Origin of the sequence: Inquilinus ginsengisoli (assembly GCF_050434925.1) — a bacterium.
GTDB lineage: Bacteria > Pseudomonadota > Alphaproteobacteria > DSM-16000 > Inquilinaceae > Inquilinus > Inquilinus ginsengisoli_B.
The window spans coordinates 5,259,848-5,314,620 of sequence record NZ_JBNDJK010000001.1 but is presented as its reverse complement, the minus strand read 5'-3'; the positions used below and the strand labels follow the sequence as shown (position 1 = coordinate 5,314,620).

Genomic DNA, 54,773 nt, shown 5'->3' with positions numbered 1-54,773 from the left:
CACGCCCGAGGACCTGCAGGCCTGGAGCCGGGATCTCGGCGTACCGACCTTCATCGGCTCCAGTGGCCGGGTGTTCCCGGAGAGCCTGAAGGCCTCGCCTCTGCTCCGTGCTTGGCTCGGCCGGCTGGCGCAGCTCGGCGTCGAGGTTCGGACCCGGCATGACTGGATCGGCCTCACCGACGGCAACCGGCCGCTGCTGCGCGGGCCGGACGGGGAGTTCGAGGCCGGGGCCGACGCCACCATCCTGGCGCTGGGCGGCGCCAGCTGGCCGCGGCTGGGCGGCGACGGCGGCTGGGCGCCGATCCTGGCGGCGCGCGGCGTCGACATCGCGCCGCTGCTTCCGGCCAATTCCGGCGTCGAGATCGCCTGGTCGCCCCATCTGCGCGACCGCTTCGCCGGCACGCCGGTGAAGCGCATCGCCCTGACCTTCGCCGGCCGCATTGTGCGCGGCGAGGCGGTGATCGCCGCCACCGGCCTGGAAGGCGGCGCCGTCTACGCGCTCGGGCCCGGGCTGCGCCAGGCGATCGCGCGGGATGGCGGCGCGGTGCTGACGCTGGACCTGCGGCCGGACATGACAACGGTCGAGATCGCCGACCGGCTGTCGCACACCGGCAGCAGCGACAGCGTCCCGAACCGGCTGCGCCGAGCCCTGTCGCTGACCGGCCCGGCCTATTCCCTGCTGCGAGAGGGCTTCGCCGCCGACGCGCTGGCGACCCCGGAGGCCATGGCCGCCGCGATCAAGGCGATCCCGCTCCGCATCACCGGCCTCCGGCCGCTCGCCCGCGCCATTTCCACGGCCGGCGGCATCCGCCTCGACGCCCTGACCCCTGAGCTGGAACTGAAGGCCCTGCCCGGCATCTTCGCCTGCGGCGAGATGCTGGACTGGGAGGCGCCGACCGGCGGCTTCCTGCTGCAGGGCTGCTTCGCCACCGGCGTCGCCGCCGCCCGCGGGCTGGTCGGGTCATCCCGCCTCGACACACCCAGTCACAACTGACTAGCCTGCGCCTCTCTCACATCGTGGAAGGATAACGCCATGGCCGACCCGGTTCTGACCGGCAACACGGGCTCGGTCGTGACGATCCGGCTCAACCGGCCGGAGAAGAAGAACGCGATCAACCGCGCCATGTACGAGGCGCTGACGGCCGCGCTGCGTGCTGCGGCCACGGCCCGGTCGGTCCGCGTCGTCATTCTCCGGGGTGGCGACGACTTCTCCGCCGGCAACGACATCGCGGATTTCCTCGCCAGCGGCAAACCGGCCGGGATGCAGCCGGTGCTGGACTTTCTCGATGTCCTGGCCGGCTTTCCCAAGCCGCTGATCGCCGGGGTGCGTGGCGCCGCGATCGGCATCGGCACCACCATGCTGCTGCATTGCGACGTGGTGCTGGCCACGCCCTCGGCCCGGTTCCAGCTACCCTTCGTCCAGCTCGGCCTGGTGCCGGAGGCCGCCTCCACCCTGCTCCTGCCTGCAGCCGTCGGCCGGCTGAAGGCCGCCTGGTGGCTGCTGACCGGCGAGGGCTTCGACGCCGAGGCCGCATTGGCGGCGGGGCTGATCACCAAGACCGTCGCCGAGACCGCGCTCGACGCCGAGCTCAACGCCCTGGCCGCGCGCCTTGCCGCCATGCCACCCGCCGCTGTCCGCCAGACCAAGGCGCTGCTGCAGGCGCCGCACCGCAACGCCGTGCGCGAGGCCATGACCCTGGAGGTCGAGGCCTTCGGCGCCCAGCTCAAATCCGCCGAGGCCAAGGAGGCCTTCACCGCCTTCATGGAGAAGCGGAAGCCGGATTTCAGCCGATTCGAGTGATACCTACCGACTCCCCATCCCCTTCCTCGTCATGGCGAGCGAAGCGTGCCATCCAGACTTGCCGCCGGAATGACAGCGGCACCGGCATCGGGTAGGAGGGGGTCTCGCGGCACCCCTCCTCCCACACCACCGTGCGTACGGTTCCGTACACGGCGGTTCATGGAGCGTGGAGTAGGCGCTGATGCTCTTTGAGGAGCGAGATCAGCCCGAGGTTGTCGAAGAAGGATTTCCGGAAGGCGTCGTTCATGTGGGAAGCCCCGGCGTTCCACCAGGGTTCCCGCCGCCGGGCTTGGGGATCTCCACCCCGCGCACCGGCGCCGGCCGGTATCGGCCCGTCAACAGGTCCTCCCTGATGCGCGACCAATGCTCCTCCAGGTGGGACCACGGCTGGCCGACGGTCATCCTGTCGATGCCCGGCGCCCCTCTGTTGGCCTTCACCCTGCAGTAGGCCGTCATCAGGTTCTCGCGGCTGAGAATTCGCTCCATCAGTCGCTCATCCGCCTCCGGTCGCGAGGGCTCCGGCTCTGCCGTGACGTTTGCCGCACCCATGGCGTACTCTCGCGGCTTCCGGCCGCTACCCTCCGCCCGGGCACCGGGCATCCCAGCCCGGTCTTCTGCGTCTGCTCTCGTCATCGAAGGGCCCACCTCCGTCCGGCACTCCATGTTCGGCCCTTCGCCGCCTGGTCGCGGCTCCTATGGCCTCTGCTGACTTCTGCCGCCCCATCCCGGCGCCTCTCGACGCCGGTAGCTCACCTGTCGCCAGGGGCAGCGCGGCAGACCTCCCAGGGTAAGACGCGTGACCTTCGAGCCATCCACCTGCCGCATATACTCCCGCACCCTCCGGGTGATATCGGGCTTCGGGTCCAGCGGCCCCCTCGCCCGGATGCGGTTGCCTCAGATGCGGTTCCTGTTCGTCAGGCCGGCACTTTGCCTACAGCTTCCTTCACACCCCGCCTCGCAACGACGCCCTTGCTGTTCAGCTATCGGTTCCCATCACCAGGGCCCGAGGCAGGACTCTCACCTCCAAGTCATCGGCCGGATACCACCCCGGCCGAACAGAGCCTCTCGGCTCATACGCGCCATGCCTGGCGCACCACTGGATGGCCTCGCCCCTGCGGGGCTCGCCATGACGGCTCTATATTTCGGCCGGTGGTATGAGATGCAAAAAGCTGACCCGTATCGGGAGGACCGACAACGGAGACCATGGTGGACCGACTCTATGACGACCCGGATCTGGCCGGCTTCTACGACATCGAGAACGTCTGGTCGTCGGACCAGGATTATTGCCGGTCGCTGGCGGCGGGCTGCGCCTTCGTGCTCGACCTCGGCTGCGGCACCGGCTGGCTGGCGGCGGAACTGGCGGGCGAGCGCACCGTGTTCGGCGTCGACCCGGCGGAGGCCATGCTGGACGTCGCCCGCGCCCGCCCCGGCGGCGACCGGGTGAGCTGGGTCCGGGGCGACGGCCGCAGCGTCCGGCTGGGCCGGCGCTTCGACCTGATCGTGCTGACCGGCCACGCCTTCCAGGTGTTCCTGACACCGGACGACCAGCTGGCGGCGCTGCGGACCATCGCGGCGCATCTGGCGCCGGGCGGCCGGTTCATCTTCGACAGTCGAAATCCGGCGATCGAGGAATGGCGGGAGTGGACGCCGGCGGAGTCGGCCCGGCAGATCGAGCATCCCCGCTTCGGCCCGGTCGATGCCTGGAACGATGTCGAGCACGACCCGGCCACCGGCATCGTCACCTATGGCACCTTCTACCGGATCGTCGCCGACGGCCGGGTACTGTCCTCACGCTCGCGCATCGCCTTCCCGCCGCGCGACCAGCTCGAGCGGTTGATCGGCGAGGCCGGGCTGGCGGTCGACACCTGGCTGGGCGACTGGACCGGCGCCCCCTGGACGTCGTTGTCGCGCGACGTCATCCCGCTGGGCCGGCTGGCCTGAAAGCGCGCATGCGAAAAGCCGGCCTCCTCGCGGGGGCCAGCTCGCACACCAGCATCGGCAGGCGCCCCGCAGGGCGCCGCGCGATCAGGACTTCTTCAGGCCGAACGCCTCGAAGCGCCGGTTGAACTTGGCGACCTGGCCGCCACGATCCACCAGCTTCTGCACGCCGGTCCAGGCCGGGTGCGACTTCGGGTCGATGTCGAGACGGAGGGTGTCGCCCTCCTTGCCGTAGGTGCTGCGAGTCTTGAACTCGGTCCCGTCGGTCATCACGACGTTGATTTCATGGTACTGGGGATGGATATCGGTCTTCATGGCCGGCGGCTCCGCACAAACGAGGGGGCCGTATACGCGACCCTGCCGCGGATTGCAAGAACGCGCAGGACTCAGGTCGACTCCTCGAGCACCGTCCCCAGCCTGGCCAGCAACGCCTCGGCCTCGCCGGGGCCGTAGGGCTCAGCGGTGCCGGCGCCCCAGACCGGTCCCGGCCAGGCGGCATCGCCCGGCTGCCGCGCCAGGACATGGACATGCAACTGCGGCACGACGTTGCCGAGCGCGCCGATGTTGATCTTCATCGCCGGGAACACCGCGGCCAGGGCGCAGGCCGCCAGCATGGTCTCCTGGTGCAGCGCCGCCTGGTCCTCCGGCGCCAAAGCGTGCCACTCCACCGCCTTGGCCCGGCGCGGCACCAGCAGCAGCCAGGGGAAGCGGCGGTCGTTCATCAACCGCACCTGCGACAGCGACCAGTCGCGCCACGGCAGGGTCGAGGCCGCGATCCGCGAGTCGAGGGCGAAGCCGGAATCCTTCGCGGCGCTCATGACGGCAGCCCGGTTCGGCGCCGCAGCTCCGGGTCGCGGATGCTGAGCTCCTGCCCGACCAGGTCCTGCGCCTCGGGGCTGCACAGCCAGGCGATGACCCGGGCCGGATGCTCCGGCGGCGCATGCGCCTCGCGCGGCATCTTGCTGACCGGGTTGATGCCGGAGGCGCGGATCTCGCCCTGCATGCCGGTGTCGACCGTGCCGGGGCGGAAGCCGAAGGCGCGGATGCCCTGGTCGCCATACTCCAGGTGCAGCGACCGGGTCAGCATCGCCAGCCCGGCCTTGCCGGCGCAATACGCGCTCCAGCCCTCATAGGCGTTCTCGGCGGCGCCGGAGCTGACATTGATCATCGTGCCGCCGCCGGACGCGATCATGCCCGGTAGCACCGCCCGCAGCACGGCGTAGGCGCCGAGCAGGTTGACCGTGACATTGCGGGCCCAGTCGGCGGGGTCGCAGTCAAGGATCCGGCCGATCGGCCCGACCATGCCGGCATTGTTGACCAGGATGGTCGGCGCGCCCAGCGCCTCGGTGGCCTGGCGCAGCAGCGTGCCCGTCCAGGCAACGTCGCCGATGTCGCCGGCGATGGCGACGGCCCGGCCGCCGGAGTCGCGCAGCTCGCGGGCGATGCCGTCGATCTCCCCGGCCGAGCGGGCGGTCAGCGCCACCGCCGCGCCTCGCGCCGCCAGCGCCCGTGCCGCCGCGGCGCCGATGCCGCGGCTGGCCCCGGTGACCAGGGCCACCTCTCCGTCCAGGCGGGGCCCATCGAGGCGGGCGTCAGCTTCGGTCATAGATCCTCCCTTCAAGTCATGCATCTGCCCCACACCGGTCAGAGCACGGCGTCGACGGCCTTCCGGACCCAGGCCAGGTCCTCAGCCAGCGTCCGCCCGCAGTGCCGCACATCGGAGGCTACGCCCCGGCGAAAGGTCAGATAACAGATCGCGCTGGCGGCGTTGTACAGCCGGACGCGCCGGCGGTCGATGCTGCGGCCTATCGCCGGCTCATAGGCTGCGATCGCCGCCTCCAGCAGGTCCTCGCGATCATGGTCGAAGACGAAGTACCGGAAATCATGATGGCGGTCGTCCCAGGCGGCGCCGTCATAGTCGAAGACGCCCAGCAGATCGGCCGTGACTGGGTCCACCGCGATGTTGTGCACGCCGAGGTCGCCATGCACCAGGACACGGTCGCCATCGGGAACATCGAGCGCTTCCCGGATGTCCAGCACCCGGTCGATCCGAGTCAGAAGCAAGGAATCGTCGGCGACCTCGGGGAGGCGCTCGCGGATCCAGTCGACCGGCTCCGGCCAGGGAACGCGATCCGGCAGCCAGCCCGCGACATCGGACCGCGCAATTTGGCTGTGCTGCTCCGCCAGGATCAAACCAAGGGCGTGTCCCAGTCGTCTGGCGACGGCAGGATCATTGGCAATGCGCCCATACAGGGCGAAGGGATCGCAGAGACCGGGCACCGCCGCGCGCAGATCGAAGCCGTTCTCGGCTTCGTAAAGAATTCGCGGCACCCGGAAGCGGCAGCGCTCGGCCAGGAGCCGGAGCAGCCGGCGGTCCGCGGCCAACCGGACCCGGCCCCGCGCGTTCGCCGGAAACCACGCCATGCGGTCGCCGGGCAGCCGGACCAGCCAGCGATCCTCGCGCGCATCGAGCGTGATCTCCTCCGGCCGAAGACTCAGACCGGCCTCACGCAGCGCCGCACAAACCTCCGCTGGGTTCAGCCGCGCCACGCCTGGCCCTCGCGCACCCGGACGGCCAGCACTCGGCGCACCCGGTCTTCCACGGTGGTGTCGCCCTCGATCCGCAGCACCGGGCAGGGCAGCCGCGACAGCCAGGCCTCGTGTGCCTGGAGGTTGCGGCTGACCCGCGCGCCGGTGTCGTAGGCCTCGGCCCAGTCGAGGAAGGCCTGGTAGGTGACGTGCATCGCCCCGCCGGGCGCCAAGGCCTCGGCACCGTAGCGCTCGACCTCGCGGGCCCGCAGCCGCTGCATCCGCAGCACGGGCGGGATGAGGAGGAAGACGACCAGGTCGAATTGCGGGATCAGCGGGTCGCCCCAGCCGAGCAGCGATCCGCTCAACACCCAGTGATCCGTCCGGCCGAACCCCTCCTCCAGCAGCGCCAGCCGGTCGGGGATCGGCCGCTTCTCCCGGAACGGCGGATCGGTCGGCAGCCAGTAGACGTCGTCGGTGTCCAGGTGCAGCGCGCCGGTCTCGGCCGTCAACGCCCGGCCCAGCGTCGTGGTGCCGGAGCCGGCCGCGCCGGTGATGTGGATGCGCCTGGGCCTCATGGTCATCCTGTAGCCGCGTCTGCGACTTGCACATAGCGCAGCGGCATGATGTTGTCGCCCCGCCATTCCCTGCGCCTTCCTGCGACGAGTCTGCGATGCTGGTGATCTTCGACTGCGACGGCGTTCTGATCGATTCGGAAGTGATCTTCTGCGCCATCGATTCCGAGGCGCTGGCCCGGCTGGGCCACACCGTGGCGCCCGCCGAGATCGCCCGGCGCTTCTGCGGCACGCCGCACCACGTGGCCTGGAGCACGCTGGCGGCGGAGTTCGGCTTCACCGTCGAGGACAGCATCATCGAGGAGATCAAGGCCGAGAGCGCCCGGCGCTTCGTCACCGAGCTGCGCGCCATCCCCGGCGCCGCCGAGGCGATCGCGGCCGCTTTCGACCTGGGCCATCCGCCCTGCGTCGCCTCCTCCACCGGCCTGCCCAATCTGCGCCGCAACCTGGAGACGGCCGGGCTGCTGCCGCTGGTCGACCCGCATGTGTTCTCGGCCAGCCAGGTGAAGCGCGGCAAGCCGGCGCCGGACGTGTTCCTCTACGCCGCCTCGCAGATGGGCGCTGACCCGGCCGACTGCCTGGTGATCGAGGATTCGATCCACGGCGTCACCGCCGCCCGCCGGGCCGGGATGAAGGTGGTCGGCTTCACCGGCGGCGGCCATGCCGACCCCGAGCTGGCGCAGCGACTCAGGGCCGCCGGCGCCGGCCGCAGCTTCGCGACCATGACGGAGATCGCGGCCTGGCTGGCGGCGGGGACGCCGCCGCCGCGCTACAGCCTGGGCGACGCGCTCAGGCCAGCGCCCGGAGCTGGCGCGCCAGGTCCGCGACGCCCGGCGCCGCGGCGGTGACCGGGCCGCTCTGCGCCCCGCTCTCGATGAAGTCGTCGGTGACGCCGCCTGCCTCCTGCACCAGCACCAGCCCGGCCATCACGTCCCAGGCATTGGTGTGGGCGGCGGCGTAGCCGTCGAAGCGGCCATCGGCGACATAGGCCAGCGACATCGCCGATGAGCCGAGCCGCCGGTATTCCGCGCCATGGGTCAGGATGTGGCCGACCTGCCGGACATGCTCTTCGATTTTGCGGCCCGGCGAATAGCCGACGCCGATCACGGCCGTCTCCGGCCGCGCCGTGGCGTTGACCGCGATCGGCGCGCCGTTGCGGGTGGCGCCCTGCCCCGCCACGGCGCTGTACAGCTCGTCCCGCACCGGCTCGTAGATCACGCCGAGCGCAGGCTTGCCGTCGATGGTGGCGCCGATCGAGACGCACCAGACCGGCCGGTCGCGCAGGAAGTTCGCCGTGCCGTCGATCGGGTCCAGTCCCCAGACGATGCGGGCGCCCTCGCGGTCCAGCCCGAACTCCTCGCCCAACACGGCGTGGTCGGGGAAGATCTCCTTGAGCCGGCCGCGGATCAGGGTCTCGACCGCCTTGTCGACCGCGGTGACGAAGTCCTGCGGGCCCTTGGCCTCGATCGCGAGGTCCCGGTGCTCGGCCAGATGGGCCCGGGCCAGCCGGCCGCCGGCCCGGGCCAGCGCCTCGGCCACGATCCGCATCAGGGCGAGGGTCTGTCGATCGCTCACCGGATACTCCTGTTTCCTCGGAAGGCCGCGATCATCCGGGACCCGGCCCCTCCTCGACAACAGTGTAGTGGTTGACCCTGCCATCGAACCGGATCAGCGCCGCGACGGCGGCCGGCTCTACCACCGCCTGCTCCGGATCGTCGCCGGCGAAGGCACGGATCGCGTCCATCGATTCCCAGCGGGTCTGCACCATGAACTCGATCTCGCCGGGTGGGTCATGGCGCAGCAGCGACGCGCCGTGGAAGCCGGCGATGCCGCGCAGCGCCGGCAATACCGCGCCGCGGAAATGTTCGGGATAGGCCGACGGGTTGGACGGCGCGGCCCAGCCGCGCCAGACTCGGACGATCATTTTCAGCCTCCTTCAGGCATCGAGCTCGAACAGCTCCGGCCGCCGCTCGGCGATCGGGCCCAGCGACGACAGGATCTCGCGCAGGTGCCGGCGCATCGCCGCCTCGGCGGCGTCAGGGTCATGCGCCCGCAGTCCGGCCACGATCTCCTCATGCTGCGCGATCAGCATCTCCAGCGGCGAGACGTCGGGCAGGCTGAGATAGCGCACCCGGTCCATCTGCGCCTTCATGTTCTCGATCGTGCTCCAGGCCGGCAGGCAGTCGATCGCCTCGATGATCAGGCGGTGGAAGCCTTCGTCCAGCGCCAGGAAGCCGGCATGGTCGTGGCGGCGGGCCGCGTCGTGCTGTGCCTCCAGGCTGCGGTCCAGCCGCTGCAGCGCCCGGTCGTCGATGCTCTCGGCCGCGAGGCGCACCACCGCCGCCTCCACCGCCTCGCGTATGAAGCGCCCCTGCTCGACCTGGCGGCGCGAGATCTTGCGCACCCGGGTGCCGCGCTGCGGCAGCACCTGCAGCAGCCCGGCCTCGACCAGCTTGATGAAGGCCTCGCGCACCGGCTGGCGCGACACGCCGAACATCTCCGACCCGTCCTTCTCGGACAGCGCGGTGCCGGGCGGCAGCAGGCCGGTGATGATCGCCTGGCGCAGCCCCTCATAGACCTGCCGGCCGATCGGCCCCTCGCCCCCCAGGGAGATGTGCCCTGGCAATGTCCTGGGCTCGTCCGCCCTCCGTCGTCCGGCCATGCGCCCTCCCGTTTCGGCTCGTTGGCTCCCAGCATACAGGGGATCGCCCGGCGGGGTAGCGCACGACGAACGATCATCGCCATACTTGTATGGTGATTAAAGTTGCGCTATGGGTCGTGTCGCTTCCCGCCGCGCAAAAGCGGCGATGGACAAGCCAGCCGGGAGAAAACGCGCCATGAAGATCGTCCGCGCCGATGTCATCGTCACCTGCCCCGGGCGCAACTTCGTCACGCTGAAGCTGGTGACCGACGAGGGCGTCTACGGCATCGGCGACGCCACGCTGAACGGGCGCGAGCTGGCGGTGACCAGCTATCTCCGCGACCATGTCTGCCCCCTCCTCGTCGGGCGCGACCCGCACCGCATCGAGGACATCTGGCAGTACCTGTACAAGGGCGCCTATTGGCGCCGCGGCCCGGTGACGATGAGCGCGATCGCCGCCGTCGACATGGCACTGTGGGACATCAAGGCCAAGGTCGCCGGGCTGCCGCTGTACCAGCTGCTGGGCGGCGCGTCCCGCGACGGCGTGATGGTCTACAGCCACGCCACCGGCCGCGACATTCCGGAGACGCTGGACCGCTACGCCGCCTATCAGGAGAAGGGCTACAAGGCGATCCGCGTGCAGTGCGGCGTGCCCGGCATGGCCTCGGTCTACGGCGTTGCCAAGGGCGGTGACTCCTATGAGCCAGCGACCAAGGGCTGGCCCGAGGAGCAGGGCTGGTCGACCGAGAAGTACCTGAACTACGTGCCGAAGCTGTTCGAGGCGGTGCGCGACAAATTCGGCTTCGACGGCCATCTGCTGCACGACGTGCACCACCGGCTGACCCCGATCGAGGCGGCGCGGCTGGGCAAGGCGGTCGAGCCCTATGCCCTGTTCTGGCTGGAGGACCCGGTCGCGGCCGAGAACCAGGAGGCCTACCGCCTGATCCGGCAGCACACCACCACCCCGATCGCGGTCGGCGAGGTGTTCAACAGCATCTGGGACTGCAAGCTGCTGATCGAGGAGCAGCTGATCGACTACATCCGGGCGACGCTGACCCATGCCGGCGGCATCACCCATCTGCGCCGGATCGCCGATTTCGCTGCCCTGCACCATGTCCGCACCGGCTGCCACGGCCCGTCCGACCTGTCGCCGGTGTGCATGGGCGCCGCGCTGCATTTCGACCTGTGGGTGCCGAATTTCGGCGTCCAGGAATATATGGGCTACCCCGAGCCGGCGCTGGAGGTGTTCCCGCACGCCTGGTCGTTCACGCACGGCTACATGCATCCCGGCGAGGTCCCAGGCCACGGCGTCGACATCGACGAAAAGCTGGCCGCCCGCTTCCCCTACGACCCCGCCTACCTGCCGGTGGCGCGGCTCGAGGACGGCACCCTGACCAACTGGTAGCCCCATCGATCGAAGAGGCCGCGGACGGCCCGCACGGGAGGAGAGGATGGAAGAGCAGAAGGCCATCGGGGCGACATCGCCGGCGATGATGCGGCGGATCGCGATCGCGTCATGCATCGGCACCACGGTCGAGTGGTACGATTTCTTCATCTACGCCACCGCCTCGGCGCTGGTGTTCAACAAGCTGTTCTTCCCCACCGACGACCCGCTGGTGGGATCGCTGGTGGCGCTCGGCACCTATGCTGCCGGCTTTTTCGCCCGGCCGCTGGGCGGCCTGCTGTTCGGCGCCATCGGCGACCGTTACGGCCGCAAGCAGGCGCTGGTCATCACCCTCCTGATCGTCGGCATCGCCACCTTCGTCATCGGCCTGATGCCGACCTACAACGAGATCGGCATCTGGGCGCCGCTGACCCTGCTGTTCATCCGGCTGCTGCACGGCTTCGGCATCGGCGGCGAGCAGGGCAACGCCATCCTGATCATGTGCGAGCACGCGCCGTCGCGCGCCCGTGGCTTCTTCGGATCCTGGGTGCAGATCGGCGCGCCGGCCGGCTTCGTGCTGCCGCTCGGCATCTTCGCGATCCTGACATCCACGATGTCGGAGGAGACGTTCCTGAGCTGGGGCTGGCGCATCCCGTTCCTGCTCAGCATCCTCCTGGTCGGTGTCGGCCTCTACATTCGCCTGCAGCTGACCGAATCGCCGCTGTTCCTGGAGATGCGGAAACGCCGGGCGGAGGATGCGCATCCGCTGGTCGAGGTGCTGCGCAGCCATCGCCGGTCGCTGGTGCTGGGCTGCGGCAGCAAGCTGGCCGAGAGCATCGCCTTCACCAGCTTCGCCGTGCTGATCGTCGCCTATGCCACCAGCCGCGGCATCGACCGGCCGACCATGACCACGGCGATGCTGGTCGCCATCCTGCTGGAGCTGGTGACCCTGCCGCTGTTCGGCGCGCTGTCGGACCGGATCGGCCGCAAGCCGGTCTATCTGTTCGGCGCCGCCTGCGTGCTGATCGCGACCTTCCCGGTCTTCGGCCTGGTCTATGCCCGGATGGACGGGCTGGTCTGGATCGGCCTGGTCGCCGCACTCGCCCTCGGCCACAGCGCCATGTACGGGCCGCAGGCCGCCTTCTATTCCGAGCTGTTCCCGACCAAGGTGCGCGCCAGCGGCGTGTCCTTCGTGCAGCAGATCGGCGCCTTGATCGGGTCGGCCGGCACGCTGGCGGCCGGCTGGCTGCTGGAGGTCGGCGACGGCACGCCGTGGTATCTGTGCGCCTATATCGCGCTGGGCTGCATCATCACCCTGCTCTGCGCCCGGGCGCTGCCGGAGACGGCGCCGCGCCTGTCGCGCAGCGAGGACCTGATCGGCGCGCCTGCCGCCGCCCATAGCTGAGGAGATCGCCATGTTCGCCGCCGTGCTGCACCAAGCGAAGGATCTGCGGATCGAGGACCGCGAGCCGCCGCCGCTCGCCGCCGGCGAGGTCAAGGTGCGGTTCCGCGCCGGCGGCATCTGTGGCTCCGACCTGGCCTATTACTCCAAGGGCAAGACCGGCGACTTCCATCTGCGCGAGCCGCTGATCCTCGGCCATGAGATGGCCGGCGAGGTTGCGGAGGTGGCGCCCGACGTCGAGGGCCTGACCATCGGCCAGCCGGTCGCGGTCAACCCCAGCCGGTCCTGCGGCCGCTGCGATTACTGCATGGCGGGGCTGGAGAACCAGTGCCTGAACATGCGGTTCCTGGGCAGCGCCTCGATCTTCCCGCACATGCAGGGCGCCTTCCGCGAGTACCTGGTCGTGCCGGCGCGGCAATGCGTGCCGGTGCCGGAGCATGTCAGCTTCGCCGAGGCGTCGATGGCGGAGCCGCTGGCGGTATCGCTGCACGCCGTCCGCCGCGCCGGCCCGCTGCTGGGCGAGGAGGTGCTGATCGTCGGCTGCGGCCCGATCGGCGCGCTGGTGCTGCTGGTGGCGCGCCAGGCCGGCGCCCGCCGCATCACCGTGGTCGACCTGGCCGAGAAAGCGCGCGAGACGGCGCTGGGCCTCGGCGCCGACGAGGCCGTCGACGGCCGGGACGAGGAGCGCATCGCGGCGTGGAGCCGGAACCGCGGCCGCTTCGGCGTGGTGATCGAGGCGTCCGGTGCCCCGGCCGGGCTGGACACCGCCCTGCGCGCCGCCCGTGCCCGCGGCCGGGTGGTCCAGCTCGGCAACATGCCGGCCGGCCAGTCGCCGGTCTCGGCCAATCTCGTCATGTCGAAGGAGCTGGAGTATCGCGGCTCGTTCCGTTTCGCCGAGGAATACGCGCTGGCGGTCGAGATGATCGCGGGCCGGCGGATCGACCTGAAGCCCTTGATGACCCATCGCTTCCCGGTCCGCGACGCGGACCAGGCCTTCCAGGTCGCGCTCGACCGCAACCAGTCGATGAAGGTCCATCTGCTGGATCTTTAATACCGAAGAGAGCCGTCATTGCGAGGAGGCGAAGCTGACGAAGCAATCCATGCTTCCGCTCGAGCGGCCCTGGATTGCTTCCCCCGGCTCAAGGCCGGGGTCGCAATGACGATCCCTTCATAGGCTCTCCGGGTGTGAGCCGTCACCGCCCCGCAAGCGGAAGGAAAACCATGTTCAAAAGCGTTCGCTGGCTGATCGTCGGCCTGCTGTTCATCGCCGGCATGATCAACTATCTCGACCGCTCGGCTCTGTCGATCGCGGCGCCGCTGATCCAGCAGGATCTCGGCCTCGACCACGCCCAGATGGGCGTGATCTTCAGCAGCTTCTTCGCCGGCTATGCCGTGTTCAACTTCATCGGCGGCTGGCTGTCGGACCGGATCGGGCCGAAGGCGGTGTTCACCGGCGCCATGGGCATGTGGTCGCTGTTCTGCGGCCTCACGGCAGCGGCCACCGGCTTCGTCTCGATGATCGTGCTGCGCGTGCTGTTCGGCGTCGGCGAAGGGCCGCTGAGCTCGACCATGAGCAAGACGGTCAGCAACTGGTTCCCGCGGCGGGAGGCGGCGACGGCGATCGGCATCGTCAATTCCGGCACGCCGCTGGGCGGCGCCGTGGCCGGCCCGATCGTCGGCTACCTGGCCATCGCCTTCGGCTGGCGCCTGGCCTTCGTCATCATCATGCTGCTGGGTTTCGTCTGGCTGATGTTCTGGGTGCGGATGTCGACCGACCGCCCGGCCCAGCATCCGCGGATCAGCGACGCCGAGCGCCGGCTGATCGAGGACGGCCAGGCGAATATCGACACCGCCGCCCGCTTGCCGGCCCACGGCCTGGGCTTCTATCTGCGACAGCCGATCGTGCTGGCCACCGCCTTCGCCTTCTTCAGCTACAACTACGTGCTGTTCTTCTTCCTGACCTGGTTCCCGAGCTACCTGACCGAGGTGCACAAGCTCAGCCTCAAGGATATGAGCCTGGCCACGGTCATCCCCTGGCTGCTCGGCTTTCTGGGCCTGGCGCTGGGCGGCTTCGTCTCCGACCGGATCTTCCGGCTGACCGGCCGGGCGCTGCTGTCACGCAAGCTGGTGCTGATCGGCGGGCTCGGCGTCGCCGCGGTCGGCGTCGCCCTGGCCGGTGACGTGGCCGATGTCAGCAGCGCGGTGGCGCTGATGTCGGTGTCGATCTTCGGCCTGTACCTCACCGGGTCGATTTACTGGGCGGTGATCCAGGACGCGGTGCGCGGCGAGAATGTCGGCGGCGTCGGCGGCTTCATCCACTTCCTGGCCAATCTCGCCGGCATCATCGGGCCGGCGGTGACCGGCTTCATCATCCAGGCGACCGGCGGCGTCTACACCAGCGCCTTCGTACTGGCCGGCGGCCTGGCCGTGCTCGGCGCCGTGGCGTCGCTGGTCTTCATCCGCGAGCCGCGCGGCCGCACCGGCGGGATCGCGGTGGAGGGAGCCGAGTAGGCCTTACCTCCATCCTTCGACGGAGGCCGAAGCGACTTCGGCCTCCGGGCGGGATCGAACGGCTATGATGGCGGCCACTCCAGCCGAGGGCCGATCATGCAGCCGCCGAGCGATCCCGTCGCCGCCGTCACCCATCCCGATCCCTACTCCTACTATGTTGGGCTGCGGCAGCGGCCCTTCCATCGGGATGAGGCGCTCGGCCTGTGGGTCGCGGCCGGTGCCGAGACCGCCATGGCGGTCCTGGCCAGCGCCGCCTGCCGGGTCCGTCCACCGGCCGAGCCGGTGCCGCCGCCGCTGCGGGGCGGCGCCGTCGGCGACCTGTTCGGCCGGCTGGTGCGGATGACCGACGGCGACGCCCAGGCCCGGGCCAAGCGGGCGGTGGCGGCGGCGCTGGACGTCCCCGCCGAGACCGTCATGGTCGAGGCGCGGCGCTGGTCGGCCAGCCTGGCGGCCGAACGCGCCGGGCTCGACGCTTTCCTGTTCGCCCTGCCGATGCATGTCGTCGGCGCGCTGCTGGGATTCGCCCCGGACCAGTTGCCCGAGGTCGCTAGCCGGATGCGCGATGTGGTCGTCGCCATCACCCCCGGCGCCACGGCCGAGGCGATCGGGCGTGGCCATGAAGCAGCTACCGGAATGGTCGGCCTGACCGAGGCGCTGATCGGTTCTGCCGGAGGCGGCTTGGCTCGACGGCTGCACGATGCAGCGGAGCGCGAGGGCAGCGTCGATGCTGCCGTGGTCACCGCCAACGCCGTCGGCTTCCTGTTCCAGGCCCATGACGCCGGCGCCGGGCTGCTCGGCAATGCCATCCTCGCCCTCGGCGCCAGGCCGGAGCTGCGCCGCGCCGTGGCCGCGGATCGCACGCTGCTGCCCGGGCTGATGCAGGAGGTTCTGCGCTGCGACCCGCCGGCCCAGAACACCCGCCGCTTCGTCGCCGAGAACACGATGATTGCCGGCCAGTCGCTGCGCGCGGGCGATGCGATCCTGGTCGTCATCGCCGCCGCCAACCGCGACCCGGTGCTGAATCGCGATCCGGACCGCTTCGATGCCGCCCGGCCCGACTGGCGCCTGCTGACCTTCGGCCATGGCCGCCACGCCTGCCCGGGCGACGCCATCGCCGCCGCGATCGCCGTGGCCGGTCTCGACGTGCTGCTCGACCGGCTCACAGACTGGCCCGAGCGGCCGGCCGGCTACCGGCCGTCGCCGAACGTCCGGGTTCCGCGGTTCTCGTGAGCCCTGGCTCCGTCGCGCCCCCTTCCTGTCATTGCCGGGCTTGCCCCGGCAATCCAGACGGCCTCGACAGTCTCTGGATGCCCGGGTCAAGCCCGGGCATGACAGGTTTGGGCTGCAGAGGACTGCGCATTCGCTTGAACAACACTACCCGAACGCCTCGACCACCGCGTCGATGAAGCTGCGCAGCTTCGGGGTCGGGCGGCGGTCGGGGGGCGAACAGGATGTGCATCGGCCGTGAGGGCGGGTCGTAGCCCGGCAGCACCCGCACCAGACGGCCGGCGGCGATGTCGTCGCGCAGCAAGCCCTCCGGCTGCAGGATGATACCCCCTCCAGCGCCGCGCTGCGCAGCGCCTGGCCGCTGTTGACCGAGAAGCGGCCGTGGACTGGGCGGAATGCAGGGTTCCGTCGGGGCCGGACCGTGATCGGCTCAATCACGATCCATTAACGCGCAAGGATCTACCGTCCCCGGGATATCGACCGAAACCTTCGATCAGTTCGGGGATTGATCATGCGTACTATCGAACAACCTCCGCCTGCCCGGATGACCGCCGACTGGGCCCGCCGCTATCTGCAGCGTCTGGACCAGCCGCTCGATCCCTGGGAGACGGATTACTTCCGCAGCGGCTGCAACTTCCTGGCCCGCGATTCGGCCACCGGAGCGATCGCCTGCTGGAAATCGATGAACCTGCCGATCGACCGGCGGCGCGAGACCTATACCGGGCCGATGGGCACCACCCCTCTGACCCGGCAGGAGATGGACCGCCTGTATGGCCTGCTGGAGAAGCTGGCCGACGGCGAGGACGCCTCGCACCAGGTGGCGGCGCTGCGACGCTTCCGCTGACGCCAAAGATCCGGGGGGAGTGATCGCCGGGCGTGGAGCCTCTCCACGCCAGCTTTCATGTCCGCCCGGCGTTGCCCCGGCAGGCTTTCGTTCCTCATACTCCATCGCCGGCGCGGTCCGGCGGGCCGCCGAATCTCTCGGCGGCCGCAGCGGGAGGAAAAGCCGAATGATCCGATGCAACGCAATCGGCCGGTCCTGGCTGGCCGCCGCCATGCTGCTGGCAGGCCTCGCAGGCCTGGCAGGGCCCGCCTCGGCGCAGGACAGCTGGATCGGCAGTTGGGGCGCCAGCCCGGCGTTTCCGGTCGGGCCCGAGTTGAACAACGCCACCATCCGCCAGCTGGTGCGGATCAGCGCCGGCGGCAGCAAGGTCCGGGTGCGATTCACCAACGAGACCGGCACCCAGCCGGTGGTGATCGGCGCCGCCACCATCGCCCGGCCCGGCAACGCCCCGGGCTCGATCGACCCGACCAGCAGCAAAGCCCTGACCTTCGGCGGCGCCACCTCGATCACGGTGCCGCCCGGCGCGCCCGCGATCTCCGACCCGATCGACCTCACGGTCTCGCCACTCGACAGCCTGTCGATCAGCCTGTTCGTGTCGCGCTGGACCGGCCCGTCGGTGGTGCATCCGCTTGGGGTGCAGACCGCCTGGGTCTCGATCGCCGGCGACAGCACCACGGCGCCGACCCTGCCGGACGCGACCGAATCGACCATGCGCATCCTGCTGTCGCGGGTGGATGTGGCGGCGGCGGGCGGCACGGTGGTGACGCTCGGCGACTCGATCACCGACGGCTACGGCTCCGGCACCGACGCCAACCGGCGCTGGCCGGACATCCTGGCGGAGCGGCTGGCCAAGGCCGGCGGACCTGCGGTCGGTGTGGTCAATGCCGGCATCAGCGGCAACCGCATCCTGCACGACCTGCCGGAGCAGCTGTTCGGCCCCAGCGCCCTGTCGCGCTTCGACCGCGACGTGCTGTCGGTGCCGGGTGTGCGCTGGGTGGTGATCATGGAGGGCATCAACGACATCGGCCATTCCGGCTCGGCCGGGCTGGCGGAGCAGGCAGTGTCGGCCGACGAGATCATCGGCGGGCTGCGCCAGTTGGTGACCCGTGCCCATGGCGCCGGGCTGAAGGCCTATTGCGCCACGCTGACGCCCTATGAAGGCACGGTCTTCGCCGGCTACTACAACGCCGAGGGCGAGACCAAGCGCCAGGCAGTCAATCAGTGGATCCGCACCGGCAAGGGCTGCGACGCGGTGATCGACTTCGACTCCGTGGTCCGCGACCCGGCCCAGCCATCGAAGGTGAAGGCGGAGTTCGACGTCGGCGACCACCTGCACCCGAACGCCGCCGGCTATGAGGCGATGGCGAATTCGGTGGATCTGGAGCTGTTCAAGTAGAGGGCCGCTACTCGGGTTCGGCCGACAGTGTCGGGAGCTCGCGCCAGTGCAGCCTTCGCGAGCTCCCCGATATTGCTATTGCCCGCGAAGGGCAGAACCCGGCACGCAGGGCGCATCGGGTAATTTTTCCATCACGAATCTCCCAGGCTCCGGGACGATTTCAGCACGACGATTTTCTCTATTGCTGCTGCCATCTGGTGTCGGGACCATGGGATCCGTCTCGCCAAGGCCCTCAGTCACGATCAGGTCGCCGGCCACCCCGTTCTTGATCATTTCGCGGCGCACCGCCTCGGCGCGTCGCAACGACAAGACTTGATTCTCCACCGGAGAGCCCGCGCGATCCGCGTGCCCCCGGATGGTTATGCGGTGTCGTGATGTGCCGACAGGCATCGGCGACGGCGAAGACGATTGCATGTTTTGAAGCAGCCGTCAGACGCGAACTGCCGCTCTCAAAAAACACGATGTAGAAGGTCGGACCATCATTGATTGTGAGCATTTGGTCGGCGCTCTGTGCTTTCGGGATAGCCGGCGCCGGGCTGCAAGCGCCCAGCAAAACCGCCATCAGCAACGCCACCTGCCCCGGCCGGCTCATGAATTCCCCCGATATAGCTTCCGCAGCCTGTGCCTCGACCCTGACTGCGGTCAAGCTGCGCTGCTCGACAAACGAGCCAATATCCATTGGCTCTCTGCTATACCCGACCCCATGAGTACCGACCGTCTTCCGACCGAGCTGTGGGTCCAGGCGCATCTGCGCCGGCTGGGGCAGGACGCCATTCCGGCCTATGTCGTCCGCAAGGGTGATCCGCGTGCCGGCCTCCTGATCCTGAAGCTCAACCTGGGCGCCGCGGGCTGCCGGGTGCTGAGCCAGTCGCGCGACCTGGACGGCGCGCTCGCATGGCTGCCGGCCAAGGGCGGCGAGCTCCTGGCAGAGGCCGAGGCCGATGCTTATATTGCCCGTGCGGTCCAGCGCGATCCCGACCTGTGGGTGGTCGAGATCGAGGACCGCGAGGGTCGGCACCCCTTCGAGGGCAAGGTCCTCTGACAGACGGCCCTGCCGCCCTGCCCCGCCCGCTAGCAATGGATCTCCCGGCCGCATGGACTCGCAACCTTTCGACAATCCGCTGATCGCGGTCTCGCCGCTGCAGGACCAGGCGGTGCCGTTCGACCGCATCCAGGTCGAGCACTACCTGCCGGCGCTGGACCATGCGATCGCCGAGGCCAAGGGGCGGATCGAGGAGATCCTGGCCAGCCCGGCGGCACCGGATTTCGAGAACACCATCGTGGCGCTGGAGCAGGCCGGCCAGGAGGTCGACCGCGTCTCCTCGGTCTTCTACAACCAGCTCTCGGCCAAGACCTCGGACGAGCTGCAGGCGCTGGCCGCCGATTTCGGCGCCAGGAGCGCCAATTTCTCGTCGGACGTCTCGCTCGACCCGCGGGTCTTCGCCCGGGTCAAGGCGGTGTGGGATGCGCGGGAGACGCTCGACCTCGAGGGCGAGAAGGCGCGGCTGCTGGACGACACCTATAGCGGCTTCGTCCGCAACGGCGCGCTGCTTTCGGACAATGAGAAGGGCGAGCTGCGGTCGATCGACGAGCGGCTGGCCAAGCTGACCCCCGACTTCCAGCACAATGTGCTGAAGGCGACCAACGCCTTCACGTTGTGGATCGAGGATGAGGCCGAGCTGGCCGGCCTGCCGGAGGGCGCGGTCAAGGCGGCGAAGCTGGCGGCGGAGGAGCGCGGCCGGGCAGAGGCCTGGGTGTTCACGCTGGACGCGCCGAGTTACGTCCCGTTCATGACCTATGCCGACCGCCGCGAGCTGCGCGAACAGCTGTGGCGCGCCTTCAACGCCCGCGCCTTCGGCGGCGAGTTCGACAATCAGCCGCTGGTCAAGGAGATCGCGGCGCTGCGCTTCCAGCGGGCGAGGCTGCTGGGCTATCCGACCCATGCCGCCTTCGTGCTGGAGAAGCGGATGGCCGAGACCCCGGCCTCCGTGCACGCCTTCCTCGACAGGCTGCTGGCCGCATCGAAGCCGGCGGCGGAGCGCGACCTCGCCGACATCCAGGCTCATGCCAAGTCGCTCGGCGGGCCGGAGCCGCTGCAGCCCTGGGATGTCGGCTACTATTCCGAGAAGCTGAAGCAACACCGCTTCGACTTCGACGAGGAGGCGCTGCGCCCGTATTTTCCGCTGAGCCAGGTGATCGACGGCGTGTTCGAGCACTGCCGGCGGCTGTACGGCCTGGTGTTCCGCCCGTCCGACGCCTATCCGGTCTGGCATCCGGATGTGAAGGCGTACGAGGTCTATGACGAGGCAGAGGACCGCTATGTCGGTCTGTTCTACGCCGACTTCTTCCCGCGCACGTCGAAGCGCAACGGCGCCTGGATGACCACCTATCGCGACCAGGGCCTGTATCGCGACGGCATCAAGCGGCCGCATGTCGCCATCGTCTGCAACTTCACCAAGCCGACCGCGGACCGGCCGTCGCTGCTGTCCTATGACGAGGTGCGGACCTTCTTCCACGAGATGGGCCACGCCCTGCATGGCCTGCTGTCGCGCTGCACCTACCGCTCGCTCGGCGGCACCAATGTCTACTGGGACTTCGTCGAGCTGCCGTCGCAGATCTTCGAGAACTGGGTGCAGGAGAAGGACGGGCTGGACCTGTTCGCCCGGCACTACCGCACCGGCGAGAAGATGCCGGCCGAGCTGGTGCAGAAGATCCGCGACAGCGCCCGCTTCATGGCCGGCTGGCAGTCGCTGCGCCAGACCGCCTTCGCCCTGCTCGACATGGCCTGGCACGATGGCGACCCGACCGTGATCGGCTCGGTGCCGGAGTTCGAGCGCAGCGCCATGGCTCGCACCCAGGTGCTGCCGCCGATCCCGGAGGCCAACACCTCCTCCGGCTTCAGCCACATCTTCGGCGGCGGCTATGCCGCCGGCTATTACAGCTACAAATGGGCCGAGGTGCTGGATGCCGACGCCTTTGAGATGTTCCGCGAGAAGGGCCTGTTCGACCCGGAGACCGCACGTAGCTTCAAGGAGAACGTCCTGGAGCGCGGCGGCACCGAGCACCCGATGCAGCTGTACAAGCGCTTCCGCGGCCGCGAGCCGGACTCGGATGCGCTGCTGCGGCGGGACGGGCTGATGTAGCGGTTCGCTGACCCAGCGGTTCGCCCTTTCTCCCTCCCTGTCATGCCGGGCTTGACCCGGGCATCCAGAAGTTGTCGACATCCTCTGGATTGCCGGGCCAGGCCCGGCAATGACACTTATGAATGTCATTGTCACGACCATGCCTTCGAACATCGACCCGATCGAGCGCCGCCGCACCTTCGCGATCATCGCTCACCCCGACGCCGGCAAGACCACCTTGACCGAAAAGCTGCTGCTGTTCGGCGGCGCCATCCAGATGGCGGGCGCGGTCAAGGCCCGCGGCGACCAGCGCCGGGCCCGGTCGGACTGGATGAAGGTGGAGCGCGAGCGCGGCATCTCGGTCACCGCTTCGGTGATGACCTATGATTACGACAACCACACCTTCAACCTGCTGGACACGCCGGGCCATGAGGATTTCTCGGAGGACACCTACCGCACCCTGACCGCGGTCGACAGCGCGGTGATGGTGATCGACGCGGCCAAGGGCATCGAGGACCAGACCCGCAAGCTGTTCGAGGTCTGCCGCATGCGGAACGTGCCGATCACGACCTTCATCAACAAGATGGACCGGGAGAGCCGCGATCCCTTCGATCTGCTCGACCAGATCGAGCAGGAGCTGCAGTTGCACGTCACCCCGGCGACCTGGCCGATCGGCAGCGGCCGCGGCTTCCTGGGCTGCTACGACCTGTTCCACGACCGGCTGGTGCTGATGGCCAAGGGCGCCAAGGGCGCCCTGCCCGAGCTCGGCGAGACCTGCACCGGCCTGGACGACCCGAAGCTCGACGCGCTGCTGCCGGCCGACGCCGTGGCGACGCTGCGCGAGCAGGTCGAGATGGCGCGCGCCCTGTGCCCGGAATTCGATCTGGAGATGTTCCGCGAGGGCCATCAGACACCGGTGTTCTTCGGCTCCGCGGTCAACAATTTCGGCGTGCGCGAGCTGCTGGACGGGATCGGCGCCCTGGCCCCCTCGCCCCGACCGCAGCCGACGGCGGGCCGCACGGTGGAACCGACGGAGGACAACGTCTCGGCCTTCGTGTTCAAGATCCAGGCCAACATGGATCCGAAGCACCGCGATCGCATCGCCTTCGTCCGCCTCGCCTCCGGCCATTTCAAGCGCGGCATGAAGCTGAAGCATGTCCGATCCGGCAAGCTGATGAACATGCACAACCCTGTGCTGTTCCTGGCCCAGGACCGCGAGTTGGCCGAGGAGGCCTGGGCCGGTGACATCGTCGGCATCCCCAATCACGGCAACCTGCGCATCGGCGACGCGCTGACCGAGGGCGAGGACCTGCGCTTCACCGGCATCCCCAGCTTCGCGCCGGAGCTGCTGCAGCGGGTTCGGCCGGACGACCCGATGAAGGCCAAGCATCTCGGCCGGGCGCTGGAGCAGCTGGCCGAGGAGGGCGCGGCCCGGGTGTTCAAGCCGCTGCTCGACGCCAACTGGATCGTCGGCGTGGTCGGCGCGCTGCAGTTCGAGGTGCTGGCCGACCGCATCCGCACGGAATACGGCATCCCGGTGCATTTCGAGCCGGCGCCCTACTACACCGCGCGCTGGGTCGAGTCGGACGATACGATCGCGCTGAAGTCGTTCCAGGACGGGCTGCGCAGCGCCATGGCCGAAGACCATGACGGCGCCCCGGTCTTTCTGGCGCGCAACGCCTGGCACCTCGACACGGTGACCAAGGAGAACCCGGCGCTCCGCTTCCTGAAGACCAAGGAGCAGACGGCGTAGGGACCATCGCGTTGCCTCTCCCGCTTGCGGGAGTGGTCGGAGACGCGAAGCGGCTCCGGGTGAGGGCTCTTTGTCGAGGCCGGGGACCAACCCTCACCCGGTCGTCCTGCGGACGCCCGACCTCTCCCGCCAGGCGGGAGAGGCAACGCGCTATTATTGCCGCCAATCAATTCTCGGTGGCGACGCAGTAGGTTGTGGTTCGCCTGAGCGAACCTGCCTTACGTCCCCGCTTCGACCGCCCGCACGAAAGCCTCGATCGCGCCACGCAGAGCGTCGGCGACCTCGGCATCGGCCAGCATGCCGCCCTCGGGCAGCTTGCGGCCGAGCAGCGGCACGGCGATCGAGGCCTCGGGCACCATCCGCGCGCTCATACCACCAGCGTCTCGGTCAGCGCCTCCTGGGCGTGATGGGCCCGCGGCGAGGCGTTGATCAGCGCCACCGGCTTGTCGACGAACTCGCCGGTCGCCACCACCCAGTCGAGCGCGTTCTTCATCACCCCGGCGACGCCATGGGCGTATTCCGGGCTGGAGATCAGCACGCCGTCGGCCGCCGCCAGCAAGGCCCGGAAATCGGCCACTGCCGGGATGGACTCGGGATCCAGGTCGGGATTGAAATGCGGCAGGTCCGCGAGGCCGCCATAGACAGAGACCTCGACCCCGGCCGGCGCCAGGGCCGCCATGGCGTGCAGCAGGGCGGTGTTGGACGACCCGGCGCGCAGGCTGCCGGAGATGGCGAGGATCTTCACGGCATCACTGCGGCTGTTGGCCCAGGGGATCATAGGCCGGTCGCGCCACCGCCCTCCAGGCATCTGGCGATGGCTCAAAATACAAACCGATCGACAGAATCGATCGGATTCAAAAAATATATGCGTTGGATCGTTTGAATGCCGCGGGTCATGTTTGTGACAGTTCTGCATCGAGACTGTCATGGCGATCGTTGATCCGCTCCGGCCTTCCCTCACCCCTTCGACCAATCGCCTGACGACGGCCCTCGGGTCGATCCCGGGCGGCCGGCTGGTGCCCGGCCTGCTGCTGTGCGGCGCGGTGACCCTGGCCGCGCTGGGGCTGGAGCGGGTCGAGGCCGGGCTGTTCGGCCATGCCTGGCTGGAGGCGCTGGTGCTGGCGATTCTGGTCGGCGCTCTGGTGCGCACGGTCTGGAGCCCGAGCCAGCGCTGGGCGCCCGGCATCAGCTTCAGCGCCAAGACGCTGCTGGAGATCGCCGTTGTCCTGCTCGGCGCCTCGGTCAGCATCGGCGCGATCGTGTCCGCCGGCCCGCTGCTGCTGGTCGGCATCGCCGCCGTGGTCGTGATCGCCATCGCCGCCAGCTACGGCATGGGCCGCCTGCTGGGCCTGCCCCACCGCATGGCGGTGCTGGTCGCCTGCGGCAACTCGATCTGCGGCAACTCCGCCATCGCCGCCGTGGCCCCGGTGATCGGCGCCGACGGCAAGGAGGTGGCGGCCTCGATCGCGTTCACCGCCGTGCTCGGCGTGCTGGTGGTGCTGGGCCTGCCGTTCCTGCCGGTGCTGCTGCACATCAGCGAGGTGCAGTACGGCGTGCTGGCCGGGCTGACCGTCTATGCCGTGCCGCAGGTGCTGGCCGCCACGGCGCCAATCGGGGCGATCGCGCTGCAGCTCGGCACCCTGGTCAAGCTGGTGCGCGTGCTGATGCTGGGGCCGCTGATCCTGGTCCTGACCCTGGTGACGCGCCGCCGGACCGATGGGGGCGCCGCCACCGCCGGCCGGATGCCGTGGCACAAGCTGGTGCCCTGGTTCATCGACGGCTTCCTGCTGCTGGCGGTGCTGCGCTCCTTCGGGTTGCTGCCGGAGGTGGTGCTGGCCCCGGCCGCGACGGCGGCGACAGCGTTGACGGTGATCTCGATGGCCGCGCTCGGCCTCAGCACCGACCTGCTCAGCGTCGCGAAGGCCGGCGGCCGGGTCACGGCGGCGGTGACCCTGTCGCTGCTGGTGCTCGGCGCCATCAGCTTCGGGCTGATCCGGCTGCTTGGGATCGTCTGAAGGCCCTGCAGCCTCAGAAGATCGACGCCCCCGTATCAGCGCGGCCGGCGGCGTGGCGGAAGGCGGCGAACAGCTCGCGGCCGACGCCGACATGCGACGGGGCGAGATCGGCCGTGGCGTCTTCCCGCGCGGCCCATTCCTCGGCGTCGATGTCGCGGATCTCGAGCCGGCCGGTCACCGCGTCCAGGCGCAGGATGTCGCCGTCGCGCAGCTTGGCGATCGGGCCGCCGACCGCCGCCTCCGGCGTCACATGGATCGCCGCCGGCACCTTGCCCGAGGCGCCGGACAGCCGGCCGTCGGTGACCAGCGCCACCTTGCGGCCGCGGTCCTGCAGCGCGCCGAGCGGCGGCATCAGCTTGTGCAGCTCGGGCATGCCGTTGGCCTTGGGTCCCTGGAACCGGACCACGGCGATGAAGTCGTGGTCCAGCGCCCCGGCGCGGAACGCGGCCTGCAGTTCCTCCTGCGAATGGAAGATCCTGGCCGGCGCCTCGATCACATGCCGCTCCGGCGCCACGGCCGAGGTCTTGATCACTGCCCGGCCGAGATCGCCGTCCAGCACGCGCAGGCCACCGGTGGCCTGGAACGGCTCGGCCGCGCCGCGCAGCACCGCGGTATCGCCGCTGGCCGTGGCCGCGTCGCGCCACACCACCTCGCCCTTTTCGTCCAGGCCAGGCTCGACCGTGTAGCGATCCAGCCCCCCGCCCCAGATGGTGGCGACATCGTCATGCAGCAGGCCGGCGCCGATCAGCTCGCGGATCAGGAAGCCGGTGCCGCCGGCGGCGTGGAAATGGTTCACGTCGGCCTTGCCGTTCGGATAGACGCGGCACAGCAGCGGCGTGACCTCGGCGAGGTCGGCGAAATCGTCCCAGGTCAGGGTGATGCCGGCTGCCGCGGCCATGGCGACCAGATGCATGGTGTGGTTGGTCGACCCGCCGGTGGCGTGCAGCCCGACCACGCCGTTGACCACGGCGCGCTCGTCCATCAGCCGGCCGACCGGCACGAACTCGTTGCCCAGCGCCGTGATCGCCAACGCCCGCTTTGCCGCCTCGACGGTCAGCGCATCGCGCAGCGGCGTGTTCGGGTTGACGAAGGACGAGCCCGGCAGATGCAGGCCCATGATCTCCATCAGCATCTGGTTGGTGTTGGCGGTGCCGTAGAAGGTGCAGGTGCCCGGCCCGTGATAGGATTTGGCCTCGGCCTCCAGCAGCGCGTCGCGGCCGACCTTGCCCTCGGCGTAGAGCTGCCGGGCCTTGGCCTTGTCGTCATTCGGCAGGCCGGACGGCATCGGCCCGGCCGGGATGAACACCGCCGGCAGATGGCCGAAGGACAGGGCGCCGATCACCAGCCCGGGCACGATCTTGTCGCAGACGCCGAGGAACACCGCGGCATCGAACATCTGGTGCGACAGGGCGACCGCGGTCGACAGGGCGATGACGTCGCGCGAGAACAGCGACAGCTCCATCCCCGCCTCGCCCTGGGTGACGCCGTCGCACATCGCCGGCACGCCGCCCGCCACCTGCGCCGTGCCGCCGACCGCCCGCGCCGCCTGCCGGATGAGGTCCGGATAGCGCTCGAAGGGCTGATGCGCCGACAGCATGTCGTTGTAGGAGGTGACGATGGCCAGGTTCGGCCCCTCGCCCTCGCGCAGCGCCCCCTTGTCGATGCCGCAGGCGGCGAAGCCATGGGCGAAATTGGCGCAGCCCAGGCGCCGGCGGGCCGGGCCGGCCTCCGCCGCCGCCGTGATGCGGTCGAGATAGGCGGACCGGGCGTCGTGGCTGCGCCGCGCGATCCGCTCGGTCACCTCGGCTATGCGGGCTTGCACCATCGGGCTGGCTCCTTGGTCACTGTCTCGCCGCCGATCAGGCCAGACAGCACCCTCCGACCCGATCATGCGCCATGATCAATACGTTAGCACACTTTATTGAAGTTTTTTCTTAGCCTTGCGGCGGTGCCTCTACGGGCACCAGAAGATCTCGACCGGCCGCTCGGACCGGGTCAGCACGGCGCGGATCGGCATCGCTTCGGCCGGGCCGCACACCAGGGCTGCCTCCAGGACGCGCTGCTTGCCCGCCCCTTCGGTATGAAGGCACACAGTGTCCGCCGCGAGCAAGACCGGCAGCGTCAGGGTGATCCGCGGCTCGCCGGCCGCCGGCGCCCGCATGGTCTCCAGCAGCTGCCCGGCGGCCGGGTCCAGCGCCTGGGCCAGCCGGTCGCCGCCGGGGAAGAAGGAGGCGGTGTGGCCGTCATCGCCCATGCCCAGCACCACCGCGGCGAAGGGCAGCGGCAGGGCGGCGATCCGCGCCGCCACCTGCGCCATGCCATCCTCGGGTGTCGGCGTATCGACATGCAGCGGCACGAAATTGGCCGCCGCGGCCGAGCCTTGCAGCAAGTGCTGCCGGAGCAACGCGGCGTTGGAGCGGTCCGAGTCCTCGCCCACCCAGCGCTCGTCGACCAAGGTCACGTCGACCCGCGACCACTCGACCGGCTTCCGCGACAGCGCCTCGAAGAACCGGGTCGGGGTGCGCCCGCCGGAGACGGCGAGCGCGGCGCGATCGGAGCGGGAGAGCCGCGCCGTCAGCGCGTCGGCGACATGCCCGGCGAGGGCATCGGCGAGCGCCTCTTTGGTCGGGAAGTCGTGACGCGCGATCGGCATGGCTCAGTCCTCGTCCTCGTGCCAGGTGCGGCCGTCGCGCTCGATCAGGGCGATCGCGGCGGACGGGCCCCAGGTGCCGGCGGTGTAGGGCTTCGGCGGCTCCTTCGACGCCTTCCAGGCCTCGATGATCGGGTCGACCCAGGTCCAGGCCTGCTCGACCTCGTCGCGGCGCATGAACAGGCTCTGGTTGCCGCGCACGACGTCCATCACCAGCCGCTCATAGGCGTCCGGGTTCCGGACGTTGAAGGCCTCGGCGAAGCTCATGTCCAGCGGCACGTGCTGCAGCCGCATGCCGCCCGGGCCCGGATCCTTGATCATCAGCCACAGCTTCACGCCCTCGTCGGGCTGCAGCCGGATCACCAGATGGTTCTGCGAGATGGTGCCGGCCGAGCTGTCGAACACCGAATGCGGGATGGCGCGGAAGGTGACCACGATCTCCGACATCCGCCCCGCCAGGCGCTTGCCGGTGCGCAGGTAGAAGGGAACGTTGGCCCAGCGCCAGTTGTCGATCTGCGCCTTCAGCGCGACGAAGGTCTCGGTGTGGCTGGCCGGGTTGCCGAGCTCGTCGAGATAGCCGGGGACGGCGCCGCCGGCCGAAGCACCGGCGCGGTACTGGCCGCGCACGGTGATGTTGTTCACCGTGCCGTCCGCGATCGGCTTCAGCGCCTTCAGCACCTTCAGCTTCTCGTCGCGCAGCGCATCCGCGTCCATCGAGGTCGGCGGCTCCATGGCGACGAGGCAGAGCAGCTGCAGCATGTGGTTCTGCACCATGTCGCGCAGCGCGCCGGCGCCGTCGTAATAGCCGGCACGGCCCTCGACCCCGAGGCTCTCGGCCACGGTGATCTGGACATGGTCGATATGGGAGGAGTTCCACAGCGGCTCGAACAGGGCGTTGGCGAAGCGCAGTGCCATCAGGTTCTGCACCGTCTCCTTGCCCAGGTAATGGTCGATCCGATAGGTCGATTCCTCAGGGAAGACCTTGCCGATGGCGTCGTTCAACGCCCGGGCGGAGTCCAGGTCCTTGCCGACCGGCTTCTCGACCACCACCCGCGACCGCTCGGTCACCAGCCCATGCTGGCCCAGCTGGCCGCAGATCTCCCCGAACAGATCGGGCGAGGTCGCGAGATAGAAGATGCGGATGCGGTCGGCGCCCGTCTTCAGCGCCTTGCCCAGATCGGCCCAGCCCGTCTTCGCCGCGGCGTCGACCGGGACATAGGACAGGCGGGCCAGGAAGTCGTCCAGCACCGTGCCGCTCTGCTCCGCCGACGGCACATGCTCGAGGATCGCCTTGCGGGCGAAGTCCCGGAACTCATCGTCGGACAGCGGCCGGCGGGACGTGCCGATGATCCTGGCCTCCGGCGGCACCTGCCCGGCCTTGTCGCGCTCATACAGCGCCGGCAGCAGCTTCCGCTGCGACAGGTCTCCCGTCGCGCCGAACACGACGATGTCGAATGGCTCCACGGCGATGACGCGCGCGATCATGTATCCAACCCTCGGACCAAATCGAGCGGCTGTTATCGGCGGGTGAGGCCGCAAGTGCCAGAGGGAAATGCGGACTGAGGGCCGGTCCGACGCATGCGTCGGTTGAGTCAGGCGCAGGTGCGCCCCGTTTGCCGCACCTGCGCCTGCCCAAACGCTGGGCAGATGCCCGGAAATCAGCTCCGAGCGCGCGGCGATGGGCCGTTCTTGGCCGATGCCTTGCTCTTGCCGGCAGCCTTGGCAGGCGTGGCACGTTTCACCGGGGCCGCCTTGCCGTTGCCGGCGGGCTGCGCCTTTGCCGGCTTGGCGGCCTTCTTGACCGGCTTCTCCGCCTTGGCCGGCTTCGGTGCCCCGACCTTGTAGCTGACCTCGCCCTTGTCGTAGCGGAAGACGACGCGGTCGCCTTCCTTGACTTCGCCCTTCAGCATGCCCTTGGCCAGCCGGGTCTCGACCAGTTGACGGATCTGGCGCCGCAGCTCGCGGGCGCCGTATTCCGGCTGGTAGCCTTCGGCGGCCAGGTGGTCGACCAGCGTGTCGTCGATCACCAGCTCGATGTCCTGCCCCCGCGCAGTGCCGATCACCCCGTCCAGCTGCAGCCGGATGATCTGCTTGATCTGGTCGGTGGTCAGGGCGTGGAAGATGATGATCTCGTCGATCCGGTTCAGGAACTCCGGCCGGAAGTGCTGGCGCAGCGCGCCCATCACGTCGTCGCGGACGCCGCCGGCGGTGGCGTTGAATCCGATCCGGCTCTGCCGCCCCATGATGACGTCGGAGGCGAGGTTCGAGGTGGCGATGATCAGCGAGTTGCTGAAATCGACCACCCGGCCCTTGCCGTCGGTCAGCCGGCCATCGTCGAACACCTGCAGCAGCACGTTGTAGACGTCCGGGTGGGCCTTCTCGATCTCGTCGAGCAGGATCACGCTGTAGGGCCGGCGGCGCACCCTCTCGGTCAGCTGTCCGCCCTCGTCATAGCCGACATAGCCCGGCGGGGCGCCGATCATCCGCGACACGGCATGGCGCTCCATATACTCGCTCATATCGACGCGGATGATCGCGTCCTCGTCACCGAACACCACCTCGGCCAGGGCCTTGGCCAGCTCGGTCTTGCCGACGCCGGTCGGACCCAGGAACAGGAAGTTGGCGATCGTCCGCTGGCCGTGCTGCAGCCCGGCCCGGGACAGGCGGACGGCGTCGCTGACCGCCTGGATCGCCTCCTCCTGCCCGATCACGCGGCGGTGCAGCCGCTCCTCCATCTGCAGCAGCTTGGCCTTCTCCTCGGCCGTCAGCTCAGTGACCGGGATGCCGGTCAGCTTCGACACGATCTCGGCGATGTGCTCGACCGTGACCTCGGCGGTGCTGGACCCGATGCGGTGCTTCCACGCGTCGGTCAGCTCGGCCAGCGTCTTCTCCTTTTCGGCGACCTGCTCCTCGAACGCCTTGGCTCGGTCGAAGCGCTTGCGCGAACTGGCGTAGGCGTGCTCGCGCTTCAGCTGCGCCACCTCCGATTCCAGTTCCTGGATCTCGGCCGGGCGCGAGGTGATCGACAGATGCACCCGGGCCGCCGCCTGGTCGATCAGGTCGATCGCCTTGTCCGGCAGGAACCGGCCGGAGATGTAGCGGTCCGACAGCTCCGCCGCGGCGGCGAAGGCCTGGTCCTGGATCGTCACCTTGTGGTGACCCTCCAGCCGGTCGCGCAGGCCGCGCAGGATGTTGATCGTCTGTTCCACCGTCGGCTCGGCCACGAAGACCGGCTGGAACCGCCGCTCCAGCGCCGCGTCCTTCTCGATGTGCTTCTGGTACTCGTTCAGCGTGGTGGCGCCGATCAGGTTCAGCTCGCCGCGCGCCATCGCCGGCTTGAAGGTGTTGGCGACGTCCAGCCCGCCCTCGCCGCCGCCCTGGCCGGCACCGACGATGGTGTGCACCTCGTCGATGAACAGCAGCAGCTCGTCGCGATGCTCGGCGATCTCGTCCATCACCTGCTTGACGCGTTCCTCGAACTCGCCGCGGAACTTCGAGCCGGCGACCAGGCTGTTGACGCTGAGCTCGACCAGCCGCTTGTCGCGCAGCGTGTCCGGTACCTCGTTGTTGACGATGCGCTGCGCCAGTCCCTCGACGATCGCGGTCTTGCCGACGCCGGGCTCGCCGATCAGCACCGGGTTGTTCTTCTTGCGCCGGGCCAGGATCTCGATCGTGGTCTCGACCTCCTTCGACCGGCCGATCACCGGGTCCAGCTTGCCCTCACGCGCCAGGGCGGTCAGGTCGCGGCTGTACTTGTCGAGCTGCGGCGTGTTGGACGGGCCTTGGACCCGCCCCTCCTCCGCCCCGGTGCCGACGGTGCGCACCGTCTGCTGCCGCAGCGCCTGCGGCGTCAGCCCGTATTTGCGCAGGAGGTTGCCGGCGAAGCTCTCCGGCACCTGGGCCAGGCCCAGCAGCATGTGCTCCGGCCCGACATAGGAGTGGCCGAGCTGGCGCGAGATCAGGAAGGCCTGGTCCAGCGCCGCCTTCATCCGCGGCGAGACGCCGATCTCCGTGCGGGGACCGGCCTGCTCGGCGCCGCGCATGGCGTTCTGGTCGATATAGGCGCGCAGCTCCTCCGGCGAGATCTTGAAGCGCCGCAGGATGGCCTGGATCACCTCGCTCTCGGCCAGCTCGTACAGCAAATGCTCGGTGTCGACCTCGCGCTTGCCGAACTGGATCGCGCGAGCGGCGGCGCGCTGCAGCAGTTCCTTCGCCTGCTGGCTGAAATGGCTCTGCAGGTTCAGCGCGGCCTGCTCGGGGCCGGGCGGGCCGCGCCGCGGCGTGCCGCCGGCCGGCACGGTCTGGCCGAAGAAATCCTCCAGCCCGGAGCCGCGGACCAGCGCCTCCAGCGGCGAGATCGGGCGCTGCTGGCGGGCGAGCTGCTGGTAGTGGACGTCACAGACATCGAGCTGCCGACGCTGACCGTTCTGCAGCACCGTCACGCGCACGGTGGCGGGCCGCTCCTTGCAGATGTCGCAGAGCTTCTGGGGCATGGTGATGACTCCGGGTCCGGATCGGCCTTCGGCCTGTTGCGGGACGGCCCGGCACGAATCCGGGTCGGAAGTTGGGCTGCTCCCGTTCCCGCCAACGTCTGGCGTCGGCGGCGGTTCCGGCGCAGAGCCATCATGCACCCGCCGAAACGCGAATTTAAGCATTGCCGGCGTCGGCCTCTCTCCCCTTGACGCCCGCATCCGGCCGCGCTTCCCTGTTGTGCCTTTCATGAAATCAAAAAGCACAGGAGAGGCGGATGCGGACCGATGCCATGCGGATCGTCGATATCGCCGGGACCCCGCACGAGCGCGGCCGGGCGCATGGCGCGGCGCTGCGGCCGCAGATCGCCGAGATGGTCGAGCGCTGGAGCCGCCGGGCCGAGCAGCGGACCGGTGGCGGAGTCGGCGCCTTCCTCAACCGCTTCCTGGCCGACACCGATTTCGGATCGGCGATCGCCCGCTGGACGCCGGAGCTGGAGGCCGAGGTCCGGGGCATCGCCGAAGGCGCCGGCCAGCCGGAGGAGATCATCTTCGCGCTCCAGCTGCTGGACGAGGAATGGTGGTATGGCGGCGCCGAATGGCCGGCGCATTGCAGCAGCCTGGCCCTGGCGCCGCGCGACGGCCAGCCGGCCCGGGTGGCGCAGACGCTGGACTTGCCGCAATGGCGCGAAGGCCTGCAGGCGGTGCTGCGCATCACCGACGCCGTGGGCGGGCCGGCCTATATCCTCACCTGCGCCGGCATGATCGGGCTGATGGGCGTGACCGCCTGCGGCTTCGGCCTGTGCGTCAACACGCTGATCCAGCTGAGCCACAGCCGCACCGGGCTGCCCGTCGCCTTCGTCGTCCGCGGCGCGCTGGCCCAGCCGGACCGGGCGGCGGCGGTGCGGTTCCTGACCACGGTCGACCATGCCTCCGGCCAGAATTACGTGCTGGGCGACCGGCACGGCGTCGCCATGCTGGAATGCTCGGCCGGGGCCAAGGCCGAGCACAAGCCCGGCGCCGACCGGCTGTGGCACACCAACCACCCGCTGGCCAGCCGGGACCTTGCGTCCGGCGGCATCGGCAACGACTGGCGCACCGATTCGGTCCTGCGCTGCGCGGCGCTGGAGCGGCGCCTGGCCGATCCCGCGGCGCCGGTCGACCTGACGGCGGTGCAGGCCGCCCTGGCCTCGCGCGACGATCCGGCGTCGCCGGTCTCGATCGTGCCGGACCCGGCCGCGTCGCCGGACAAGGGCTGCACCCTGACCGCCGTGATCTACGAGTTCGGCGACACGACCACTTTGCACTACACCGGCGGCGCTCCCTCTGTCGTCGATTGGGCGACGCTGCGGGTGGGCTGAGCGCCGTTTTCCTGCCGGCGCCAAATAGCGGCCTGGCGCTTCTTGCGAGCCATGGCCCGCGCTATACTGCCTTCGCTGCGGGCGACAAGAGAATTACGAATAATATCAATATATCAGGGAGTGAAATCATGTCGGACGTCTCGCCGGAACTGCTGATGGACACGGTGTTCGGATACTTCCGCACCTCCGCGATCAAGGCCGCGATCGAGCTCGATGTCTTCACCGCCATCGCCGAGGGCGCCGCCACCGTCGCGGCGATCGGCCAGCGCTCGGGCGCCGCGGAGCCTGGACTCCAGGCGCTCGCCGACTATCTGACCGTCCTGGGATTCCTGGACAAATCCGGCGAGAACTATCGGCTGACCGCGAGTTCGGCCGTGTTTCTCGATCGCCGCTCGCCGGCCTTCCTGGGCGATATCCACCGGTTTCTGGCCGCGCCGGAGATGCTTGGGCTGGCCCTGACCGACCCGGCCGCGTTCGTCCGCAACGGAGGGTCCGTCGGCCTGGCCAACACGGCCCCGGAGGATCCCGTCTGGGTCGGCTTCGCCCGCCACATGGCGCCCTTCTTCGGACCGATTGCCCAGGCGACCGCAGCCCATTTCGCCGAGCTGACGCCGGCGCCCGGCCGCGTCCTCGACATTGCCGCGGGCCACGGGCTGTTCGGCATCGCGTTCGCGCGCCAATTCCCCGCCGCCGAGGTGGTGGCGCTCGACTGGGACAACGTGCTCGCCGTGGCCCGGGAGAATGCCGCGGCGGCTGGGCTGGGCGCCCGCTTCAAGACCCTGCCGGGCAGCGCCTTCGATGTCGCCTTCGGCGGGCCTTACGACCTCATCCTGATGCCGAATTTCCTGCACCATTTCGACGAGGCGACCTGCATCGGCCTGCTCGGCAAGGCGCACGCGGCCCTGGCGCCGGGCGGGCGTGTGGCCATCGTCGAATTCGTGCCCAATGAGGATCGGGTCTCACCGCCGATGCCGGCCATGTTCGCCTATGTCATGCTGGCGACGACACCCGGCGGGACGTCTTTCCCGCCCAGCGCGCTGACGCGGATGCTGACCCAGGCCGGGTTCCGCCAACCGGATTTCGTGCCTCTGACACCCACGCCACAGACCTTGGTGGTGGCGGAGGCAGCCTGAACGCCGCCGTTTGACCGGAGCGCGCGGACGGACCCGTGCCTGGCGGCCGCCGTGGAACTACCCCGCTGCCAGCCGACGGAACGCCGTGGGCGGGGCCGGGTCGTCGAGGCGCCGGCGGATCGCCGCGGCGCAGTCCTCCGGGCGCAGCACCGAGGTGTCGAGCTCGAGGTCGTAGAGTCCGGGCAGATGCACCTCGCGCTGCCAGCGCAGCACCGCGTCCGGCACCGGCTCATCGGCCGCGGCGACTGCGTATTCGCCTTCCCGCCCCGGCTGCCCGGCCCGGCGGCGGCGCATGATCTCCTCGACCGGGCAGCGCACCCCGACCAGCAGCGCCGGCAGGCCGGCCAGGCGCCGGGCGCAGTCGCGCAGGATGCCGAGCGGTGCCGAATGGGCGTCGTGATGGTCGAGATCGGCCACCACGTTCAGCCCGAGGCGGCTATGCGCGGCGATCGACTCGTAGAGCGCGGCGTAGAGCAGCGGCACCCAGGCCTCGAGCTCCGGCCGCTCGCCGCCGGGCCGCAGCCCGATCCCCGGATGGAGGCGCGGCGGCGTCGCATGCCGGGCATGGACGTCGACGCCCAGATTCATCCAGGGGCTGTCGAACCCCTCCTGGATGGCCGCGACGATGCTCGACTTGCCCGAGCGCGGCGCGCCGTTGAGGACGACGATCCACCCCGGCTTCGCGTCCTGGACCATGGCTCGACCTCCTGTGACAGCATCGATCGAACCGGCGATGGCCAAACGCGACGTTGCAGCCGGGCCGCCAGATCGGTCAGGCTGGCGGCAACAATCGGGAGTCGCGGATGAGCGGTTCGATCCAGACCTTTCTGCTCACCCTCTCCGCCCTTTTCTCGATCGTCAACCCGATCGCGGCCGCCCTGATCTTCAGCCAGATCACCGCCGGCCGGTCACATGGCGAACGCCTGCAGCTGGCGCGGAAGATCGGGGTCTACTCGGCCCTGGTGATGCTGGGGGCGCTGTGGGGCGGCGCCTATGTGCTGAGCTTCTTCGGCATCAGCCTGTCGGCGCTGCGCATCGCCGGCGGGCTGATCGTCGCCGCCAGCGCCTGGCGGCTGCTGCAATCGCCCGAGCTGCAGGAGGAGCGCAAGCAGGAGCAGGCGTCGGAGGCGGAGGGCATCGACGCGGTCGCCTTCTATCCGCTGACCATGCCGTTCACCACCGGCCCCGGCACCATCTCCGTCGCCATCGCCATCGGCTCGAACCTGCCGGTCGGCCAGCCGGATTTCCTGCCCTTCGTGCTCGGCGCCACGGCCGCGGCGCTGACGATGGCCATCATCGTCTGGATCGCCTATTCCTCGGCCGACCGGCTGGTCGCCTTCCTCGGCCAGTCCCAGGTTCGGGTGCTGTCGCGGCTGATGGCCTTCCTGCTGCTGTGCGTCGGCACCCAGATCACGCTGGGCGGCATCAGCGATTTCGTCCGCTCGCTGACGCCGCCGTAGCGCGTGGCTGCTCAAAGGCCATAGCGGGCGGCCGGGACGGCACGGGACAGGTTCGGGAACAGCGCCTGGCGGGCGGTCTCGACCGCGTTCCAGTCCGCCGCCTCCGGCAGCGACGGGATGGTCACGAACTCGCCCTGGTCGAACCCGGCCAGCGCGGCGTCGACCATGTCCTCGGCCCGCATCACCCGCTGCTGCATCTCCTGCGGCATGGAGGCGACCGGCGCGCCGGCGATGTCCCAGAACTCGGTCGCGGTGGCGCCGGGCAGCACCGCCTGGACGCGGATGCCCTTGCCGCCAAGCTCGTGGCGCAGCTGCTGGCTGAAGGCCAGGACGAAGGCCTTGCTGCCGCCATACACGCCGTTCAGGAACTCCGGCGCCACGGCGACGATCGAGGAGATGTTGATCACCGACCCTCCGCCGCGGGCGACGAAGCCGGGCACCGCCGCATAGGTCAGGCGGGTGAGCGCCGTCACGTTCAGGTCGATCATCGCCTCCATCGCATCGACATCCGCCTGCAGCAGCGGGATGGCGGAGCCGAAGCCGGCATTGTTGACCAGCACGGTGATGCGGGAATCGGTGCGCAGCACCTCCTCCACCTCGCGCAGATCGTCCTTGTCGGCGAGATCGGCGACCAGCGGCGTCACCGTCCGCCCGGTCTCGGCGGACAGGCGCTGCGCCAGGGCGCCGAGGCGCTCGGCATTGCGGGCGACCAGGATCAGGTCGTAGCCGCGCTTGGCGAGGCGGTCGGCATAGATGGCGCCGATGCCGGAGGAAGCGCCGGTAATCAGAACGGTGCCCGGGGTCTTGTCGGTGGTGCTCATGGTATTCTCCTTCAGAATGGGCATATGCCCATATTTGAGCAGAGGGTGGCGGCCGTGCCGCCGTAGTTCCGGGGAGATCTCAGTCCTTCAACATGCCCAACCGCTCGTCATAGGCGATGTCGAGCAACGTGCTGCGCAGGGCCTCCGCCTCGGACTGGCCGAAGACCACATGGAACCTGGCCTGCGCCGCCTCCCACAGCCCGAGGGCCTGCTGCAGCCGCGCCCGCCCCTGCTCCGTCAGCACGATGTGGCGCCTGCGCCGATCCTCGACGCCCTCCCGCAGGACGACGAGGCCGTCGCGCTCCAGCGGCCGCAGATTGTGGCCGAGGGCGGAGCGGTCGACCACCAGCGCCGCGGCCAGCTGCGCCAGGGTCGGCGGCTTGTCCGCCAACTCGTGCAACTCGGCCAGGATGGCGAACTGGCTCGACCGCAGCCCGGAGGGCGCCAGCGCGTCGTCGTAAAGCTGCGCGATGCGCCGCGACGCCTTGCGCATCGCGGTGGCGTTGCAGGAGAGAACGCCTTCTCTGGTGTTGCGCGCGGTCTTCATGGATGCGATGTGGGCATATGCCCGCATCCCGTCAATGGACATGTGCCCATTTCTTTGGTCACCCAGCCCGGTCGATCCGGCCTTGCCAGCGCCCTGCTCGGATAGGTAATTAGCAATCTGACGAAGCGCTCGGCTTATGGCCGATCCGTGGGTTCGGACGCCGAGCCAGCGACGACCGACAAGGAAAACGCCGGGGCGCAGGACGACGTCGCGTCCACCGCCGTTCCGGCCGTGCCCGTGTCGGAGTCGGTGACGCCGGACTACATCATCTGCCTGGAGGACGGCCGGCCCTTCAAGATGATGAAGCGCTGGCTGCGCGCCACCTATGGCATGACGCCGGAGCAGTACCGGGCCAAGTGGAACCTGCCGACGGACTATCCGATGGTGGCGCCGAACTACGCCCGCTCGAAATCAGTCTATGCCAAGGCCCAGGGCCTGGGCACGGAGAAGCTGCGCCGGCATGCCGGCAAGCAGCGGTCCCGCCGCACCGCCTGAATTCGGTCTCGGCCAGGCGGGAGCCTTCCCGCGGGAAGGCTCCGGCGAGGACTCAGGCGGCCTCGTAGCCAATCACGCCCTTGATCTCAAGGAACTCCTCGAGGCCGAACTCGGCGTATTCCCGGCCGTTGCCCGACTGCTTGTAGCCGCCGAAGGGCGCTCCGGTATCCCAGGCCGGATAGTTGATGTGGACATTGCCGACCCGCAGCTGCGACGCCACCTTCCGCGCCCGCTCCAGGTCGCCCGACTGGACATAGGCGGCCAGGCCGTAGGGCGTGTCGTTGGCCAGCTCGATCGCCTGCGCCTCGGTCTCGTAGGTCAGGATCGACAGCACCGGGCCGAAGATCTCCTCGCGCGCGATCGTCATGTCCGGGGTCACCCGGGCGAAGACGGTCGGACGGACGAAGTAGCCGCGGTTCAGCCCTTCCGGCCGGCCGGGGCCGCCGGCCACCAGCTCCGCCCCTTCGGCGATGCCGGCCTCGATCAGCTTCTGGATCTTGTCGTATTGCAGCTGGCTGACCACCGGGCCGAGCTGGGTGTCCGGCGCCTCGGCCGGGCCGACCTTGTAGCCCTCGGCCGCCGCGCGGGCATAGCCGATCGCCTCGTCCTCGCGCTCGAGCGGCACGAACATCCGGGTCGGGGCGTTGCAGGACTGGCCGCTGTTGCCGAAGCAGCCGGCGACGCCCTTGGTCACCGCCCGCTTCAGGTCGGCGTCGGGCAGGATGATGTTGGCCGACTTTCCGCCCAGCTCCTGATGCACCCGCTTGACCGTGTCGGCGGCGGCCTTCGCCACCAGGATGCCGGCGCGGGTCGAGCCGGTGAAGGACACCATGTCGACATCGGGGTGGCTGGAGATGGCGGCGCCGACCGTCGGCCCGTCGCCGTTCACCAGGTTGAACACGCCCTTCGGCACGCCGGCTTCATCCAGGATCTCGGCGAAGATGATGGCGTCCAGCGGCGCGATCTCGCTCGGCTTCAGCACCATGGTGCAGCCGGCGGCCAGGGCCGGACCGACCTTGCAGGTGATCTGGTTCAGCGGCCAGTTCCACGGCGTGATCATGCCGACCACGCCGACCGGCTCCTTCACCACCATCGAGGTGCCCTTCGGCCGCTCGAACTGGAAGGACTCCAGCGCCTCGATGATCCGGGCCAGATGCGCGCCCCCGGCCCAGGTCTGGGAATCGAGAGCGAACTGCCGCGGCGCGCCCATCTCGCGCGACACGGCCAGGGCGATGTCGGGGGCGCGTCGCTTGTAGACCTCGAGGATCCGGCGCAGCAGGACCAGGCGCTCCTCGCGGCTGGTGCGGGCGAAGGCCGGGAAGGCCCGCTTCGCCGCCGCCACCGCACGGTCGACATCGGCGGCCGAGCCGAGCGAGATCTGAGCGAAGGCCTCCTCGGTCGAGGGGTCGATTACATTGAGCGTCTTCGGCGTGACCGGGTCGACCCATGCGCCGTCGATGTAGAATTGCGTTTCGTGCGCCATCTGAACCTCGTTCGGTCGTGGGGCGGAGGGGAGCCGAAGGCCCTGCCCTCCGTCGCGTCCGTCGCCTCCCGCGACGGGCTGATGGACGTTAGACCACGCCCCCGGGGGCCAGGAAGCTCCGGCAGATGGGGACCGGCCATGCGCGGCCCCTGGCCGTCTCCGTCAGCCAGCCTCAGCCTGCTTGAGCCGGACGCGCCGTTCCGACCGCACGGCGTAGCCCACCCCGAAGGCCAGCAGCGCGGCCAGGCCGAACCAGGTGACGGCGTAGACCAGGTGGCTGTTCGGGAAGGCGATCACCGTCAGACCGCCGATCGGCAGGCCGCCGGGGTTGGGCGTGGCGTCGGCATCGATGAAATAGGGCGCGGCGTTCGTGAGCCCGCGGGCGGCGGCGATGGCGGCGACGTCGCGGGAGTACCAGCGCTCCGCCGCCGGCTCGTTCGAGCGCAGGAACCCGCCCTTCGGCTCGGTGATCCGCAACAGGCCGGTGACCGTCACCGGCCCCTCGACCTGCCCCGCCGCCCTTGTCGCCGGGTCGCGGTTCTCGGCCGGCACGAAGCCGCGGTTGACCAGGACCACCGTGCCGTCTTCCACCTGCAGCGGGGTCATCACCCAGTAGCCAGCGCCCTTGGCGGTCGAGGCGACGACCTGGGCCTCGCGATCGTTCAGGAAGCGGCCGGAGACGCTGACATGCCGGTATTCGTCCCGGTCTGCGTTCACCCGGGCCCAGTCTGACGGAGGCGCGACGGCCTCGGCCGCGACGCGCTGGTCGACCCGGGCGATCAGGTCGAGCTTCCAGGCCCGCCGCTCGACCTGCCAGACACCGAGCGCCAGCAGGCCGAGGAACACCGCCAGCGCCGCCACCCCGAGCAGGACCAGGGCGGCGGTCGAGCGAGGCCGATGCGCCTCGCCGTCGGTCACGGCATGTTGCGCATGTCGTGGGCGGAGACCGGCATCATGTTGTGGTTGAGGTGGTACATCACCCACAGCGACCCGGACAGCGTGATCACCACCAGCACCACGGTGAAGATCAGGGCCAGCATGGTCCAGCCGCCCTCCGATCTGGTGTTCATGTGCAGGAAATAGACCATGTGCACGATGATCTGGACCACCGCGAGCGCCATGATCACCAGCGCCGTGGTCTGGGAGTCACCCAGCACGTCGCCCATGACCAGCCAGAACGGGATCGCGGTCAGGATCACCGCCAGCACGAAGCCGGTGACATAGCCCCTCAGCGTGCCGTGGCCGCTGGCGTCGCCGTGATGGTGAACGTCGTGGTGGGCGTGGGAGGGCGCGCTCACGGGAGAGTCCCCATCAGATAGACGAAGGTGAAGACGCCGATCCAGACGACGTCCAGGAAGTGCCAGAACAGGCTGAGGCACATCAGCCGCCGCTTGTTGTCCGGGATCAGCCCGTGCTGGCCGACCTGAACCATCATCGTGATCATCCAGACAATGCCGACGGTGACGTGCAGCCCGTGCGTCCCCACCAGGGTGAAGAAGGCCGACAGGAAGGCGCTGCGCCACGGCCCCGCCCCCTCATGGATCAGATGGGCGAACTCGTAGAGCTCGAGGCCGACGAAGGCGATTCCGAACAGCGCCGTCACCGCCAGCCAGGCCAGGGTCGCGCCCTTGCGGTTGCGCTCCATCTCCAGCATGGCGAAGCCGCAGGTGATGGAGGAGAACAGCAGCATCGAAGTGTTGAGCGCCACCAGCGGCAGATCGAACAGGTCGGCGCCGGACGGCCCGGCCGCGTAGCTGCGGCCGAGCACGCCGTAGCAGGCGAAGAGGACCGCGAAGATCAGGCAGTCGCTCATCAGGTAGATCCAGAAGCCGAGCATCGTGCTGCCGCCCGAATGCTCGTGCTCCTCGTCTACATGGAAGCGGGTCTCGCCGTTCGCGGTGGGATCGATCGCGGTCATCAGGAAGCGGCTCCCGCCCGGGCCAGCACGCGGCTGCGCTCATCCTCGACCTTGGTCACCACCTCGGCCGGGATGTGATAGTCGCGCTTGTAGTTGAAGGTGTGCCCGATCGCCACGACCAGCATGGCGACGAAGCTGAGCGCCGCCAGCCACCAGATGTGCCAGACCATAGCGAAGGCGAAGGCCACGCTGATCCCGGCCAGGATGACGCCGGCGCCGGTGTTCTTCGGCATGTGGATCGCCTTGAACCCCGCCAGCGGCCGGACATAGCCGCGCTTCTTCATGTCCCACCACGCGTCGTGGTCGTGCACGAGCGGGGTGAAGGCGAAGTTGTAGTCGGGCGGCGGTGAGGAGGTCGACCATTCCAGGGTGCGGCCGCCCCACGGATCGCCGGTCAGGTCGCGCAGCTGCTCGCGCCGCTTGAAGCTGACCACCAGCTGGATCAGGAAGGACAGGATGCCGAGCGCCACCAGCACCGCGCCGAAGGCGGCGATGACGAACCAGATCTGCAGCGACGAATCGTCGAAATGGTTCATCCGCCGGGTCACGCCCATCAGGCCCAGCACGTAGAGCGGCATGAAGGCGAAGTAGAAGCCGGTCAGCCAGAACCAGAACGACATCTTGCCCCAGAACGGGTCGAGCTTGAAGCCGAAGGCCTTGGGGAACCAATAGGTCAGGCCGGCGAAGGCGCCGAACACCACGCCGCCGATGATGACGTTGTGGAAATGGGCGATCAGGAACAGGCTGTTGTGCAGCACGAAATCGGCCGGCGGCACCGCCAGCAGCACGCCGGTCATGCCGCCGATGACGAAGGTCACCATGAAGCCCATGGTCCACAGCATCGGCACCTCGAAGCGGATGCGGCCGCGATACATGGTGAACAGCCAGTTGAACATCTTCGCCCCGGTCGGGATCGAGATGATCATCGTGGTGATGCCGAAGAACGAGTTCACGCTGGCGCCCGAGCCCATCGTGAAGAAGTGATGCAGCCACACCAGGTACGACAGGATGGTGATCACCACCGTGGCGTAGACCATCGAGGTATAGCCGAACAGGCGCTTGCCGCAGAAGGTGGACACGACCTCGGAGAAGATGCCGAAGGCCGGCAGGATGAGGATGTAGACCTCCGGATGCCCCCAGATCCAGATGAGGTTCACATACATCATCGGGTTGCCGCCGAAGTCGTTGGTGAAGAAGTTGGTCCCGACGTAGCGGTCGAGCGACAGCAAGGCCAGGACCGCGGTCAGCACCGGGAAGGCGGCGACGATCAGGACGTTGGTGCACAGCGCGGTCCAGGTGAAGACCGGCATCTGCATCATCTTCATCCCCGGCGCCCGCATCTTGACGATGGTGGCCACCAGGTTGACGCCGGATAACAGCGTTCCTATGCCCGCGACCTGCAATCCCCAGATGTAGTAGTCGACGCCGACATCCGGGCTGTAGGCGATGCCCGACAGTGGCGGATAGGCCAGCCAGCCGGTCTTGGCGAACTCGCCGACGAACAGCGAGATCATCACCACCACGGCGCCGGCGGTGGTCATCCAGAAGCTGAAATTGTTCAGGAACGGGAAGGCCACGTCGCGGGCGCCGATCTGCAGCGGCACCACGAAGTTCATCAGGCCCGTGACGAACGGCATGGCCATGAAGAAGATCATGATCACGCCATGGGCGGTGAAGATCTGGTCGTAATGGTGCGGCGGCAGGTAGCCCTCATTGGCGCCGAAGGCGACCGCCTGCTGCGCCCGCATCATGATCGCGTCGGAAAAGCCGCGCAGCAGCATCACCAGGGCCAGGATCACATACATGATCCCGATCTTCTTGTGGTCGATGCTGGTGAACCAGTCGTGCCAGAGAGTGCCCCAGAGGCGGTAATAGGTGATGGCGCCGAGCACCGCGATGCCGCCGAGCGCCACCGCGATGAAGGTGACGACCAGGATCGGCTCATGGAACGGCAGCGCAGCGAGCGTGAGCTTGCCGAGGATGAGCGTCTGGAGATCTATGTCTGAGAACATCGGGCTACTCTGTCGTTCCGGAGACCGCCGCACCGGGCGGCGGGCTCCGCAAAGGGGTCGGTTGCGCGGCCGCGGACGGGCCGGCGGCAGGCATCACTCGACGCGGCTGGGCGCCGTCGCGCGGCTGAACAGGATCCCCTCCGGCGGCCGGCTCTCCGCCATGTCGCCGTCGGTGGTGCAGATCGCCGCGACATAGCTGCGGACCGGGCCGGCGCCGCGCCGGACGTCCTTGTCGTGGTTCAGCGCCATGACGTTGTCGAGGCCGGCCATGCCGCCACCACCACGGGAATCGATGCTCATCATCTCGTTCATGCACATCTTCGAGCGGTCGACGCACATGTTGAGGATGGCGGTGTAGATGTCCGGAGCCACCGTGCCGTAACGGCGCACCGGCTCGCGCTCGCTCGGGCGCTCCAGCGTCAGGTACTCCTCGCGGCTCAGGCTGCCGCCTTCGGACTTCACCTTCTGCACCCAGCCGTCGAAATCGCCGGCGGCGAGGCCGTGGAAGGTGAAGCGCATGCCGGAGAAGCCGGCGCCGCTGTAATTGGCGGAGAAGCCCTCATACTCGCCGGGCTTGTTGATCACGGCGTGCAGTTTCGTCTCCATCCCGGCCATGGCGTAGATCTGCCCCGCCAGCGCCGGCACGTAGAAGGAGTTCATCACGGTGGCCGAGGTGATCTTGAACTGGATCGGCACGTCGACCGGCGCCGCCAGCTCGTTCACCGTGGCGATGCCCTGCTCCGGGTAAAGGAACAGCCACTTCCAGTCGAGCGCGACGACCTCGACCGTCAGCGGCTTCACATCGGCCGCGACCGGGCGCTCCGAGTCGATCCGGTCCAGCGGCCGGTACGGGTCGAGCGTGTGGGTGCTGATCCAGGTCAGTGCCCCCAGCGCGATGATGATCACCAGCGGCGCCGACCAGATCACCACCTCGAGCTGAGTCGAATGGTGCCAGTCGGGGTCGTAGACGGCGTCCTTGTTCGACTGGCGGTACTTCCAGGCAAAGAACAGCGTCAGCGCGATCACCGGCACGATGATCAGCAGCATCAGGATCGTGGACACGACGATGAGGTCGCGCTGCTGCACCGCAATATCGCCGGAGGGAGACATGACCACCATGTTGCACCCGCCCAGCAGGACCAGGAGCGGGAGTGCAGCGAGGCGGCCTAAAGCTTTGATGGGCATGCCGTTGCCTGGAAGGAGAGAGAATGAAGGGCGCGGGTGGCTTACCGAAGCGCAACATGAATAGACAGTGGACAGTTTGTCCTACCAGATGCCCGGTCGCTGCAGTGCAACATCGTCGCACCGGGGTTGACGGCAGGGCCTTCGGCGATTCCGGCGACACCTTCGAACCGTTCCGGCTCGCTCGGCACGATTTGACGCATCGGAATCCTGAGCCATACTCAAAAAAAGAGAAAGCGGCATCTCGGCCCGGCCCAGCCCCAGGAGGAACCCTTTATGGCCACCATCAGTCGAGAACTCGGGTCTCCGACTGCCGCGCCACGGCACCGCGCAGGTGTCCCGCCCGGCGAGATCGCGATCGGCGTCGTGATCGGCCGGACCGCGGAATTCTTCGACTTCTTCGTCTACGCCATCGCCTCGGTGCTCGTGTTCCCGCGGTTCTTCTTCCCGCAGGCGACGCCGCTGGACGCGATGCTCTACTCCTTCGCCGTCTTCGCCCTGGCCTTCGTCGCCCGCCCGTTCGGGTCGGTCCTGTTCATGGAGATCGACCGGCGGCACGGCCGCAGCGTCAAGCTGACCATGGCGATGTTCCTGCTCGGCGGGTCGACCGCGGCGATGGCCTTCCTGCCCGGCACCAACGACATCGGCCCGGCGGCGATCGTTCTGCTGGCGCTGTGCCGCATCGGCCAGGGGTTGGCCCTGGGCGGCGCCTGGGACGGCCTGGCCTCGCTGCTGGCGCTCAACGCACCGCAGAACCGCCGCGGCTGGTACGCGATGATGCCCCAGCTCGGCGCCCCGCTCGGCTTCATGCTGGCCAGCGCGCTGTTCGCCTTCTTCCTGGTCAACCTCTCGACCCCGGACTTCGTCGACTGGGGCTGGCGCTACCCGTTCTTCGTCGCCTTCGCGATCAACGTGGTCGCGCTGTTCGCCCGGCTGCGCCTGGTGGTGACCGAGCAGTTCGAGCGGCTGTACGAGAGCAAGGACCTGGAGGCGCTGAGCGTGCCCGAGACGCTGAAGCACCAGGGCCACAACATCCTGGTCGGGGCCTTCGTGCCGCTGGCCACCTTCGCCCTGTTCCACCTGGTGACGGTGTTCCCGCTGAGCTGGGTGACGCTGTACACCGACCACAACGCCGGCAACTTCCTGATGACGGAGTTCGTCGGCGCCATCCTCGGCACGGTGATGATCGTCGTCTCGGGGCTGATCGCCGACCGCACCGGCCGGCGCACCCTGCTGGCGGCCTGTGCGGTGCTGATCGCGATCTTCAGCTTCGTCACGCCGCTGCTGCTCGGCGGCGGGCCGACGGCGCGGTCGGCCTTCGTGATCCTCGGCTTCGGCCTGCTCGGCCTGTCCTTCGGCCAGGCGGCCGGCGCGGTGGCGTCGAACTTCCCGAACCACCAGCGCTACACCGCCTCGGCCCTGACCTCGGACCTGGCCTGGATGGTGGGCGCCGGTTTCGCCCCGCTGGTCGCCCTCGCCCTCGCCAGCCAGTTCGGCCTGGCCCTGGTCGGCGCCTATCTGCTGTCCGGCGCCGTCTGCACCCTGGCGGCGCTGCGGGTCAACAAGGAGCTGGAGCTGCGGGGGAATTGAGCAGCGGCCGCGCCGATCCGCGGGGGCGATGCTCCTGCGGATCGGCTACGGACTTCTCGTCCAGACATCTTCTTCGGTCACGCGGTTGAGCAGCGGCTGCCCTGCGCGGTAGCGGCGCAGATTCTCGATGATGACGTCCAGCGACCGTTCGGCCCGGTCCGGCATGGCAGCCGTGAAATGGGGCGTGATGAGCAGATTGGGCGTGTCCCAGATGGGATCGTCGGCGGCCGGCGGCTCGGGATCGGTGACGTCCACCCCGGCGCCGGCGAGCCGCTTTTCCTTCAGGGCCGAGTTCAGGGCCGCCTGGTCGATGACGCCGCCCCTCGACAGGTTGACGATGATGGCGCTCGGCTTCATGCGCCGGATCGCCCGGTCGTCGATCAGATGGTGGGTCGCGTCCGACAGGTTGACGACCAGAGCGAGGATGTCGGCCTCGTCGAGGATCGGATCGATGGTCTCGCCCCGGTCCGTTGAAAACATCCGGTCGACACCCGGCGGGTTCGGCAAGTCGCGGCGGCGATAGCCGAGCACCCGCATCTCGAAGGCCTTCGCACGCGTGGCGAGCTCCCGACCCGTGTGACCCATCCCGATGATTCCGATGGTTCGGCCATAAAGGGCGCGCAGGTCGCCCATCTCGGGTGTGCGGAGCCATTCGTGCCGCTTCTGAGCCTCGTAGACATCCCGATAGCGGGAACTGAGCATCAGGCTGAACATCAGAACGTGTTCGGCCAGAGCCGGACCGGAGCGCCCGGCGGAGCCGGTCACGATCAGGCCGCGCTCGAAGACCCCCGGACAGGCGGATCTGGTGAGCCCCGCATGGTCGCAATGCACCCATCTGAGCTTGGGTGCCGCCAGATGCCGTCGGTCGAGGTCGCCGGCGAGGATGGCGATCTCGGCCTCCTTCAGCGCCTCGTCGACGGCCGCCGCGTTCCGCGATGAGACGGCGATCAGGCGGTCCGGCTCGACTGCTTCCGCCAGACGATCCCAATATGCGCCTTTGAAGGGCGTTTCGGTGTCGACCATCACCACCCGTTCGGCCATGCGCTTCCTCCGGTTCGTGTCGGACGGACCCGAGCAGCCCGCATCCGCCCTCATCTTGAATCACAAATAACACATAACGAAATTTATATTGTGTATGATACATGGATCTGTTTTCTGAATGACCTTCTCCGTCCCTGTCGTTCAGGGTCGCCGTCTGGTAGGAATGGGTCGAGTTGATCGGTGAGGTGGCCGTGGACGGGATTAATCCCAACGCCCAGACGGAGGAGCCCGATATCCCGGTGAGGCGGCCTCGCGGCCGGCCGCGCAAGGGGGTGCCGGCCGCGCCGAAGCCGCCGAAGCGCGAGCCCGGATACGGACGGCTGCAGCAGCTCCTGCGCGACGACATCCTCGAGGGCCGCATTCCGGCCGGCTCGCGGATCAAGGTGAGCGAGATCGCCGCGCGCTACGCCACCAGCACCAATCCGGCGCGCGAGGCGCTGCAGGGGCTCGAAGGCGAAGGCCTCGTCATCATCAGTCCCAACCGGGGTGCGCGCGTGCGGGCCATCGACGAGGACTTCATCCGCAACATCTTCGACATCCGCGGGCTGATCGAACCCTATCTCGTGCGCGGCTTCGCCGAATTCGCCCGGGCCGAGGACATCGCCACCATCGAGGCGTTGCAGCGGGCCTGCCAGGTGGCCGTCGATGCGGACGACTATCCCGCCTTCCACCGCGCCAATGTCGCTTTCCACGACCATATCATCGAGCATCACCACAACGTCGAAGCCGTGACGTTGATGAAGCGGCACAGCGCCTGGATCCGGGCCATGTCGCGTCAGAATCCGCTGACGCTCGCCAATATGCGGCGTTCCACAGCGGAGCATTGGGACCTGGTCGAAGCGGTCCGTCGGGGCGATCCGGACGCTGCGGCGGCCGCGATCGAACGGCACGTCGCCAATTCCCGCGCGGTGTTTCTCGGGCGTATGAGGCGCGATCGCGCCCAGCGATAGGGAGGTGTCTTTCGGCTCTCTGAATCTCACCTCTCACATGGATTAATATTAATCGCACATAATCTGATTTTCTGCTTTCCAGTCCGCTGTCACCTGTTCTAGTCTTCCCGCCATCACGACGGTCACACGCGCCCAGCGAAGGCTTGGGGCGCCGAAGTGAGCCGCGCGCTGGGAGGAAGAACAGCGATGCCCCTGCCGTCGACCGCACAGGCTCTCGAGCAGACCGCCGGGACGAGACGGACGCCGTTCGCCGCGACGAGGTCCAGGCCACGCAGGCGTGCGGCGCGGCAGCAATACGAGGCCTACCTGTTCCTGCTGCCGTGGTTCGCGGGTCTCTTCATCCTGACCGCCGGCCCGCTCGCGGCCTCGCTGTATCTTTCGTTCACCGATTTCGATCTGCTCGGCAGCCCGACCTGGATCGGCCTCACCAACTACATCGACCTCTTCACCTATGACCCGCGCTATCTCGGCGCGTTCACGGTGACGTTCATCTATGTCTTCCTGGGCGTGCCGCTGCATCTCGCCTTCGCACTGCTGGTCGCGGTGCTGATGAACCAGAAGGTCCGGGCGCTCGGCTTCTTCCGCGGGATCTACTACCTGCCGTCGCTGCTCGGCGGCAGCGTCGCCGTCGCCGTCATGTGGCGCCAGCTCTTCGGCGACGGCGGTGTCGTCAACCAGTTCATCGGCCTCTTCGGCGTCGACGCGCCGAACTGGATCTCGAATCCGCGATACGCGCTCTACACGCTGATCCTGCTGCACGCCTGGCAGTTCGGATCGGCGATGGTCATCTTCCTCGCCGGGCTGAAGCAGGTGCCGCAGGAGCTCTACGACGCCGCGGAGATCGACGGCGCCGGCCGCTGGAGACAGTTCCGGTACATCACCTTGCCGATGATCACGCCGGTGATCTTCTTCAACCTGGTCATGGGCATCATCCATTCCTTCCAGGCCTTCACCTCCGCCTACATCGTCAGCGGCGGCACCGGCGGCCCGTCGGACTCGACCCTCTTCTACACGCTGTACCTGTACCAGGAGGGCTTCACCAGCTTCCACATGGGCTATGCCTCGGCCATGGCCTGGATACTTTTGCTCGTGATCGCGTTCTTCACGGCGATCAACTTCGCCTTTTCCCGGCGCTGGGTCTTCTACGGAGATCAATGACGATGACTGCGCTGGAGCTGGGCCTCGGGCCGAAAGGCAGCATCGGACAGAACCGGCGGGGTCGCGCCGGCTGGGTCGTCTATGCCGTGCTCATCACCGGCGCGCTGGCGATGGTCTATCCCTTGGTCTGGATGGTTCTGAGCTCGTTCAAATCCGACCAGGAGATCTTCTCGAACCCGGCGGCATTGCCGACGCGGTTCGATCTCGACAACTACATCCAGGGTTGGACGGCCGCCAAGCCCAGTTTCACCCGATATTTCCTCAATTCCTTTGCCATCTGCCTCGGCGCGGTGATCGGCAACGTGTTCGCCTGCTCGCTGGTGGCCTTCGCCTTCGCCAGGCTGAGATTTCCGCTGAAGGGCGTGCTGTTCACCATCATGCTGCTGACGCTGATGCTGCCGTCGCATGCCCTTCTCATTCCGCAATACGTCCTCTATGTCGGCCTCGACTGGGTGAACACCTACCTTCCCCTCATCGTGCCAAAATTCCTGGCGACGGACGCCTTCTTCATCTTCCTGATGGTCCAGTTCATCCGCACGATTCCGCGAGAACTCGACGAGGCGGCGACGATCGATGGCTGCGGAACCTTCGCGCTGTTCCGGCACATCATCTTCCCGCTGCTGCGGCCGGCGATCATCACCACGATCATCTTCACCTTCATCTGGACCTATAACGATTTCTTCTCGCAGCTCATCTACCTGACCTCGCCGGAATCGCTGACGGTGCCCGTCGCGCTGCGCAGCCTCGTCGACTCCTCCGGCGGCGCCTATGCGCAGTTGCTGGCGATGTCGGTCCTCAGCCTGGTCCCGACCTTCGTCGTCTTTCTCGTCTTCCAGCGCCGGCTGGTGGAAGGGATCAGCACGTCCGGGATCAAGGGATAGGCCGGCCTTCCGCCGCACGCCCATCCGTCCACGCAGGGCACGCTGTCACCGGGAATGGCACGGCCCGAAACAAGGGAGGACCGCGATGACCACGACCCACACCACGATGAGCCGGCGGACGCTGCTGCTCGGCAGCGCTGCGCTCTGCGGGCTTGCCGCCCTCGGCGGCGCAGCGGCGAGAGCCGAGAGCGGGCCGGTCCGCTTCGGCATCTTCGGCAACGCCCAGAAGCTCGAGATCCGCGGCCGTTCGATTGCCAAGTTCAGCGAGCTTCACCCCGACATCCCGGTCACCTTCGAAGGGGTGCCGAGCGCCTCGTGGCCGGACAAGATCGCCGCCATGGTCGCCGGCGGCAACGCGCCCGACGTCATCACGCTCGGCGCTCCCGACATGGTGCAATATGGCTCCCGCGGCGCGCTCGCCCCGCTCGACGACTTCGTCCCGGCCCTGTTCCGCGCCGATCTGTTCGACACGACCGTGCTCGATCTCGGTCGGATGAACGGCAAGATCTACGGCGTGCCGATCGCCGTCAGCATCCAGGGGCTCGCCTGCAACCTGTCCGCGCTGCAGCGCCTCGGCATGGGCGAGCCGCCGGCCGCATGGACGTATGAGGAGTTTGCGAAGGTCTGCGCGGAGATCCATCGCGCCGACCCGCAGCTCCATGGCAGCCACGACGGGGCCGCGAGGCTCGACACCTTCCAGATGCATCTGATGAGCCAGGGCCGGTCGCTTTACGACGGAAAGAAACTGGCCGTCACCGTCGACGATGTCGCCCAGTGGCTCGACTTCTGGGACAAGATGCGCAAGAGCGGCGGCGCGGTGCCGGCCGACCTCCAGGCCCAGTTCACCGGCACCGAGTGGCCGAACAGCCCACTGGTCAAGGGCAAGGCGGTCTTCGCCTCGATCGCCTCGCAGGATCTCGCCGGCGGTTACCAGGCGCTCACGAAGGACACGCTCTCGATCACGACCCCGCCCTCGGCCGGCGCCGGGGCGAGCCCCGGCTACTATCCGCAGCCGACGAGCTCGCTTTGCCTTTACGCCAAGAGCGGCAACAAGGAAGCGGCGGTCAAAGTCATCGACTGGTTCGTGAGCGACCCGACTTCGGCCCGGATCCTCGGCCTGATCAGCGGACCGCCCGCCTCGAAGCCCGCGCTTCAGGCGGTGCTGGAGCTCGAGGACCTCGCGCCGGTCGACGAGCGCGTCCTCAAATACAGCCAGGCCGCGCTCGCCAAGGCGCTGCCCGCGCCCTCGCCGCAGAAGGCCGGACGCGCCATCGAAGACCTGATGCGCCGGGTGAACGAGGACGTCGGCTTCGGCAAGTCCTCGATCCAGGAGGCCGCCCAGGCCTTCGTCGATCAAGGACATGCCCTGATGCGGCGGGCCTGAGAGACCGACCCCAACCGCCGGAACCGTGCCCACACAGGAGACGCCCCCGATGCCCCTCGATCACGAAGCGACACCTGCCGTCGAAGCTCCCGGAAACCGCTCCGGCGGCTGGTGGCGCCGGCCCTTCTCGGTGTTCCAGACCAACCTCCAGGAAATCGACGCGACCATGGACGTCGAGAAGGCGCTGGATTTCATCGAGGCGTATGGCGCCGACACCTGGCTGATCAACACGGGCGGCATCGCCTCCTTCTTTCCGACCGAGCTGCCATTCCAGACCCGCAGCCCGTTCCTCGCCGACCGGCCTTCGGGGGACCTGATCGGCGATGCCGTGGCGGCGGCGCACCGCCGCGGCATCCGGGTGCTGTCACGGCTGGATTTCTCCAAGGTCTCCGCGCGCATCGCAGGCGAGCACCCGGACTGGCTGTTCGTCTCTCCGACGGGAAAGCCGCAGGTCTACAACACGCTGTTCAGCACCTGCCCGTCCGCCGACTATTACCAGCACCGCTCGCTCGAGATCCTCGACGAGATCATCGGCCGCTATCCCGTCGACGGTTTCTTCTTCAACTGGTTCGGCTTCTCCGAGCGCGACTACAGCCGCGTCTATCACGGCGTCTGCCACTGCGCGAAATGCCGGGAAGGCTTCAGCGCCTTCAGCAGCGGACAGGAGCTGCCGGACGACCCGGGGTCGCCGACCTATCCCGAATGGCTGCAATTCTCCAGCCAGGTGATCAGGACGCTGACCTCGCGGATCGCCGCCCACATCACGACGCGGCGGCCGGACGCCGCCCTCGTGCTCGGCCGCGGCGCGCCGATCATCTACCACGAAGCCAACAACGCCTTCGGCCGCGAGCTGTGGCATCACAACACGGCGGAATGGGTCAGCGCGCACGTGACGGCGATGCCCGAGATCGCGCTGATGGTGAACTCCGTGTCCTTCGTCGACATGCCCTACCGGATGGCGGGAGAGCAGCCGGAGCATTTCGCGCAGTACCTGCTGCAGGCGATCGCGCGCGGCGGCAACCCCTCGACCTACATCATGGGCGCGCCCGGCCGCATCCCCTATGCCAACCTCGCCTATTGCAGCCCGATCACGAAATTCCACCGCGCGCATCGCGATCTCTATGCCCGGCTGAAGCCGGCATCGAGCATCGCGCTCGTGCGGCCGGACCGGCTGAGGAGCGCCAGCCCCGGTTACGCAGAATCGGTCGAGGAGTTCCGCGGCCTCTATAAGGCGATGCAGGAGAAGCATCTCCCGTTCGACGTCCTGGCGGTCGAGCTCATCGGCAAGATGGCCGAGGAAGGCGCGCTGGAGCGCTACACGCTCATCATCCTGCCCGATCTCGGCACGCTGGGCCGGCAGACCGCCGAGGCGCTCGACGCTTTCGTCCGCAAGGGCGGCAATCTCGTGCTGACCGGCAGCAGCGGCGTGACCGGGGATGGCGGCATCGAGCTGGCCACCAGCCCGGCCCTGATGCGCGTCGGCGCGCCGAAATCAGGCGATGAGCTGTGGTCGACCTATGTCACCGACAGCGAGCAGCCGGAGATCGGGAATTATCGGTATGCGCCGTCCATCATCCCGGTCTATGGCAGCTATGCCCGCTTCGTATGGAAGCCGGGCGTGGAGAAGATCGGCAGGCTCCTGCCGCAGGCACCCTTCGGGCCGCCGGAGAAGTGCTACGGCCACACCGCCGGCGACGATCCCGATTTCGTCCGGCTCGCGAGCGGGGGCAAGGTTGTCCAGATCCCCTGGACCATCGGCCGGACCTGTCGCGAGTTCGGCACCAGCGAGCTGCGTGACCATGTCCTCGACGCGATCAGGCCGCTCGCCGGGCAGCGGCTCTTTGCCGAGCTGCCCGAGCAGGTCGAGCTGATCCTCGGCCGAGACGACGAGCACCTCGTCCTGCATCTCATCAACCAGTCGGGCGCCCGGCGGAAATCCTTCGGCCCGCATCTGACGATCACGGGCGGGCGGCTCCGACTGAAGGGAGCGAGCATGTCCCGGGAGCCGGAGCTACTCGTGTCGGGAGGGGCTGCGACGATCCGGGAGGCGAATGGCGATCTCCTGATCGATCTTCCGCCGCTCGAACTCTTCGAAGTGATCAGACTGAAGGTCGATGGGTGAATCGGCCCCGCGGGCGGACCGGGCAGCCGTTACGCCCTGTCCTTCGGCCAGGCGGCCAGCGCGGTGGCGTCGAACTTCCCGAACTGCCAGCGCTACACCGCCTCGGCCCTGACCTCGGATCTGGCCTGGATGGTCGGTGCCGGCTTCACCCCGCTGGTCGCGCTGGCCCTGGTCGGCGCCTATCTGCTGTCCGGCGCGGTCTGCACGCTGCCGGCGCTGCGGGTCAACAAGGAGCTGGAGCTGCCGGGGAACTGACGCGGTCCACCCGCAGCCGGCCCCTTGTGCCGGCTGCGGGCCGCCGCTCAGAACGGCATGATCGCGCGGAGCGAGCCGGCGTTGCTGGAGGTGCGGTCGGAGAACTCGCCGTCATACTGGAAGCGGAAGTCGACCCCGGCGGCGGTCAGGACCTGGACGCCGGCGCCGATGCGGGCCACCACATCGTCGATCGGCAGCGAGGTGTCGAAGCTGCCGGTTCCGGACGGTGCGCCGGCGAACCGGGCCTTCGCGGTCCAGTCGTCGTCGGTCAGGATCGACACGCCGGCATAGGCGTAGGGCCGCAGCACGGCGTTGCCCGCGGCGACGCGCCCGCCGACCTCCAGCGTCGGCGAGAAGGCGAAGGTGAACTGGTCGCTGTCCTCCACCTTCAGGCCGAGATCGCCGCCACCATCCTCGCTGTAGCCCGGCATCCGCGAATAGATCGCGTCGAGATCGACATAGGGCTTCAGATACATCTCGGAGACGGCGAAGGTCCGCGCCACCCGCAGCCGGGCCGACCCGGCGAACACATCCGGGTCGCTGGAGACAGTGTCGGCGAAGCCAGGGATGGCGATCCGCCGGTTCAGGCTGAAGCTGCCATAGCTGCCGCTGAGCGCGCCGGCGATCTGCCAGGGACCGATCTCGCGCTTGACCGTCAGGCCTAGGGTGCCGCTGTTGCCGTCGCCGCTGACCCGGCCGTCGTAGCCGTCGAGCCAGCTCTGC

54 protein-coding genes (2 of these 54 running past the window's edge) are annotated in these 54,773 nt (G+C 68.7%); 26 read left to right on the top strand and 28 right to left on the bottom strand.

Annotated features, from left to right (window positions below; translation table 11 throughout):
• Together QFZ27_RS25300 and QFZ27_RS25295 are read left to right on the top strand one after the other, a co-directional pair.
• Positions 1–994, top strand: partial view of a TIGR03862 family flavoprotein gene (locus tag QFZ27_RS25300; protein ID WP_429229231.1) — the 3' portion only. 233 nt of this gene lie to the left of the window's left edge; the window shows 994 of its 1,227 coding nt (coding positions 234–1,227); its start codon lies beyond the left edge, outside the window; its stop codon occupies positions 992–994.
• Positions 995–1,033: 39 nt separating this feature from the next.
• Entirely contained in the window at positions 1,034–1,801 is a 768-nt protein-coding gene (locus tag QFZ27_RS25295; protein ID WP_429229230.1) for an enoyl-CoA hydratase-related protein, read from the top strand.
• Positions 1,802–2,044: 243 nt separating this feature from the next.
• Here the strand turns inward: QFZ27_RS25295 and QFZ27_RS25290 are convergent, their stop codons facing one another.
• Positions 2,045–2,350, bottom strand: a complete 306-nt coding sequence (locus QFZ27_RS25290; RefSeq protein WP_429229229.1) for a hypothetical protein — start codon at positions 2,348–2,350, stop codon at positions 2,045–2,047.
• A 654-nt stretch (positions 2,351–3,004) separates the two neighbouring features.
• Between QFZ27_RS25290 and QFZ27_RS25285 the strand changes: the two genes are divergently transcribed.
• Positions 3,005–3,742, top strand: a complete 738-nt coding sequence (locus QFZ27_RS25285; protein ID WP_429229228.1) for a class I SAM-dependent methyltransferase — start codon at positions 3,005–3,007, stop codon at positions 3,740–3,742.
• Between the two features lie 84 nt (positions 3,743–3,826).
• Here the strand turns inward: QFZ27_RS25285 and rpmE are convergent, their stop codons facing one another.
• The 5 genes from rpmE to QFZ27_RS25260 form a co-directional block, all read right to left on the bottom strand.
• Positions 3,827–4,054, bottom strand: a complete 228-nt coding sequence (gene rpmE / locus QFZ27_RS25280) for a 50S ribosomal protein L31 (protein ID WP_429229227.1) — start codon at positions 4,052–4,054, stop codon at positions 3,827–3,829.
• 71 nt (positions 4,055–4,125) lie between these two features.
• A complete protein-coding gene (locus QFZ27_RS25275) occupies positions 4,126–4,557 on the bottom strand; it encodes an HIT domain-containing protein (RefSeq protein ID WP_429229226.1) in 432 nt (143 codons plus the stop codon).
• The gene (locus QFZ27_RS25270) at positions 4,554–5,345 is read right to left on the bottom strand and encodes an SDR family NAD(P)-dependent oxidoreductase (RefSeq protein ID WP_429229225.1); all 792 of its coding nucleotides are present in this window, start codon (positions 5,343–5,345) and stop codon (positions 4,554–4,556) included. Before QFZ27_RS25270 ends, QFZ27_RS25275 begins: the two co-directional genes overlap by 4 nt.
• 38 nt (positions 5,346–5,383) lie before the next feature.
• Entirely contained in the window at positions 5,384–6,289 is a 906-nt protein-coding gene (locus QFZ27_RS25265; protein ID WP_429229224.1) for a phosphotransferase family protein, read from the bottom strand.
• Entirely contained in the window at positions 6,277–6,846 is a 570-nt protein-coding gene (locus QFZ27_RS25260; RefSeq protein ID WP_429229223.1) for a P-loop NTPase family protein, read from the bottom strand. The genes QFZ27_RS25265 and QFZ27_RS25260 overlap by 13 nt, the downstream gene beginning before the upstream one ends.
• Positions 6,847–6,941: 95 nt before the next feature.
• Here QFZ27_RS25260 and QFZ27_RS25255 point away from each other — a divergent pair, with 95 nt between their 5' ends.
• Positions 6,942–7,691, top strand: a complete 750-nt coding sequence (locus tag QFZ27_RS25255; protein WP_429229222.1) for an HAD family hydrolase — start codon at positions 6,942–6,944, stop codon at positions 7,689–7,691.
• On the opposite strand, the gene QFZ27_RS25250 is transcribed toward QFZ27_RS25255, so the two are convergent.
• Genes QFZ27_RS25250 through QFZ27_RS25240 form a run of 3 tightly spaced genes read right to left on the bottom strand, consistent with a single transcriptional unit; the run spans position 7,633 to position 9,505 of the window.
• Positions 7,633–8,418 carry an inositol monophosphatase family protein gene (locus QFZ27_RS25250; RefSeq protein WP_429229221.1) on the bottom strand — a complete coding sequence of 262 codons (786 nt, stop codon included), beginning with the start codon at positions 8,416–8,418 and terminating at the stop codon, positions 7,633–7,635. The genes QFZ27_RS25255 and QFZ27_RS25250 overlap by 59 nt on opposite strands.
• Before the next feature lie 31 nt (positions 8,419–8,449).
• Complete coding sequence (locus tag QFZ27_RS25245) at positions 8,450–8,767, bottom strand: antibiotic biosynthesis monooxygenase family protein (RefSeq protein WP_429229220.1); 318 nt, start codon at positions 8,765–8,767, stop codon at positions 8,450–8,452.
• Positions 8,768–8,779: 12 nt separating this feature from the next.
• A complete protein-coding gene (locus QFZ27_RS25240) occupies positions 8,780–9,505 on the bottom strand; it encodes a GntR family transcriptional regulator (protein ID WP_429229219.1) in 726 nt (241 codons plus the stop codon).
• A gap of 175 nt (positions 9,506–9,680) precedes the next feature.
• Here QFZ27_RS25240 and manD point away from each other — a divergent pair, with 175 nt between their 5' ends.
• The 7 genes from manD (at position 9,681) to QFZ27_RS25205 (ending at position 18,248) form a co-directional block, all read left to right on the top strand.
• Positions 9,681–10,889 (top strand): D-mannonate dehydratase ManD, encoded by a 1,209-nt coding sequence (gene manD / locus QFZ27_RS25235; protein ID WP_429229218.1) that lies wholly within the window; start codon positions 9,681–9,683, stop codon positions 10,887–10,889.
• Positions 10,890–10,935: 46 nt separating this feature from the next.
• Entirely contained in the window at positions 10,936–12,273 is a 1,338-nt protein-coding gene (locus QFZ27_RS25230) for an MFS transporter (protein ID WP_429229217.1), read from the top strand.
• Between the two features lie 10 nt (positions 12,274–12,283).
• Positions 12,284–13,321 (top strand): L-idonate 5-dehydrogenase, encoded by a 1,038-nt coding sequence (locus QFZ27_RS25225; protein WP_429229216.1) that lies wholly within the window; start codon positions 12,284–12,286, stop codon positions 13,319–13,321.
• A 170-nt stretch (positions 13,322–13,491) separates the two neighbouring features.
• Positions 13,492–14,781, top strand: coding sequence for an MFS transporter (locus tag QFZ27_RS25220; RefSeq protein WP_429229215.1), 1,290 nt, complete (start codon positions 13,492–13,494; stop codon positions 14,779–14,781).
• A 96-nt stretch (positions 14,782–14,877) separates the two neighbouring features.
• Entirely contained in the window at positions 14,878–16,011 is a 1,134-nt protein-coding gene (locus QFZ27_RS25215) for a cytochrome P450 (protein ID WP_429229214.1), read from the top strand.
• Between the two features lie 508 nt (positions 16,012–16,519).
• Complete coding sequence (locus tag QFZ27_RS25210; protein ID WP_429229213.1) at positions 16,520–16,852, top strand: hypothetical protein; 333 nt, start codon at positions 16,520–16,522, stop codon at positions 16,850–16,852.
• A gap of 166 nt (positions 16,853–17,018) precedes the next feature.
• Entirely contained in the window at positions 17,019–18,248 is a 1,230-nt protein-coding gene (locus tag QFZ27_RS25205; protein ID WP_429229212.1) for an SGNH/GDSL hydrolase family protein, read from the top strand.
• A 75-nt stretch (positions 18,249–18,323) separates the two neighbouring features.
• On the opposite strand, the gene QFZ27_RS25200 is transcribed toward QFZ27_RS25205, so the two are convergent.
• Positions 18,324–18,572 carry an OmpA family protein gene (locus QFZ27_RS25200; protein ID WP_429229211.1) on the bottom strand — a complete coding sequence of 83 codons (249 nt, stop codon included), beginning with the start codon at positions 18,570–18,572 and terminating at the stop codon, positions 18,324–18,326.
• Entirely contained in the window at positions 18,481–18,927 is a 447-nt protein-coding gene (locus QFZ27_RS25195; protein ID WP_429232545.1) for a hypothetical protein, read from the bottom strand. The genes QFZ27_RS25200 and QFZ27_RS25195 overlap by 92 nt, the downstream gene beginning before the upstream one ends.
• Before the next feature lie 24 nt (positions 18,928–18,951).
• Between QFZ27_RS25195 and QFZ27_RS25190 the strand changes: the two genes are divergently transcribed.
• The 3 genes from QFZ27_RS25190 (at position 18,952) to QFZ27_RS25180 (ending at position 23,123) form a co-directional block, all read left to right on the top strand.
• Positions 18,952–19,290 carry a DUF1491 family protein gene (locus QFZ27_RS25190; RefSeq protein WP_429229210.1) on the top strand — a complete coding sequence of 113 codons (339 nt, stop codon included), beginning with the start codon at positions 18,952–18,954 and terminating at the stop codon, positions 19,288–19,290.
• Positions 19,291–19,342: 52 nt separating this feature from the next.
• Positions 19,343–21,391, top strand: a complete 2,049-nt coding sequence (locus QFZ27_RS25185; RefSeq protein WP_429229209.1) for a M3 family metallopeptidase — start codon at positions 19,343–19,345, stop codon at positions 21,389–21,391.
• A gap of 139 nt (positions 21,392–21,530) precedes the next feature.
• Complete coding sequence (locus tag QFZ27_RS25180) at positions 21,531–23,123, top strand: peptide chain release factor 3 (RefSeq protein ID WP_429229208.1); 1,593 nt, start codon at positions 21,531–21,533, stop codon at positions 23,121–23,123.
• 218 nt (positions 23,124–23,341) lie between these two features.
• Here the strand turns inward: QFZ27_RS25180 and QFZ27_RS25175 are convergent, their stop codons facing one another.
• Complete coding sequence (locus tag QFZ27_RS25175; protein WP_429229207.1) at positions 23,342–23,494, bottom strand: hypothetical protein; 153 nt, start codon at positions 23,492–23,494, stop codon at positions 23,342–23,344.
• Positions 23,491–23,868, bottom strand: a complete 378-nt coding sequence (locus QFZ27_RS25170) for an NADPH-dependent FMN reductase (RefSeq protein ID WP_429229206.1) — start codon at positions 23,866–23,868, stop codon at positions 23,491–23,493. The genes QFZ27_RS25175 and QFZ27_RS25170 overlap by 4 nt, the downstream gene beginning before the upstream one ends.
• A 181-nt stretch (positions 23,869–24,049) precedes the next feature.
• Between QFZ27_RS25170 and QFZ27_RS25165 the strand changes: the two genes are divergently transcribed.
• The gene (locus QFZ27_RS25165) at positions 24,050–25,138 is read left to right on the top strand and encodes a YeiH family protein (protein WP_429229205.1); all 1,089 of its coding nucleotides are present in this window, start codon (positions 24,050–24,052) and stop codon (positions 25,136–25,138) included.
• Between the two features lie 13 nt (positions 25,139–25,151).
• Here the strand turns inward: QFZ27_RS25165 and edd are convergent, their stop codons facing one another.
• The 4 genes from edd to QFZ27_RS25145 all read right to left on the bottom strand — a co-directional run bounded on the left by edd (position 25,152) and on the right by QFZ27_RS25145 (position 32,281).
• Positions 25,152–26,963 (bottom strand): phosphogluconate dehydratase, encoded by a 1,812-nt coding sequence (gene edd, locus QFZ27_RS25160; RefSeq protein ID WP_429229204.1) that lies wholly within the window; start codon positions 26,961–26,963, stop codon positions 25,152–25,154.
• A 129-nt stretch (positions 26,964–27,092) separates the two neighbouring features.
• On the bottom strand, positions 27,093–27,791 hold the full coding sequence (gene pgl, locus QFZ27_RS25155; RefSeq protein ID WP_429229203.1) for a 6-phosphogluconolactonase: 699 nt from the start codon (positions 27,789–27,791) through the stop codon (positions 27,093–27,095).
• 3 nt (positions 27,792–27,794) lie between these two features.
• Positions 27,795–29,273, bottom strand: a complete 1,479-nt coding sequence (zwf, locus tag QFZ27_RS25150) for a glucose-6-phosphate dehydrogenase (RefSeq protein WP_429229202.1) — start codon at positions 29,271–29,273, stop codon at positions 27,795–27,797.
• Positions 29,274–29,446: 173 nt separating this feature from the next.
• A complete protein-coding gene (locus tag QFZ27_RS25145; protein WP_429229201.1) occupies positions 29,447–32,281 on the bottom strand; it encodes an ATP-dependent Clp protease ATP-binding subunit in 2,835 nt (944 codons plus the stop codon).
• Positions 32,282–32,535: 254 nt separating this feature from the next.
• On the opposite strand from QFZ27_RS25145, the gene QFZ27_RS25140 reads away from it, so the two are divergent.
• Positions 32,536–33,618 (top strand): C45 family autoproteolytic acyltransferase/hydrolase, encoded by a 1,083-nt coding sequence (locus QFZ27_RS25140; RefSeq protein WP_429229200.1) that lies wholly within the window; start codon positions 32,536–32,538, stop codon positions 33,616–33,618.
• A complete protein-coding gene (locus QFZ27_RS25135; protein ID WP_429229199.1) occupies positions 33,594–34,751 on the top strand; it encodes a methyltransferase in 1,158 nt (385 codons plus the stop codon). The genes QFZ27_RS25140 and QFZ27_RS25135 overlap by 25 nt, the downstream gene beginning before the upstream one ends.
• Positions 34,752–34,808: 57 nt before the next feature.
• Here QFZ27_RS25135 and QFZ27_RS25130 read toward each other — a convergent pair whose 3' ends face one another.
• The gene (locus QFZ27_RS25130) at positions 34,809–35,447 is read right to left on the bottom strand and encodes a chloramphenicol phosphotransferase CPT family protein (protein WP_429229198.1); all 639 of its coding nucleotides are present in this window, start codon (positions 35,445–35,447) and stop codon (positions 34,809–34,811) included.
• Positions 35,448–35,554: 107 nt separating this feature from the next.
• Between QFZ27_RS25130 and QFZ27_RS25125 the strand changes: the two genes are divergently transcribed.
• Positions 35,555–36,211, top strand: coding sequence for a MarC family protein (locus tag QFZ27_RS25125; RefSeq protein WP_429229197.1), 657 nt, complete (start codon positions 35,555–35,557; stop codon positions 36,209–36,211).
• An 11-nt stretch (positions 36,212–36,222) separates the two neighbouring features.
• Here QFZ27_RS25125 and QFZ27_RS25120 read toward each other — a convergent pair whose 3' ends face one another.
• Together QFZ27_RS25120 and QFZ27_RS25115 are read right to left on the bottom strand one after the other, a co-directional pair.
• Entirely contained in the window at positions 36,223–37,032 is an 810-nt protein-coding gene (locus QFZ27_RS25120; RefSeq protein WP_429229196.1) for an SDR family NAD(P)-dependent oxidoreductase, read from the bottom strand.
• A gap of 79 nt (positions 37,033–37,111) precedes the next feature.
• Entirely contained in the window at positions 37,112–37,579 is a 468-nt protein-coding gene (locus QFZ27_RS25115) for a MarR family winged helix-turn-helix transcriptional regulator (RefSeq protein ID WP_429229195.1), read from the bottom strand.
• Positions 37,580–37,726: 147 nt separating this feature from the next.
• On the opposite strand from QFZ27_RS25115, the gene QFZ27_RS25110 reads away from it, so the two are divergent.
• Complete coding sequence (locus QFZ27_RS25110; RefSeq protein ID WP_429229194.1) at positions 37,727–38,074, top strand: Ros/MucR family transcriptional regulator; 348 nt, start codon at positions 37,727–37,729, stop codon at positions 38,072–38,074.
• Between the two features lie 52 nt (positions 38,075–38,126).
• Here the strand turns inward: QFZ27_RS25110 and QFZ27_RS25105 are convergent, their stop codons facing one another.
• The 6 genes from QFZ27_RS25105 to cyoA all read right to left on the bottom strand — a co-directional run bounded on the left by QFZ27_RS25105 (position 38,127) and on the right by cyoA (position 44,672).
• Entirely contained in the window at positions 38,127–39,557 is a 1,431-nt protein-coding gene (locus tag QFZ27_RS25105) for an aldehyde dehydrogenase family protein (protein ID WP_429229193.1), read from the bottom strand.
• 162 nt (positions 39,558–39,719) lie between these two features.
• Positions 39,720–40,475, bottom strand: coding sequence for an SURF1 family protein (locus QFZ27_RS25100; protein WP_429229192.1), 756 nt, complete (start codon positions 40,473–40,475; stop codon positions 39,720–39,722).
• The gene (gene cyoD, locus QFZ27_RS25095) at positions 40,472–40,855 is read right to left on the bottom strand and encodes a cytochrome o ubiquinol oxidase subunit IV (RefSeq protein ID WP_429229191.1); all 384 of its coding nucleotides are present in this window, start codon (positions 40,853–40,855) and stop codon (positions 40,472–40,474) included. Before cyoD ends, QFZ27_RS25100 begins: the two co-directional genes overlap by 4 nt.
• The gene (gene cyoC, locus QFZ27_RS25090; RefSeq protein ID WP_429229190.1) at positions 40,852–41,475 is read right to left on the bottom strand and encodes a cytochrome o ubiquinol oxidase subunit III; all 624 of its coding nucleotides are present in this window, start codon (positions 41,473–41,475) and stop codon (positions 40,852–40,854) included. The genes cyoD and cyoC overlap by 4 nt, the downstream gene beginning before the upstream one ends.
• Positions 41,475–43,487 (bottom strand): cytochrome o ubiquinol oxidase subunit I, encoded by a 2,013-nt coding sequence (gene cyoB / locus QFZ27_RS25085; RefSeq protein WP_429229189.1) that lies wholly within the window; start codon positions 43,485–43,487, stop codon positions 41,475–41,477. The genes cyoC and cyoB overlap by 1 nt, the downstream gene beginning before the upstream one ends.
• Positions 43,488–43,580: 93 nt before the next feature.
• Positions 43,581–44,672, bottom strand: coding sequence for a ubiquinol oxidase subunit II (gene cyoA / locus QFZ27_RS25080; RefSeq protein ID WP_429229188.1), 1,092 nt, complete (start codon positions 44,670–44,672; stop codon positions 43,581–43,583).
• Positions 44,673–44,945: 273 nt separating this feature from the next.
• Here cyoA and QFZ27_RS25075 point away from each other — a divergent pair, with 273 nt between their 5' ends.
• Complete coding sequence (locus QFZ27_RS25075; RefSeq protein WP_429229187.1) at positions 44,946–46,259, top strand: MFS transporter; 1,314 nt, start codon at positions 44,946–44,948, stop codon at positions 46,257–46,259.
• 45 nt (positions 46,260–46,304) lie between these two features.
• Here the strand turns inward: QFZ27_RS25075 and QFZ27_RS25070 are convergent, their stop codons facing one another.
• The gene (locus QFZ27_RS25070; protein WP_429229186.1) at positions 46,305–47,300 is read right to left on the bottom strand and encodes a D-2-hydroxyacid dehydrogenase; all 996 of its coding nucleotides are present in this window, start codon (positions 47,298–47,300) and stop codon (positions 46,305–46,307) included.
• 173 nt (positions 47,301–47,473) lie between these two features.
• Here QFZ27_RS25070 and QFZ27_RS25065 point away from each other — a divergent pair, with 173 nt between their 5' ends.
• The 6 genes from QFZ27_RS25065 (at position 47,474) to QFZ27_RS25040 (ending at position 54,050) form a co-directional block, all read left to right on the top strand.
• Entirely contained in the window at positions 47,474–48,250 is a 777-nt protein-coding gene (locus QFZ27_RS25065) for a GntR family transcriptional regulator (RefSeq protein ID WP_429229185.1), read from the top strand.
• Positions 48,251–48,436: 186 nt separating this feature from the next.
• Positions 48,437–49,408, top strand: coding sequence for a carbohydrate ABC transporter permease (locus QFZ27_RS25060; RefSeq protein ID WP_429229184.1), 972 nt, complete (start codon positions 48,437–48,439; stop codon positions 49,406–49,408).
• Positions 49,409–49,410: 2 nt separating this feature from the next.
• The gene (locus QFZ27_RS25055; RefSeq protein WP_429229183.1) at positions 49,411–50,289 is read left to right on the top strand and encodes a carbohydrate ABC transporter permease; all 879 of its coding nucleotides are present in this window, start codon (positions 49,411–49,413) and stop codon (positions 50,287–50,289) included.
• A gap of 85 nt (positions 50,290–50,374) precedes the next feature.
• Positions 50,375–51,673, top strand: a complete 1,299-nt coding sequence (locus QFZ27_RS25050; RefSeq protein WP_429229182.1) for an ABC transporter substrate-binding protein — start codon at positions 50,375–50,377, stop codon at positions 51,671–51,673.
• A 49-nt stretch (positions 51,674–51,722) separates the two neighbouring features.
• Complete coding sequence (locus QFZ27_RS25045) at positions 51,723–53,795, top strand: alpha-amylase family protein (RefSeq protein ID WP_429229181.1); 2,073 nt, start codon at positions 51,723–51,725, stop codon at positions 53,793–53,795.
• Positions 53,796–53,858: 63 nt separating this feature from the next.
• The gene (locus QFZ27_RS25040) at positions 53,859–54,050 is read left to right on the top strand and encodes a hypothetical protein (RefSeq protein ID WP_429229180.1); all 192 of its coding nucleotides are present in this window, start codon (positions 53,859–53,861) and stop codon (positions 54,048–54,050) included.
• A 47-nt stretch (positions 54,051–54,097) separates the two neighbouring features.
• On the opposite strand, the gene QFZ27_RS25035 is transcribed toward QFZ27_RS25040, so the two are convergent.
• Positions 54,098–54,773 carry the 3' end of a hypothetical protein gene (locus QFZ27_RS25035; protein WP_429229179.1) on the bottom strand. It continues 6,578 nt past the right edge of the window, so only the last 676 of its 7,254 coding nucleotides appear in the window; its start codon lies beyond the right edge, outside the window; the stop codon is at positions 54,098–54,100.

What these genes read in the sequence shown, in the direction of transcription:
- QFZ27_RS25295 (WP_429229230.1), top strand. Translation starts at nt 1,034, where the DNA reads ATGGCCGACCCGGTTCTGACCGGCAACACGGGCTCGGTCGTGACGATC.
- QFZ27_RS25290 (WP_429229229.1), bottom strand. Translation starts at nt 2,350, where the DNA reads ATGGGTGCGGCAAACGTCACGGCAGAGCCGGAGCCCTCGCGACCGGAG.
- QFZ27_RS25285 (WP_429229228.1), top strand. Translation starts at nt 3,005, where the DNA reads ATGGTGGACCGACTCTATGACGACCCGGATCTGGCCGGCTTCTACGAC.
- rpmE (WP_429229227.1), bottom strand. Translation starts at nt 4,054, where the DNA reads ATGAAGACCGATATCCATCCCCAGTACCATGAAATCAACGTCGTGATG.
- QFZ27_RS25275 (WP_429229226.1), bottom strand. Translation starts at nt 4,557, where the DNA reads ATGAGCGCCGCGAAGGATTCCGGCTTCGCCCTCGACTCGCGGATCGCG.
- QFZ27_RS25270 (WP_429229225.1), bottom strand. Translation starts at nt 5,345, where the DNA reads ATGACCGAAGCTGACGCCCGCCTCGATGGGCCCCGCCTGGACGGAGAG.
- QFZ27_RS25260 (WP_429229223.1), bottom strand. Translation starts at nt 6,846, where the DNA reads ATGAGGCCCAGGCGCATCCACATCACCGGCGCGGCCGGCTCCGGCACC.
- QFZ27_RS25255 (WP_429229222.1), top strand. Translation starts at nt 6,942, where the DNA reads ATGCTGGTGATCTTCGACTGCGACGGCGTTCTGATCGATTCGGAAGTG.
- QFZ27_RS25245 (WP_429229220.1), bottom strand. Translation starts at nt 8,767, where the DNA reads ATGATCGTCCGAGTCTGGCGCGGCTGGGCCGCGCCGTCCAACCCGTCG.
- QFZ27_RS25240 (WP_429229219.1), bottom strand. Translation starts at nt 9,505, where the DNA reads ATGGCCGGACGACGGAGGGCGGACGAGCCCAGGACATTGCCAGGGCAC.
- manD (WP_429229218.1), top strand. Translation starts at nt 9,681, where the DNA reads ATGAAGATCGTCCGCGCCGATGTCATCGTCACCTGCCCCGGGCGCAAC.
- QFZ27_RS25230 (WP_429229217.1), top strand. Translation starts at nt 10,936, where the DNA reads ATGGAAGAGCAGAAGGCCATCGGGGCGACATCGCCGGCGATGATGCGG.
- QFZ27_RS25225 (WP_429229216.1), top strand. Translation starts at nt 12,284, where the DNA reads ATGTTCGCCGCCGTGCTGCACCAAGCGAAGGATCTGCGGATCGAGGAC.
- QFZ27_RS25220 (WP_429229215.1), top strand. Translation starts at nt 13,492, where the DNA reads ATGTTCAAAAGCGTTCGCTGGCTGATCGTCGGCCTGCTGTTCATCGCC.
- QFZ27_RS25215 (WP_429229214.1), top strand. Translation starts at nt 14,878, where the DNA reads ATGCAGCCGCCGAGCGATCCCGTCGCCGCCGTCACCCATCCCGATCCC.
- QFZ27_RS25210 (WP_429229213.1), top strand. Translation starts at nt 16,520, where the DNA reads ATGCGTACTATCGAACAACCTCCGCCTGCCCGGATGACCGCCGACTGG.
- QFZ27_RS25205 (WP_429229212.1), top strand. Translation starts at nt 17,019, where the DNA reads ATGATCCGATGCAACGCAATCGGCCGGTCCTGGCTGGCCGCCGCCATG.
- QFZ27_RS25195 (WP_429232545.1), bottom strand. Translation starts at nt 18,927, where the DNA reads ATGGATATTGGCTCGTTTGTCGAGCAGCGCAGCTTGACCGCAGTCAGG.
- QFZ27_RS25190 (WP_429229210.1), top strand. Translation starts at nt 18,952, where the DNA reads ATGAGTACCGACCGTCTTCCGACCGAGCTGTGGGTCCAGGCGCATCTG.
- QFZ27_RS25185 (WP_429229209.1), top strand. Translation starts at nt 19,343, where the DNA reads ATGGACTCGCAACCTTTCGACAATCCGCTGATCGCGGTCTCGCCGCTG.
- QFZ27_RS25180 (WP_429229208.1), top strand. Translation starts at nt 21,531, where the DNA reads ATGCCTTCGAACATCGACCCGATCGAGCGCCGCCGCACCTTCGCGATC.
- QFZ27_RS25175 (WP_429229207.1), bottom strand. Translation starts at nt 23,494, where the DNA reads ATGAGCGCGCGGATGGTGCCCGAGGCCTCGATCGCCGTGCCGCTGCTC.
- QFZ27_RS25165 (WP_429229205.1), top strand. Translation starts at nt 24,050, where the DNA reads ATGGCGATCGTTGATCCGCTCCGGCCTTCCCTCACCCCTTCGACCAAT.
- edd (WP_429229204.1), bottom strand. Translation starts at nt 26,963, where the DNA reads ATGGTGCAAGCCCGCATAGCCGAGGTGACCGAGCGGATCGCGCGGCGC.
- pgl (WP_429229203.1), bottom strand. Translation starts at nt 27,791, where the DNA reads ATGCCGATCGCGCGTCACGACTTCCCGACCAAAGAGGCGCTCGCCGAT.
- zwf (WP_429229202.1), bottom strand. Translation starts at nt 29,273, where the DNA reads ATGATCGCGCGCGTCATCGCCGTGGAGCCATTCGACATCGTCGTGTTC.
- QFZ27_RS25145 (WP_429229201.1), bottom strand. Translation starts at nt 32,281, where the DNA reads ATGCCCCAGAAGCTCTGCGACATCTGCAAGGAGCGGCCCGCCACCGTG.
- QFZ27_RS25140 (WP_429229200.1), top strand. Translation starts at nt 32,536, where the DNA reads ATGCGGACCGATGCCATGCGGATCGTCGATATCGCCGGGACCCCGCAC.
- QFZ27_RS25130 (WP_429229198.1), bottom strand. Translation starts at nt 35,447, where the DNA reads ATGGTCCAGGACGCGAAGCCGGGGTGGATCGTCGTCCTCAACGGCGCG.
- QFZ27_RS25125 (WP_429229197.1), top strand. Translation starts at nt 35,555, where the DNA reads ATGAGCGGTTCGATCCAGACCTTTCTGCTCACCCTCTCCGCCCTTTTC.
- QFZ27_RS25120 (WP_429229196.1), bottom strand. Translation starts at nt 37,032, where the DNA reads ATGAGCACCACCGACAAGACCCCGGGCACCGTTCTGATTACCGGCGCT.
- QFZ27_RS25115 (WP_429229195.1), bottom strand. Translation starts at nt 37,579, where the DNA reads ATGAAGACCGCGCGCAACACCAGAGAAGGCGTTCTCTCCTGCAACGCC.
- QFZ27_RS25105 (WP_429229193.1), bottom strand. Translation starts at nt 39,557, where the DNA reads ATGGCGCACGAAACGCAATTCTACATCGACGGCGCATGGGTCGACCCG.
- cyoC (WP_429229190.1), bottom strand. Translation starts at nt 41,475, where the DNA reads ATGACCGCGATCGATCCCACCGCGAACGGCGAGACCCGCTTCCATGTA.
- cyoB (WP_429229189.1), bottom strand. Translation starts at nt 43,487, where the DNA reads ATGTTCTCAGACATAGATCTCCAGACGCTCATCCTCGGCAAGCTCACG.
- cyoA (WP_429229188.1), bottom strand. Translation starts at nt 44,672, where the DNA reads ATGCCCATCAAAGCTTTAGGCCGCCTCGCTGCACTCCCGCTCCTGGTC.
- QFZ27_RS25075 (WP_429229187.1), top strand. Translation starts at nt 44,946, where the DNA reads ATGGCCACCATCAGTCGAGAACTCGGGTCTCCGACTGCCGCGCCACGG.
- QFZ27_RS25070 (WP_429229186.1), bottom strand. Translation starts at nt 47,300, where the DNA reads ATGGCCGAACGGGTGGTGATGGTCGACACCGAAACGCCCTTCAAAGGC.
- QFZ27_RS25060 (WP_429229184.1), top strand. Translation starts at nt 48,437, where the DNA reads ATGCCCCTGCCGTCGACCGCACAGGCTCTCGAGCAGACCGCCGGGACG.
- QFZ27_RS25055 (WP_429229183.1), top strand. Translation starts at nt 49,411, where the DNA reads ATGACTGCGCTGGAGCTGGGCCTCGGGCCGAAAGGCAGCATCGGACAG.
- QFZ27_RS25050 (WP_429229182.1), top strand. Translation starts at nt 50,375, where the DNA reads ATGACCACGACCCACACCACGATGAGCCGGCGGACGCTGCTGCTCGGC.
- QFZ27_RS25045 (WP_429229181.1), top strand. Translation starts at nt 51,723, where the DNA reads ATGCCCCTCGATCACGAAGCGACACCTGCCGTCGAAGCTCCCGGAAAC.